General features: G+C 51.9%; 47 protein-coding genes (1 of these 47 running past the window's edge). 31 read left to right on the forward strand and 16 right to left on the reverse strand.

What is annotated here, in order from left to right:
* Positions 1–214 precede the first annotated feature (214 nt).
* Entirely contained in the window at positions 215–1042 is an 828-nt protein-coding gene (locus ACPV3A_RS03965) for an AraC family transcriptional regulator (RefSeq protein ID WP_194545032.1), read from the reverse strand.
* Between the two features lie 139 nt (positions 1043–1181).
* Here ACPV3A_RS03965 and ACPV3A_RS03970 point away from each other — a divergent pair, with 139 nt between their 5' ends.
* On the forward strand, positions 1182–1955 hold the full coding sequence (locus tag ACPV3A_RS03970) for a sugar phosphate isomerase/epimerase family protein (RefSeq protein WP_216532801.1): 774 nt from the start codon (positions 1182–1184) through the stop codon (positions 1953–1955).
* Between the two features lie 25 nt (positions 1956–1980).
* The gene (locus ACPV3A_RS03975; RefSeq protein ID WP_071222294.1) at positions 1981–3000 is read left to right on the forward strand and encodes a Gfo/Idh/MocA family protein; all 1020 of its coding nucleotides are present in this window, start codon (positions 1981–1983) and stop codon (positions 2998–3000) included.
* Positions 3001–3143: 143 nt separating this feature from the next.
* Here ACPV3A_RS03975 and ACPV3A_RS03980 read toward each other — a convergent pair whose 3' ends face one another.
* The 8 genes from ACPV3A_RS03980 to ACPV3A_RS04015 all read right to left on the reverse strand — a co-directional run bounded on the left by ACPV3A_RS03980 (position 3144) and on the right by ACPV3A_RS04015 (position 13813).
* Positions 3144–4055 carry a glycoside hydrolase family 43 protein gene (locus tag ACPV3A_RS03980; RefSeq protein ID WP_426198234.1) on the reverse strand — a complete coding sequence of 304 codons (912 nt, stop codon included), beginning with the start codon at positions 4053–4055 and terminating at the stop codon, positions 3144–3146.
* 23 nt (positions 4056–4078) lie between these two features.
* Positions 4079–5725, reverse strand: a complete 1647-nt coding sequence (locus ACPV3A_RS03985; RefSeq protein ID WP_426198235.1) for an MGH1-like glycoside hydrolase domain-containing protein — start codon at positions 5723–5725, stop codon at positions 4079–4081.
* 21 nt (positions 5726–5746) lie between these two features.
* Entirely contained in the window at positions 5747–7063 is a 1317-nt protein-coding gene (locus ACPV3A_RS03990) for an ABC transporter substrate-binding protein (protein WP_426198236.1), read from the reverse strand.
* Positions 7064–7137: 74 nt separating this feature from the next.
* The gene (locus ACPV3A_RS03995) at positions 7138–7977 is read right to left on the reverse strand and encodes a carbohydrate ABC transporter permease (RefSeq protein ID WP_426198332.1); all 840 of its coding nucleotides are present in this window, start codon (positions 7975–7977) and stop codon (positions 7138–7140) included.
* Between the two features lie 5 nt (positions 7978–7982).
* A complete protein-coding gene (locus ACPV3A_RS04000; protein ID WP_426198237.1) occupies positions 7983–8897 on the reverse strand; it encodes a carbohydrate ABC transporter permease in 915 nt (304 codons plus the stop codon).
* Between the two features lie 123 nt (positions 8898–9020).
* Complete coding sequence (locus ACPV3A_RS04005; RefSeq protein WP_426198238.1) at positions 9021–10619, reverse strand: response regulator transcription factor; 1599 nt, start codon at positions 10617–10619, stop codon at positions 9021–9023.
* Positions 10594–12411, reverse strand: coding sequence for a cache domain-containing sensor histidine kinase (locus ACPV3A_RS04010; RefSeq protein WP_426198239.1), 1818 nt, complete (start codon positions 12409–12411; stop codon positions 10594–10596). The genes ACPV3A_RS04005 and ACPV3A_RS04010 overlap by 26 nt, the downstream gene beginning before the upstream one ends.
* A 112-nt stretch (positions 12412–12523) precedes the next feature.
* A complete protein-coding gene (locus ACPV3A_RS04015) occupies positions 12524–13813 on the reverse strand; it encodes a Gfo/Idh/MocA family oxidoreductase (protein ID WP_426198240.1) in 1290 nt (429 codons plus the stop codon).
* A 125-nt stretch (positions 13814–13938) separates the two neighbouring features.
* On the opposite strand from ACPV3A_RS04015, the gene ACPV3A_RS04020 reads away from it, so the two are divergent.
* The 3 genes from ACPV3A_RS04020 (at position 13939) to ACPV3A_RS04030 (ending at position 16549) form a co-directional block, all read left to right on the forward strand.
* Positions 13939–14799, forward strand: a complete 861-nt coding sequence (locus tag ACPV3A_RS04020; protein ID WP_426198241.1) for a helix-turn-helix domain-containing protein — start codon at positions 13939–13941, stop codon at positions 14797–14799.
* Positions 14800–14864: 65 nt separating this feature from the next.
* Positions 14865–15164 (forward strand): hypothetical protein, encoded by a 300-nt coding sequence (locus ACPV3A_RS04025; RefSeq protein ID WP_426198242.1) that lies wholly within the window; start codon positions 14865–14867, stop codon positions 15162–15164.
* A 278-nt stretch (positions 15165–15442) separates the two neighbouring features.
* Complete coding sequence (locus ACPV3A_RS04030; protein WP_426198243.1) at positions 15443–16549, forward strand: GIY-YIG nuclease family protein; 1107 nt, start codon at positions 15443–15445, stop codon at positions 16547–16549.
* A 198-nt stretch (positions 16550–16747) separates the two neighbouring features.
* On the opposite strand, the gene ACPV3A_RS04035 is transcribed toward ACPV3A_RS04030, so the two are convergent.
* From ACPV3A_RS04035 to ACPV3A_RS04050, 4 genes are all read right to left on the reverse strand, one after another.
* Positions 16748–17257, reverse strand: a complete 510-nt coding sequence (locus tag ACPV3A_RS04035; protein WP_426198244.1) for a hypothetical protein — start codon at positions 17255–17257, stop codon at positions 16748–16750.
* A 24-nt stretch (positions 17258–17281) separates the two neighbouring features.
* Positions 17282–18244, reverse strand: coding sequence for a phosphotransferase enzyme family protein (locus ACPV3A_RS04040; RefSeq protein ID WP_426198245.1), 963 nt, complete (start codon positions 18242–18244; stop codon positions 17282–17284).
* A 167-nt stretch (positions 18245–18411) separates the two neighbouring features.
* Positions 18412–19086: a beta-phosphoglucomutase gene (gene pgmB / locus ACPV3A_RS04045; RefSeq protein WP_426198246.1), complete on the reverse strand. Its 675-nt coding sequence runs from the start codon at positions 19084–19086 to the stop codon at positions 18412–18414.
* A 188-nt stretch (positions 19087–19274) separates the two neighbouring features.
* Positions 19275–21563, reverse strand: a complete 2289-nt coding sequence (locus ACPV3A_RS04050) for a glycoside hydrolase family 65 protein (RefSeq protein WP_426198247.1) — start codon at positions 21561–21563, stop codon at positions 19275–19277.
* Positions 21564–21674: 111 nt separating this feature from the next.
* Between ACPV3A_RS04050 and ACPV3A_RS04055 the strand changes: the two genes are divergently transcribed.
* The 21 genes from ACPV3A_RS04055 (at position 21675) to ACPV3A_RS04155 (ending at position 48311) form a co-directional block, all read left to right on the forward strand.
* A complete protein-coding gene (locus ACPV3A_RS04055) occupies positions 21675–22418 on the forward strand; it encodes a helix-turn-helix domain-containing protein (protein WP_426198248.1) in 744 nt (247 codons plus the stop codon).
* Positions 22419–22459: 41 nt separating this feature from the next.
* A complete protein-coding gene (locus ACPV3A_RS04060; protein ID WP_426198249.1) occupies positions 22460–24262 on the forward strand; it encodes a sensor histidine kinase in 1803 nt (600 codons plus the stop codon).
* Between the two features lie 6 nt (positions 24263–24268).
* Positions 24269–25822 carry a response regulator transcription factor gene (locus ACPV3A_RS04065; protein ID WP_426198250.1) on the forward strand — a complete coding sequence of 518 codons (1554 nt, stop codon included), beginning with the start codon at positions 24269–24271 and terminating at the stop codon, positions 25820–25822.
* 173 nt (positions 25823–25995) lie between these two features.
* Positions 25996–27243: an ABC transporter substrate-binding protein gene (locus ACPV3A_RS04070; RefSeq protein ID WP_426198251.1), complete on the forward strand. Its 1248-nt coding sequence runs from the start codon at positions 25996–25998 to the stop codon at positions 27241–27243.
* A 97-nt stretch (positions 27244–27340) separates the two neighbouring features.
* Positions 27341–28285 (forward strand): carbohydrate ABC transporter permease, encoded by a 945-nt coding sequence (locus tag ACPV3A_RS04075; RefSeq protein WP_426198252.1) that lies wholly within the window; start codon positions 27341–27343, stop codon positions 28283–28285.
* A 5-nt stretch (positions 28286–28290) separates the two neighbouring features.
* Positions 28291–29115: a carbohydrate ABC transporter permease gene (locus ACPV3A_RS04080; RefSeq protein ID WP_426198253.1), complete on the forward strand. Its 825-nt coding sequence runs from the start codon at positions 28291–28293 to the stop codon at positions 29113–29115.
* Between the two features lie 26 nt (positions 29116–29141).
* The gene (bglX, locus tag ACPV3A_RS04085; protein ID WP_426198254.1) at positions 29142–31271 is read left to right on the forward strand and encodes a beta-glucosidase BglX; all 2130 of its coding nucleotides are present in this window, start codon (positions 29142–29144) and stop codon (positions 31269–31271) included.
* 25 nt (positions 31272–31296) lie between these two features.
* Positions 31297–33369 (forward strand): glycogen debranching N-terminal domain-containing protein, encoded by a 2073-nt coding sequence (locus ACPV3A_RS04090; RefSeq protein WP_426198255.1) that lies wholly within the window; start codon positions 31297–31299, stop codon positions 33367–33369.
* Positions 33370–33519: 150 nt separating this feature from the next.
* Positions 33520–33990 (forward strand): DinB family protein, encoded by a 471-nt coding sequence (locus tag ACPV3A_RS04095; RefSeq protein WP_426198256.1) that lies wholly within the window; start codon positions 33520–33522, stop codon positions 33988–33990.
* Positions 33991–34221: 231 nt separating this feature from the next.
* Positions 34222–35073, forward strand: a complete 852-nt coding sequence (locus ACPV3A_RS04100; protein ID WP_426198257.1) for a serine hydrolase — start codon at positions 34222–34224, stop codon at positions 35071–35073.
* A gap of 36 nt (positions 35074–35109) precedes the next feature.
* Complete coding sequence (locus tag ACPV3A_RS04105) at positions 35110–36534, forward strand: serine hydrolase (protein ID WP_426198258.1); 1425 nt, start codon at positions 35110–35112, stop codon at positions 36532–36534.
* A 710-nt stretch (positions 36535–37244) separates the two neighbouring features.
* Positions 37245–37799 carry a glycerol-3-phosphate responsive antiterminator gene (locus ACPV3A_RS04110; RefSeq protein WP_426198259.1) on the forward strand — a complete coding sequence of 185 codons (555 nt, stop codon included), beginning with the start codon at positions 37245–37247 and terminating at the stop codon, positions 37797–37799.
* A 300-nt stretch (positions 37800–38099) separates the two neighbouring features.
* The gene (locus tag ACPV3A_RS04115) at positions 38100–39437 is read left to right on the forward strand and encodes an ABC transporter substrate-binding protein (protein WP_426198260.1); all 1338 of its coding nucleotides are present in this window, start codon (positions 38100–38102) and stop codon (positions 39435–39437) included.
* Positions 39437–40393: a carbohydrate ABC transporter permease gene (locus ACPV3A_RS04120; protein ID WP_426198261.1), complete on the forward strand. Its 957-nt coding sequence runs from the start codon at positions 39437–39439 to the stop codon at positions 40391–40393. Before ACPV3A_RS04115 ends, ACPV3A_RS04120 begins: the two co-directional genes overlap by 1 nt.
* Complete coding sequence (locus ACPV3A_RS04125) at positions 40383–41243, forward strand: carbohydrate ABC transporter permease (RefSeq protein ID WP_216532773.1); 861 nt, start codon at positions 40383–40385, stop codon at positions 41241–41243. The genes ACPV3A_RS04120 and ACPV3A_RS04125 overlap by 11 nt, the downstream gene beginning before the upstream one ends.
* A 245-nt stretch (positions 41244–41488) precedes the next feature.
* A complete protein-coding gene (locus ACPV3A_RS04130; protein WP_426198262.1) occupies positions 41489–42208 on the forward strand; it encodes a glycerophosphodiester phosphodiesterase in 720 nt (239 codons plus the stop codon).
* Between the two features lie 363 nt (positions 42209–42571).
* On the forward strand, positions 42572–44020 hold the full coding sequence (locus tag ACPV3A_RS04135; RefSeq protein WP_374198255.1) for an MDR family MFS transporter: 1449 nt from the start codon (positions 42572–42574) through the stop codon (positions 44018–44020).
* A 28-nt stretch (positions 44021–44048) separates the two neighbouring features.
* Complete coding sequence (locus tag ACPV3A_RS04140; RefSeq protein ID WP_426198263.1) at positions 44049–44648, forward strand: TetR/AcrR family transcriptional regulator; 600 nt, start codon at positions 44049–44051, stop codon at positions 44646–44648.
* 167 nt (positions 44649–44815) lie between these two features.
* Positions 44816–45847: a copper amine oxidase N-terminal domain-containing protein gene (locus ACPV3A_RS04145; RefSeq protein WP_426198264.1), complete on the forward strand. Its 1032-nt coding sequence runs from the start codon at positions 44816–44818 to the stop codon at positions 45845–45847.
* A gap of 252 nt (positions 45848–46099) precedes the next feature.
* The gene (locus tag ACPV3A_RS04150; RefSeq protein ID WP_426198265.1) at positions 46100–47422 is read left to right on the forward strand and encodes an MFS transporter; all 1323 of its coding nucleotides are present in this window, start codon (positions 46100–46102) and stop codon (positions 47420–47422) included.
* Entirely contained in the window at positions 47394–48311 is a 918-nt protein-coding gene (locus ACPV3A_RS04155) for a polysaccharide deacetylase family protein (protein WP_426198266.1), read from the forward strand. Before ACPV3A_RS04150 ends, ACPV3A_RS04155 begins: the two co-directional genes overlap by 29 nt.
* A gap of 97 nt (positions 48312–48408) precedes the next feature.
* Here the strand turns inward: ACPV3A_RS04155 and ACPV3A_RS04160 are convergent, their stop codons facing one another.
* On the reverse strand, positions 48409–49140 hold the full coding sequence (locus ACPV3A_RS04160) for a hypothetical protein (protein ID WP_426198267.1): 732 nt from the start codon (positions 49138–49140) through the stop codon (positions 48409–48411).
* A 160-nt stretch (positions 49141–49300) separates the two neighbouring features.
* Here ACPV3A_RS04160 and ACPV3A_RS04165 point away from each other — a divergent pair, with 160 nt between their 5' ends.
* The 3 genes from ACPV3A_RS04165 (at position 49301) to aspA (ending at position 53061) form a co-directional block, all read left to right on the forward strand.
* Positions 49301–50020, forward strand: a complete 720-nt coding sequence (locus ACPV3A_RS04165) for a response regulator transcription factor (protein ID WP_426198268.1) — start codon at positions 49301–49303, stop codon at positions 50018–50020.
* A complete protein-coding gene (locus ACPV3A_RS04170) occupies positions 50017–51381 on the forward strand; it encodes an ATP-binding protein (RefSeq protein ID WP_426198269.1) in 1365 nt (454 codons plus the stop codon). The genes ACPV3A_RS04165 and ACPV3A_RS04170 overlap by 4 nt, the downstream gene beginning before the upstream one ends.
* A 219-nt stretch (positions 51382–51600) precedes the next feature.
* Entirely contained in the window at positions 51601–53061 is a 1461-nt protein-coding gene (gene aspA, locus ACPV3A_RS04175) for an aspartate ammonia-lyase (protein WP_426198270.1), read from the forward strand.
* 100 nt (positions 53062–53161) lie between these two features.
* On the opposite strand, the gene ACPV3A_RS04180 is transcribed toward aspA, so the two are convergent.
* A complete protein-coding gene (locus tag ACPV3A_RS04180; RefSeq protein WP_426198271.1) occupies positions 53162–53773 on the reverse strand; it encodes a hypothetical protein in 612 nt (203 codons plus the stop codon).
* 239 nt (positions 53774–54012) lie between these two features.
* Here ACPV3A_RS04180 and ACPV3A_RS04185 point away from each other — a divergent pair, with 239 nt between their 5' ends.
* Together ACPV3A_RS04185 and ACPV3A_RS04190 are read left to right on the forward strand one after the other, a co-directional pair.
* A complete protein-coding gene (locus ACPV3A_RS04185) occupies positions 54013–55626 on the forward strand; it encodes an ATP-binding protein (protein WP_426198272.1) in 1614 nt (537 codons plus the stop codon).
* Between the two features lie 106 nt (positions 55627–55732).
* Positions 55733–57349 (forward strand): Na/Pi cotransporter family protein, encoded by a 1617-nt coding sequence (locus tag ACPV3A_RS04190; protein ID WP_220686757.1) that lies wholly within the window; start codon positions 55733–55735, stop codon positions 57347–57349.
* Between the two features lie 107 nt (positions 57350–57456).
* Here ACPV3A_RS04190 and ACPV3A_RS04195 read toward each other — a convergent pair whose 3' ends face one another.
* Positions 57457–57671 carry the end of an SAM-dependent methyltransferase gene (locus ACPV3A_RS04195; RefSeq protein ID WP_426198273.1) on the reverse strand. The gene runs 244 nt beyond the window's last position, so the window shows 215 of its 459 coding nt (coding positions 245–459); its start codon lies off the right edge, out of view; it ends in the stop codon at positions 57457–57459.

Below are 57671 nucleotides of genomic sequence, written 5' to 3' on the forward strand. Positions count from 1 at the left end.
TCCAATTTTCTCATCTGCTCTATTGTAAAAACTCTATTGTAAAAACTACTCGTTTCAATTTTCCCATCTTCATCTCGCCCCTCATCTTATACCTTGATTAAAACACAAGTGACCCACAAGAGGGTCACTTTTTTAAAGTGTCCTTCTTATGGGTCACAGTTCAAGGATGAGCCTGGGCTGCTTTTTATTACCCCATTATATAGAAGGAAAAAATTCAGCGTGGGCTTTTCTCCTGCCCCGGCCTTGCCGGCACCGTTGCGGTCTCCCGGAATTTGACCGGGGATACGCCATAGTTGGCCCGAAATACCCGGTGAAAGTAGGAGTAGCTGGCGAAGCCGCAGGTTTCCGCGATTTCCTCCAGTGTCATCGTGCTGTATTTGATGCGCTCGACGGCTGCGTTCAGCCTGATCTCGAGGGCGTACTGGATCATGGTTTTTCCGTAATACTCCTTAAACAGCTTAACCGCCCGGGATAAGCTTAGCCCGACATGGGAAGCGGCCTCCTCCAGCTTGAAGGTAAGGGTGGCATGCTCCTCCACGAATCGCTTCAGCCGCAGGGCAGTGAAGGCAAGGCGATCGGTCGGCTTGATCTCGGTAATGGCGCGGTCCAGGCAGAGGCAGAGACTGCGCAGCAGGTAGTCGGTCAGTTCCCCGATTTCCCCTTCAAGGCCGCGCCGCTTCTCCAGCAGCATTTGTCTCCACAGACCCAGTAAATAATCGTCGAGCCCCACGTGACTGACGACAGGGCGGGGGATGCGGTTCCACCAATTATCAATCCAGGAGCCATCGCAGAATATAAAATAATCCCCGCTGGACACGCGGCCATCCTCGCCGTCTTCCTTTACCCGCAGCTCGTATTCATCTCCGGGCTTCAGCAGCAGCAGGTCGCCTGCCTGCACGTGGTGCTCGATGCCGTTGCAGTAGATTTCGCAGGAGCCTTCGGTTTGGAGTCGGAACAGATAGGTTGTCAAGCCGCCCCGATGGCTGTTGCTGAATTGCTGAAAGTGATAGGAATAGTCGCAGATGAGCAGCCTTGCTTCCATAATGGTAACAACCCCCAGTAAAAATATAAGCAGATAGTTCATGTTGCAGCAATATTGTTTATGTTCATTTTAGCCTATTTGCATGTATGATAGTAGCAGATAGAGCAGTAACTCATTTTTGGAATCGAGGTGCGCTATAATGAGAAGAATGAACATTGGTTTGCAAATGTATACGCTGCGCGATGAAACGGCACAGGATTTCCGCGGTACGCTCCGCAAAGTCGCTGAATTGGGTTATGAAGGCGTGGAATTCGCAGGTTATGGAGACATTCCGGCCGAGGAAATGAAAACGCTTCTTCAAGAGCTTGGGCTGAAAGCGATCGGCAGTCACGTGGGCCTGCATCTGCTTCGCGCAGATCTGCAGAAGGAAATTGATTACCTGAAAACCATTGGCGCTAAATATATGATGTGTCCATATGTGGCCGAAGAAGATCGTAAAGATGCCGAGGATTGGAAGAACCTCTTCTCCTTCCTGGAGGAAGTAGGGGCTGAAGCCCGCAAGCAGGGACTGATCTTTGGATACCATAACCATGCATTCGAATTCGAAGCCGAGGTTGATGGCCAGTTCGTCTTTGATGCAATGTATTCCGCAACGACGCCGGAAGCCGTGCAAGTGGAGATGGACGTATGCTGGGTACAATTCGCCGGACAAGATCCGCTTGCCTACATTCCGAAATACGCAGGACGTCTTCCACTGCTTCACCTGAAAGATTTCAGCAAGGATGCGGAAGGCAACATGAAGACGCTGGAGCTGAGCCAAGGCTCGGTTAACCTGCCGGGCGTCATTCAGGCTGCATCCGATGCAGGCACGGAATGGCTGATCGTCGAGCAGGACGTATGTCAGAATCCGCCGCTGCAAAGCGTGGAGAACAGCATGAACTGGCTGAAGCAGAACTACCTGAACCAATTTTAATTTATGAGCACAAAGGAGACTTTCGATGAGTAAAATTAAAGTGGCTGTGTTTGGCTGCGGCGCGATCGCCCAGCGCAGACATATTCCTGAATACGCGAACAATGCTAACGTGGAGCTGGTTGCTTTTGCCGATCCGGTAAAAGAACGCGCCGAAGAGATGGCAGCCCAGTATGGGGGTAAAGCCTATACAGACTATCAAGAACTGCTGAAGAATGAGAAGCTGGACGCCGTTAGCGTATGTACGCCGAACTATCTGCATGCTCCGATGAGCATCGCGGCTGCGAATGCCGGCCTTCATGTGCTGGTGGAGAAGCCGATGGCTACGACGGCTGAAGAAGGAGAGCAAATGATCGAGGCGGCCCGCAAGAACGGGGTATACCTGATGGTAGGCCACAATCAGCGCCTCATGCCTCCGCATGTAAAAGCGAAGGAAATTCTGGATTCCGGCAAGCTCGGAAAAGTGCTTACCTTCCGTACTTCCTTCGGCCACGGCGGTCCGGAGAGCTGGAGCCTGGATGGACGGGACAGCTGGTTCTTCCGTAAAGAAGAAGCGATTATGGGCGCCATGGGCGATCTCGGCGTGCACAAATCCGACTTTATCCGTTATTTGCTGAACGATGAAATTGTGGAAGTGGCAGGTTTCATCGGTACGGTCCATAAAGAAGGAACCGATGTGGACGACAACGCGACTTGCATCGTTCGCATGAAGAGCGGGGCCGTGGGCACGCTGATGGCAAGCTGGACGCATTACAGATCCGGCGATAACGGAACAGTGTTGTGGTGCGAGAAAGGTGCCATGAAGATCGGTACCGTTAACGGCGACGAGGTGGTTGTGGAGCTGACCGACGGTACGGTGGAGACCTACAAGGTTGGCGCCATGGCAACCAATGAGAAGCAGGTTCCGAGCGGCGTCATCGACGCGTTCGTCGAATCCATTCTCACGAACACGCCGCCTAGCATTTCCGGTGAGGAAGGACTGCGTTCCTTGAACGTGATCCTGGGTGCATTCGAATCCCAAGAGACGGGTAAAATCGTGAAGCTGTAATAAATGAGTGTAGAAGGAGGCCGTACGCGTAAGGCCTCCTTTTGTTTCTACGGGACAGTAACGCATAGCTTTGGGAAGTTAAGCCTATAAAAAGAGCCGCTCTGCCATGTTCATGGAGAGCGGCCTTTTCGCGTATAGAGATTTTACTTGGGCATGCGTGTAGTCCGATACATCCCATCCATCTTGATGCTGTCTCCATCCTCTGTGACGGGGATGAAGATCGGCCGTTCATCCGGCGTGCGGTTCGGGGTATGCACGGTCAGCATCAGCTGACCGTTCCAGGTACGGAAGACCATGCCGTGCCCGCCGTCGCTGGCATATAAGGGCCCTGGCTCTTGGAGCCAGGGCCCCGTCAGCTTGCCGGTTGTCGACTTGGCAACGCCGAGCGCGTATCGGCCATCCACAAAGCTGGCCCATAACATGAGCAGACTCCCTGACGTTGTCCGAAACAGAAACGGTCCGTCCGTCACGTAGTTGCCCGATCCGGGAAAGCGGGGCGAGTGGAACGGCGTGGCCCAAGCGGCTTCGGAGGCACGGAACAGGGTCACGGGCTCCGAGGCTGCTTCCGTGAGATCGGGACTCAGGCGCATGGCGCAGATCTCGCCGTCCCCGACCTGCTGCCATTCATGGCAGAACACCATCCACGGCTGATCCGTTTCGTCGATATAGAGCGTGCCGTCCAGGGAACTCCAGTCGGCTGGGGTCACGGGCCCTTCGCTATGGAGGGAGAAGGGCCCTGTCGGCTCTTCTGCAGACAGCACTGCAGTGCCCAGCCGATCGTTATCTTTTCGGCGGAAGGTGGCAAACATGATGTAACGCCCATGGTAATAGTAGACTTCGGGTGCCCAGAAGTTCACGTCCGCAAAGAAAACGACCGGTTTGCGAAAGACCGTGTAAGGGCCTTCCCAATCGTCGAGATCACGGCTGATATAGACATCGAAGCCGTTTCCTTCCCTCCATATATTTTTGTCGGTGCTGCCGTACATGTAGTATATTCGCTGTGCCGGGTCGGGCAGTACGTAGGGGTCCCGAAGTTGAATGTCTTGAGTTCTCATGCTTAAGCGTTCACCTCCTTCAATTAACGATAGGCAGGATAGATGATGCCGATATCCCTCTCCGTCTTTAAATCTCCGTCTGAATACAGCTGCGTTTCATTTCCTTTGATCTGGATCGGAATGGATGTGCCTTGATAGCGGAGCTCGCCTTCAATGGTACGCACGCTCATGCCGATCACGCCCTCCAATTGTCCGCTGCGGTCCGTGACCAGCCGAATCCCGGCGGGGGCTTGAATATGAACGCGGCCTTCCCGGTATACGGTGACGTTGTCCGGGGTATTCACCAATTCGTAGTGCAGCCCGTTCACGGTTCGGCTATAGGCCGTGTTGCCGGCAACTTCTTCGCCATGATCCATGTCGACGGGGAGAAGACCGGTAAACCACAGCTGATCCGATCCGATCGGCATGATGCCGCAGAGCCGTTCCACGTAATCCAGCAGGCACAGAATGGAAGGGGAATACATCTCGGTAAAGCCCTCTTCACCGGTCCAAGGGCTCAAGGTTTGCGGGAAGCGCTTCGCCTTGGACAAGGCGGACAGAATGGGCTGCAGCACCCAGGTCAGCTCGACATACCGGTGGTGATGTTCAAAGGCATGCGGCGCCCGGATCAAGCTCAGGAAATTGGACGGCCCGCCCCAGCTGTTGTAAGAGGAGGACGGATCGAACCGCGGATCGTCCATCGCCATGGACGTAAACGGATATTTGGCGAAGAATTTGCGGGTATTCAACAAATAGCGACGCAGCATGTCGTCAAACAGCTCGCGGTCGCCCACCTCGCAGGCCATCACGCGGAGCAGCACGTCGGATTGGACCCGGACCAGCTCTTCGTTCCGATCCCGGTCGTAGAAGAATTGATCCTCCACGTCATAACAGTAACGGAAGAGGCTGTTCAGGCTGGCTTCGGCTTTGGCCCTCCAATCGGCTCCGGATTCGCCGAGCTCTTCGGCCATGCGGGCCAAATACATGCGCTGGCAGTAGATGTTGGCCGTCAAATCCGGTGCCAGGAAGGGCAGTACCGGGGAGTCCGGGTGGAAGGCGGCGGCATCGTTCCTATAGGGCGTGTCCGGAACATGCCAGAACCTGGGCGACAGATCATGCCCGGTATCAAAGGTGCTGAAAGCCTCCACGCAGCCGGTCCCCCGGGTGCTGCGGTAACGCGCAATCCAATCGTCGTAACGCGACATGGCTTGGTACATGGTCTTCAGGAAGGAGAGGTCCCTTCCATGAAGCTCATAGTGGTTCCAGACGCAGCGCGCCAGCGGCGTGACGAGCTGGATCTGGCGGAACGAAGGGCCGTTCTCCGTCAGTTTATAAGGGAGCAGCCCATCCTCCCTTTGCTGATCCGCAAAAGCGAGGTAGGTGGTTTCCGAGACCGAAGGAATCAGTCGCGATAGCAGTTCGGCATTGATGGTGCCGGTGCTCTCCAGCCAGCAGCCGAGATAGATACCGCCCTCCTGCAGAATCGGATCGCTGCCGTTCATCGGCACGATGCAGGCCAGCAGCTTCTCCAGCGCGGTATAATAAGCCGTTTCCAGCCGTCCGCCCGATGCCGCGAATCGGACGCCAGTCGTCTGCCACTCCTGCAGCAGTTTCCGATCTTCCCGTTTACCTGGCTGCACCCGGTCCGGTATCGAAATCCGGCGCAGCCGGTCCAGCATAACTTCTGTCATGTCCGCCTCCTTGAAAGCTTGTTATTGATTCGATTCAAATATGCGCACGGTGCCGTTATAGAAGTCCGCAACGGCCTGCTCGACGTTTTTCCGGCCGAAACCGATCTCCTGGGTCGTCGTCTGGGCCAGCTTGGAGAACTCGGCGAATCCCGGCGGATTATAACTTACGTCAAAAGGCTCGGTTTTCGTGGCTTCTGATACGAGACTCGTGTAATTGTACACAATCTCTTCCACGGGGCCTGCTTCCTCCTGGAGAAGGTTGCGGTTGGCTTCCGTTACCGGCACGCCGCGGTCGTTACCGAGGATTTTGGCCGCTTCGGGATCATTGATCCAGAAGTCCATGAGCGTGGCGACCTCCTTCGGATGCTTGGTGTTGGCATAACCGGATAGTCCTTGGCTGGACTCGAATACTACGCCCGTTCCCTTCGGACCTCTAGGTACCGGATGGAGGATGAGCGGATCTTCCGTCAGGCTCTGGAATGCGGCCAGTTGATTGGAAGGGAGAAGGCTCATGGCAGCTTTGCCCGTAATTAACAAGGATTTGCTGGTATCATCGTGCGGATTGGATACCTGAAGTTCAGGCGTAACGACACCGCCGGCTTTCGATGCCTGCTCCCAATACTCGAACCATTCCTGAATGTCTTCCTGGGCAAAGCCAAGCTTTCCGTTCTCCATGTCATACAGCTGTTTTCCGCGCTGCTTCAGGAAGATATCCATTCCGTCGACGGTGAAATTATAAGTACCGTATACGCCGTCGCCAAGCTTGTCGGACAATTCTTTGCTGATGGCGGCATATTCCTCCCAATCCCAATCCTGCTCCTGCAGAGGAATGCCTGCCTTTTCGAACAGTGCCTTGTTGATGACGATTCCCCGGGCGTTTGCGCCGGCCGAAATATGCTGCAGCTTCCCATCCAGGCGGCCGTATTCCACCATAGTGGCATCCATGCCGTCCAGCTTCAGTTCGCTGCCGACATACGGATCCAGGTTCAGCAGCACATCTTTTTTGGCATAGTCCACCACGTTTCCGCCCAGGAAGAAGATATCCGGTGCGGTGCCGGAAGCGAGCTGGGTGTTCAGCTTGTCGAAATATCCGGAGGAAGGCGAGAATTCACCGACGATTTTTATGTTCGGATGTTTGTTCTGGAACACCTTCAGGGCTTCGTTCGTAATATCGGCCCGTTTTTGGTCGCCCCACCACATCATCCGCAGCTCGACCTGGCCGCTCGGCTCGGCCCCTGCGTTCGTACTCCCGCCTTCTCCCGTGTGATCCGTTCCGGAACAGGCGGTAACGAATAACAGGAGCGAAGCCAACATGCCAACGAAACATTTCTTCAACATGGATAATCCCCCAGTCTAATCATTATTGGTTCATTTACAGCACGCTTTCGCACCACGACAGGCAGCTTCTGAGACTACTTCAGGCCGGTCGTGGCAATGCCTTCGAGAAAATAGCGTTGAAACACCAGAAAGATGATCGTCACAGGCAGCAACGACAGCGTGGACATGGCGAGCAGCGCCCCCCAATCCGATTGCCCCGAAGGATCGAACAGGGATCGGATCCCCAGCTGTACGGTGAACAACTCAATCTTGCTTAAATAAATCATCTGGCTAAAGAAGTCGTCCCAGCTCCAGATGAAGGTGAAGATGGCCGTCGTAATCAGCGCAGGGACGAGAAGCGGCACCACGATGCGGAAGAAGATCTGCGATTGTCCGCAGCCGTCGATGGTCGCGCTCTCGTCCAGCTCCCGCGGAATGCCGCGGATGAACTGAACCATCAACAGGATGAAGAAGGAGTCGTGCGCCAGCCATTTGGGCAGGATGAGCGGGAAATACGTATTGATCCAATGCAGCTCGTTATACAGAATGTATTGAGGCACGAGCGTTACGTGGTAAGGCAGCATAATCGTTACCAGCATGATGCTGAACCACAGGYCTTTGAATTTGAACTTCAATCGCGAGAAGGCGTAGGCTGCCAGGGAACAGGAGACGATGTTCCCGATGACGCTCATGACCGAAATCAGCACGGAGTTGCCGAAGAACCGTCCGAAGGAGATGCCCTGGAGCCCGCTCCAGCCGTTCACGTAATGATCCAATGTGAAGGCAGTCGGAATGAGGCTGCTGTTGGTAAAGATGAGATGATTCGGTTTAAACGAGCTGAAGACGAGCCACAGCACCGGATACAGCATGAGCAGGCCGAGGAGGATAATGGCGGCATGCCTCCCGGCTTGAACCAGTTGTCGCTTAAGCGGCATATCCATTACCTCCCCTCCTGGTTATCCCCGTAGAAGACCCAGAACTTTGATGTGAGAAAAACGATTCCGGTGAACACGCCGATGATGACCAGCATGATCCATGCCAGAGCCGAGGCATAACCCATATCGAAGAACGAGAAGCCTTTCAGATACAGGTACAAGGTGTAGAACATTGTGGCGTCGAGCGGTCCTCCCCGCCCGTCTCCGATGACATAGGCCGGCGTGAAGGCTTGGAACGAATTGATCATGCTCATGATCAGATTGAAAAAGATAACGGGTGACAGCATCGGCAGCGTGATACCGAAGAACTGACGGATCTTTCCGGCACCGTCTACGCCGGATGCTTCATATAAATCAGTCGGAATCTGTTTCAGACCGGCGAGGAAGATGACCATGGCCGATCCGAACTGCCAGACGGACAGCGTGATGATCGTATACACCACATAGTCGGGGTGGGCGATCCACGAGGGGCCCGAGATGCCGAACCAGCCGAGGAACTGGTTGACCAGACCGCTGCCGTCAAAGATTTGGCGCCAAACGATGGCAATGGCAACGCTGCCTCCCAACAAGGAAGGGATATAATACACGGTCCGGTAAATGCCGAGTCCGCGGATGCCCTTGTTCAAGGCCATGGCGACCAGCAGTGCGAACGCAAGTCTCAGCGGCACGGATAAGAACACATAGTAGAACGTTAGCCACAAGGATCTTTGAAACGTATCGTCCTCGGTAAAAATCTGGACATAGTTGCTGAGTCCCGTCCAAGTCGGCGATGAGAGCAGGTTGAATTTGGTCATGGATAAGTACAGCGATGCAATCATCGGCCCCAGCGTCAGACAGAAGAAGCCGATGAGCCAAGGCAGAAGAAACAAGTAGGCTGTCTTATTCTGCTGGCCGTATAAGGGCCTGGACAGCTTTCTCATAATGTACCTCCCTTCAGGATGGATGAGCATGGGCGGTTACCTGACGGCTTGAAGCCGCTTACAATCGGGATGTCGGTGCGCCTGGTAAACTCATCATACCGGGGGAGGAGAAAGGGCGGAATCTCATTTCTTCGGATCATCGCGTTCGATTTTTTCGGATTGCGACAGTCGGAACTCGGAAGGGCTCTGATTGAACATTTTTTTGAATTTGGAACTGAAATAGCCGGGAGAAGAGAAGCCCGTCAGCTCGGCTATGTCCCATACCGTCAATCGGGTCTCCTGCAGCAGGCGTACGGCGTGTTTCATCCGAACTTCCGTAACGTACTGGATGAACGAGACCCCAGCCCCTTCCTTGAATATTTCCGAGAAGTAGGTAGGGTGGTAGTTATACTGCTCGGCCAGCGAGGTCAGCGATAATTCCTGCATGTAATTTTCCTCGATATACCGCTTGGCGGATTCAATCAGGCTAGCGTCTCCGTCTCCGGATTCCAGGTGGTGGTCCACAAAATCCTGTGCCCACTGCATCAGCAGGCGTTCCGCCTGCTCCGGGGTCTCGAGCCATAAAACCCATTCGGGTGAAATCCATAGAGGCCCCCCTCCCTGTGAATGCCGTATGTTGTCGATGGCGGCGGCTTCCATAATCAGCGTAATTTGAAAAAGGCTCCGTACCAAGCGGCAAGGTGATATCCGGAATGCCTCGCCCAGCTCCCTCCGGATGATGCTGCGGAAGGATTCCAATTCGCCCCGGATCAGGCAGCGATGAAGTGCGCGGCTTGTTTCCTCCGGCAGCAGCGGACTTTGGTCGGTTACGAGCGCCTGATCCGGTCCGTTCTGGCGTCCTGCCAGATTCCAGGCCAGGAGGGAGTGGATATAACCCTCTTTCCATCGCTCAAGTCCCGACACGGGCAGCCCGAGTCCCACCTGCACCTCTACGGTTAAATACGATGATGCCTGCATGGCGATTTTATCCGCGAATTCATGCTGAATGCCGCCAAGCGTAATGAAATGCATGATACCGGGATGAGCTGCATCATGAAACACCTGAACGCTGCACGGATAAGACTCGGCTATTTCATGGCAGACCATTTGAAACGGAAGGCGGAGCTGCTCGGGGGCGCGGCCTTCGGGTGCTTTCTGCATGCCGGATTCCCTCATGCCCACGGTGATGAAGCATACGCGGCCGTCCTGCCAATCCTCCAGGTGAAATAGTCGAATCCGTTCCGGCAGGGAGGCGGGGGGGAGACGATTGCCGCGCACAAGGTCCAGCAGGAAACGCTCTTTCATTTCTTTGTAATACTGGGATAGCTGCCACTGCATCATTGCCGAATCATTCCGTACCTTGCGGTTCTTATCCAATTCCTGTTTGATTTTGCTTAAGGCGGATTTCAGGTCGTCCCGGGCTACGGGCTTCAGCAAGTAGTCCATGGCCTGGCTGCGGACGCCCGCTCTGGCGTATTGAAAATCCTCGTATCCTGTAATGATGATGATCTGGATGGTCGGATTGTGGCTCCGGCAAACGTCGAGTAGCTGGACGCCGTCCATGACGGGCATGTTCATGTCGGTAATGAGCAGGTCATACGAATGGGATCTCAAGAGCTCTTCAGCTTCCAAGCCGTTCCCGGCCTCCCCCGAAATGGCAAAGCCCATGCTTTCCCAGTCGACTTTCAGCTTTAGCCCTTCACGAACCTCGATCTCGTCATCTGCGATCAATACGTTGTACATGATATTCCTCCTGTACCGGTAGAATCAGTTCAATGCAAGTGCCGGCTTCGCTCCCGTTCCGAATATGAACGGCAAATAAGTCGCCGTAATGCAAGCGGCAGCGTGCAATCACGTTGCCGAGTCCAATGTGCCAGCTCTCGCTTCGGAGGATCGGCTCTAATTGAGAGGCCGCCGCGGGATCCTGGAGTTTGCGGATGATCTCGGAGGGCATGCCGGGACCGTTATCCGCGACGTGGAGGTGCAGGCGGCTGTCCTGCCTGCTGATCCGGATGTCCACCTGTGCCGTGGTTTGATGCTGAAAGCTGTACTTGACCGCATTCTCGATCAGCGGCTGCAGAATGAACTTGATCATCACCAGTGAATCCAGCCGGCCTTCCTCGTGGATGGAGATGTCGAGTTTATGCCCGAAGCGGGTTTGCAGAATGGAGATATAGTGGCGGACATAAGCCAGTTCTTCGGCTAAGAGGACCCGGTCGTCGCTGGTATTCATGGAGAAGCGCATCATTTTGCCCAGGTCCTCGATCACCTGCACGGTATCGTCCGTCCGGCGCTGCATGGCAAGACTGCTCACCAGCTCCAGGGTGTTAAACATGAAGTGGGGATTGATCTGCATGAGCAGCGCTTTATATTCGGCTTGCTGGCGGAGCAGCTTCAGCTCGAATTCGTTCTGGATATGCTGCCGCAGGCGGCTGATCATATAGCGGAAGGTGGAGATGACGTAACTGACCTCGCTCTTTACGTTTTTGTCGGGAGGCAGTACGGACTCGGCCTGGTCGAATGCTCCGCGCTGCACCTGCCTCATCGCCAGGACCAGACGCGTTAAAGGCTTGGTGACGCCATAGGAGAGCCATGCGGCGGCAAACAGGGAGACCAGGATCAGAACGACCGTAACCACTAGGATGGTGCTCTGAAGCTTGTGAAGAGAGGAGTACAGCTCCTTTTCCGGCGCCAGGCCAGCCAGCATCCAGCCGGTGCGCCCCAGCTTCTTGTAAACCAGAATGTCCCGCTGCCCCTCATCGTTGGTCAGATAGACAACACCCGATTTCAGCGGGCCGTTTCGAATGCGATCGATCTCCGATAGGGCTTCGGTGCCAAGTTCATGCGCCTGCTGGGATAGAATCGGGCTTCCTTGCTCGTTCAACAGAAAAATCGTGCTGTTCTTAGCCAGATGAATCCGGGTGAGCGGCTCCAGAAAATAAGACTCGCTGACGTTAACCTTCATCACGTTCTGCGCCGTGGCATGATGGAAGGTCCCGATGGGCATCAGCAGGCTGACGACGGGATTGCCGTGATCCCGGACACGTTCATGCTGGTCCGTATGCGCTGGCAGCCAGCGGTCTCCGGACGCGAAGAAGTTCGTGTACCACGATTCCCGCAAAAAGGCAGGGTCGCTTTCGACTTGGTTCTCGCCGCCGATCCGAAGCCCGCTGCGCCGATAGATGGATACGTCGGAGATACTGGTGTAACTGTTGGTCGCCTGGGTCAGAAATCGGCTCATGGCAAGATTGGCCAGCATTTTCTCCCCTTCGGGCAGCAGCGGGTCACTGATGGCGTTATCCCAGTTCTTGGCCGTGTCGCTGTTGAACACGAGGGAAGCGACATCGTAAATCTGCATCTGGACCATATCGACGTAGGAGCCGTATTCCTCCATCTTCTCAAGGGCTGAGGATTCGATGTAGGAGCGGATCACGGTGCGCGATTCCGTAAACAGCAGGAAGGAGAGCGTGCCGAAAGAGAGGACGAAGAGTGCGACGATAAAGGCGATCAAACGGCTTTTTAATGAGAAGAACATCAATTACCTCCTTTACGAAAAGCGGATTTCTAGGCGGTTTGCGACATGTAAAAAAGGCTGCGCAAATACGCAGCCTTTGAAGGGCAAGTTGCTTGAAGCAGCCGTGTACGGCTTAGAAACGAACCAGATTGTCGATTCGTACAGGCATGCCGGTGGCGATGGCGCGGTTGGCTGCAATTCCTGTCAGTATGGATCTCGCCCCATCGATATGGTTGGCCGCACGGGCATACGGATCTTCCACCGGTTCCCCGAACAGATCATTCAGCAGCACAGGGTCGCCTCCGCCATGTCCGCCTTTTTGCTCCTCGACGTGAACCTCGTACGGGGCATCGAACATCGGAAGCACCCGCAGCGTTTTCCCGATTAACGCGCCTTCTTGGCTTTTGTCGCCCAGTGAATTGACGTAGGATTGTTCAACGATGTTCATCTCGATCCGGCCTTTGGTGCCGTTGATGGCGATGCGATAGCCTTCCCACGGCTGGTAGGCGACAAGAGAATAGGTCAGAATCGCTTTGTTCTGATATCGCACGAGGACGCCCATCGTATCCTCAATGTTGATGCCGTCTCCGAATACGCTTTGATCCCGCTGGTAGCCATCCTCCGGCTCGGCATCCAGGTACATGGCTTTGAGATGCGCATCCGAATCCAGATGGAGTGCAAAAGGGTCCTCTTTGGCAATGGGGTTCCCGGTTGCGCGATTGTAGAATTGCGTAACGCCCCGCGTTTCGGCATTCTCTCTACCATAATACATGAGATCTCCAAATGCGAAAACGGTTTCAGGATGGGAACCGATCCAGAAGTTGACCAGGTCGAAGTGATGGGTGGATTTATGGACGAGCAATCCGCCGCTGTTCCGCTTGTCCCGGTGCCAGCGCCGGAAGTAGTCTGCGCCGTGGCGGGTATTCAGCAGCCATTCGAAGTGAACCGAAGTCACCTGGCCGATGGTGTCATTCATGATCAATTCCCGTACCTTGGTATGATGGGGGGCGTAACGGTAGTTAAAGGTGACCCTGATATTTTGTCCGGTCCGCTTGGCGGCATCCAGAATGGCCTGGCATTTTTCCTCGTCGATCGTCATCGGCTTCTCGGTCACGACGTCGCACCCAAGCTCCATTGCGCGAATGATGTACTTGTGATGCGTCCGGTCGATACTGGTCACGATGACGAAGTCAGGCTTCTCGTTCTCGATCATCCGGTCGAATTGGTCTGCGGGGTAGGTAGGCACCTCGGTGTATTTATATTTTTCCCGCAGCAGCTGATTCGCGTAATTCATGCGGGTTTGGTTGATATCGCAAAAGGCAGCAAGCTCGGATTTGTCGCGGAAATTCTGGGCCAGTGCGCCATAAAAAAATTCGGCGCGGCCACCGGTACCGACCAATACATAACGTTTCTTATCACTCATCTCTATCGCCTCCTTGAATATAGCTCTAGCCTATAACAAGGGAGCACTGCTTTCGCCGCATTTCATGCGTAATCGCTTTCAAATGCCGCATATTTTGCTATAATCCTAGGAAAGGGGGCAGCCGCATGACCAAGCCGTTTCGAGCAGATTACCACGATCCCACCGGATATTTGAACATGGAGTATGACCGCCGCATTGGCTATTTCTCAATGACGGTCGACCATCTCCACGATCATTATGAGCTGTACTACCTGTTATCGGGCGAGCGGATCTACTTCATCAAGGATCGCTCTTACAGAGTTCGGGCCGGTGATCTTGTCTTCGTGGACCGGAATGCCGTTCATAAGACGCTGGACAGCGGCCGGCCCGACCATGATCGCCTTGTCCTCTATATAAGCCCGGAATTGTTCGCGGATCTGGCCGTACCGCCTGAGCTGGCCGAAGGGCTGAAGGAGCCGTTCGGCTGGGATGTTCCGATTCTAAGGCTTCCTTCGCCAGCGAGTGAAGCGGTGGAGCGAATGGTCGGCGAAATGGTGAATGAGATGATCCATCCCCAAGCGGGAAGCAGCTGGCTGCTGCGGCACCGAACGGTCGAATTGCTGCTCTTCGCCTACCGCAGCCGGCATTTGGGTACGGTTCGTTCAGCCGATACGGAGCCGGTTCTTCATCCGAAGACCCAGGCGGTGGTCCGGTATCTTAACGATAATTATCAGAAGGCTTTAACGCTGCCCGAGGTAGCGGAGGCGTTCCGGATCAGCCCGCACTATCTCAGCCGGCTGTTCAAGCAGACAACGGGGTTTACCTTTAGCGATTATCTGAACCTGCTTCGGATTAAGGAAGCGCAGCGCCTCCTGCGGGAGACCGATGATTCCATCACGGATATCGCCTGGCGATCGGGCTTCAGCAACTTCTCTCATTTCGGAAAGATGTTCAAGCGGACGGTTCAGCTGTCGCCGAGAGCATACCGGAAGCAGTATAAAGAGTAGGGGCGATTTGGCTATAGAACATAATGGAGGGAATTTACGTCTATGACATAGAGGGAGTTGATGTTATGCGTATGATGTGCGTGATGCTCATGGTTGTTGTTCTAATATCAGGGTGTGCCTCAGAACAGAGTATGGACAGCGATGCTGCGCTTGATAAGGTTATGGACAAAGTACCAACGTGCGGGGCGAGCTTAGAAACGATTAACCATGTTATCGAAACTACAGAGAACGAAAATGGCTTCACGGTTATAATCGCGCAAGATTGCGAGCCTGAACATGGGGAAGGGCCGCAGATGAGGTCAACCTATACGTATGTGGTAACTTCCAATAATGATGTACAGTTAGTTGAAAAGAACGGATTATGATTGCTTATTGGAACAGCCTGAACAGGAGCGGGGGATCCCGTCTGTTCAGGCTGTTTCAGGCATAGTTGGGGCCGCTGGTGGTGTGCGAGAGTGCGACAACCAATCAGCCCTATGCGAGAAGGGGTAATAAAGCTGTAGCCCTAGTCCCTAATAGAGGCACCGCGTTCATCGAGTTGGATTAGCCCGTGACTGTGGTGCTTTTTGGTGTGCATATGGTATCTTGGAAGTGAACGAAAACGCCATGTTTGATAGATTCGTTGAGAGGATCGACAGTCAAAATGAAAACAAAAATACAAGAGTTGCCGCTGTCGCCGGGCGTATATCTTATGAGAGATTCGCGGGGAACGGTCATATACGTTGGCAAATCCAAAAGTCTCAAGAAGAGAGTACAATCGTATTTTTACAACAATAAATCGCACTCCCCAAAAGTGAAGAGGTTGGTTCAGCATGTCAAAGACCTGGAGCATATCGTTACCGACACGGAGTTTGAGGCGTTCATGCTGGAATGCAGGCTCATTCAAGACTTAAAGCCGATGTATAACCGCAAGATGAAAAATCCGCTAGGTTATAGTTATATCGTATTGCGGCAAAAGCGAGATTGGCGATGGCTGGAATTTACGGATACACTGGATGAAGGCGGTCCCGACCGATCTCGTTTTTTCGGCCCCTATACAGCCAGCAGACATAGTCTTGAACATGCAGTGCAAAAGGTTAAGGAATGCTGTAAAATCGCCTGCAATCACACACCTGCCGCTTCTTCGGCAAATACTCCCTGCTTGAATTATTCGATTGGCCTCTGTCTTGGCAAGTGTCTTGGCGGTGAAAGCGCGCGGCAATTTGATGACATCATGGATCGATTCATTGCTCTGCTTCAAGGGGACGACCGACGTTTATATGATGAGATGGAGCGAAACATGCTCGACGCCGCAGCGCGTTTCGATTTTGAGCAGGCTGCAAAATACAGGGACGGCATGGAGGCGGTGAACCCGCTCTTAAGTAAACGGGATGTGATCGAGTTCGCCGAGGAGAATCATAGCATCGTTGTTTACGAATATTTAGACGAAGATACCATTAAGTTATTCCTGATTAAGGGGAACGTTGTGCTGCACAGCGAGCGATGCTCTGTGGCTGCAACAGTGGATATTGAATCGTTGAGGCGGAGGGTCAAAGCCTTGATTCTCAGCTATTTCACGAAGGATACGGAATGCGATGCTGCCGAGGTTACCCGGGAAGATATCGATGCTGCACAAATCATCTACAGCTATTTGCAGAGCAGCGTCTGTCGCTATCTTGTTCTTCAGGATTCATGGATGGAAGACGATGGGGAGCCTGATATGGAGGCTGCACTACGGGATTTTTTGAACAATTATGTTGTGTCATCTTAATTTGATCATGAACCGGTTGCTGCAACCGTTTTTTTATTACTAATAAATTTCCAATCTTAATTTGAGGAGTCGTTATCCTGCTGGGCGGAGATTGTATTGTAGGAAAGTTATCAGCGGAAATAGGTCTTTACCATATTAGCCTCTATCCGACACGGATAGAGGCTTTGGTTTACTTATTTACTTCCAACAGCAAACGTATTAAGGCTTATTGAAAAATCGCCCCATCGGCATCTCTCTCGTAAAAGTGATCCCCCCATACCTATATTTCACTTCAATTTGGGTGATGGGCTCATCGTTATAAAGACGGACGCCGTAATTAAGCGGAATGCGCGAACCTTGATTGAGCGCGGCTCTCTTCTCGTCCGGCATGAGCTCGGGCTTTAACGGCACCTCCCGAATATCGACGAACTGGATATCTGGATCTTCATCAAGGCCCTCGCCGCCGACCAGATGAAGGGAATAACTGACGCCCAGCTCGGCCTTGGCAGGCTTCATGCCATTATTCACCCGCACGTCCAGCAGCTCCACATCGGCGAATCCTTCATTGATAACCTCGAAGATGATGGTGTTTTCATCCGTAAAGGATGTAAATCCACCCACCTTGATGGGCGTGGGGCGAAGGAACAGCAGGTATAGAAGGATGGATGAAAGGAGCAGCCCCAGGCCCATATATAAGAGCCTGCGGAGAGGTTGAGATCTTGGTTTCATGGCAGAGCAATCTTCCTTCTCTTATTAAATAGACAGCTTTACAACGGATTTGCCTTCCTCAATATCCGCTTTCATCGCTAACACATATTTCCGAGTGCGTTCATCCATCTCATTCCAATTTACGAATTTGGCGAAGTAGACATAGGAGTAGATATTGCGAAAGTCAATGAACAACGGGATCCGCTCGATCCAATCCTCACTCAGTGTATTCTCTTGAAGGTAGCCGGATAAAAACGAGTCGAAGAATCGGGCCACAAACTCGGCTTTCCGGTTGTCCGGAACCGTCTGGACCGCATGATAAATAGCGATGGCGATATCGTAGGCGAACCAATGGTACGAGACATCCCCAAAATCGAAAAAGATAATCTCCCCGTTATGTACGTGAAAGTTGTGATGGTGGAGGTCATTGTGGACGATGCCATAGCCTTCCTGATCCTGCGGAAGCGACTCTAATTCCTTAAGATACTGTTTCCACTGTGCTTGAACTCTTTCACCTGCAGCCTCCGGGAACGCATCGGTAAAAATTACATGATCATTCCAATGGGAAAACGCCATTCGGTGCACGAGTGAGGAAGCGGTGGCGTTCTTTTTGCCGAGCTTATGCATACGGCCCATCCCGCGTCCCCACTGCTTGATTATCGAAAAATCCGATGTCAAATCCGTTAACGGGCTGCCGGGAGCCTTCGTGAAGGCAATGACATGGTAACGCTTGGAATCGTGGGTTACCTCTTCAATAAGAAGGTCCTGGGCAGATCTAATGGACTCGGCGATGTTCAGACCCTGCTCGGCGAGATAGGCCATCCACGTAAGCTCGCGAATGATCGAGGCTTTGCGGTATGTGGATGCGTCCAAAAATTTAATAATGAAGCGGCGTCCGTCTTCGCCGTTGTATTCAAATACATTCTGATCGAATCCCCCAAGTAACTTTAGCGAATAAGAACCTCGGCCGAATCGTTCGGCCCCTTGATCCAAGACAGCCTGTTCCATGGAAAGTCCCCTTTATCGTATTCTCGATATGATGCTCATGCTTACATACCGGAAAGTTACTGTACTCACTACCAACTACAGTCTAACGAAGATCGCGGGTGGTTGCAAAAAATGGGAGGACATACGAAAAAGGGCGCTCCCTTAGGAGCGCCCTTACAATTTCTTTATCAACCTTCGAATTTCTGAGCCAGCTCACGGAAATTTAGCTCCGCCGTGCTGGGCAGCACGACATCCGCATGCGGGAAATGCGCGGCGTTGCCGATCGCGACGGCGAACATGCCGGCGCCCTTGATGGCGTCAACACCGGATGCGGCATCCTCCACGCCGATGCAATCGGCAGGCTCTACGCCAAGCTCTGCGGCAGCGGTGAGAAAGATCTCCGGGTCTGGCTTGTTGTTCTTCAGCTTGGTTACGTCGACAATCACGTCGAATTGATCCATGACGCCAAGTCGGGTCAAAACGGCAATGGCGTTCTTGCTGGCGGACGCGATGCCGGTCTTCAGGCCGGCCGACCGGATGTCTGCCACAAACTCCGTAATCCCCGGCAGCAGATCGGCTGGTGTAATCGTTTCAATCAGCTCGACGTACAGCTTATTTTTGTTGTCAGCCAGCTGTACCAGCTCTTCATCAGAATAGTTTACAGGCGTCTCCGCCTGACTTAACAGGAGCTTCAGGGAATCCATGCGGGATACGCCTTTGAGATTCTCGTTGAACTCTCTCGTGAAGGGAATGCCCAGCTCGGTTGCCGTGGCTTTCCATGCCTGATAATGATACTCCGCGGTATCGGTAATGACGCCGTCCAAGTCAAAGATGACAGCCTTCAGCTTGCGTGTTTCATTCATATCTTATAGCTCCTTTTTGAGATATCGGAAAGTATAAGCCCGAGACAGGGACATTCTGATATCGCAAGAAAAATGACGGTTTATCGCAGTCTGTTTTCATAGAAAACTTGTCGATCGATCGTTTTCCTCGTAAACCGGGAGTGATGCCCTGCGCATAGGAAGAGCAAGCACCTAATGCCTAAACATCGTTATTTGCTCTGCAGCGCATGTTTCACAGGTTTCCCGGCTTCAAGCGTTACGGCCTCGTCATACAGCTTGATCTCGATGGATTCGCCTTCGACGATCTCCAAGGTCACGCCGTCCTTCTCGATGGATACGCCGATGAGGCGGCCGCGGAAGTTCAAGCGGAATGCATACTTCTCCCAGTCCTTCGGAATGGCCGGGGAGAGGGAAAGTCCGCTTTCCTTCAGACGCATGCCGGCAAAGCCGTAGACGATCGACATCCAGGTGCCGCCCATGTTGGCCATGTGCAGGCCGTCCTTCGTGTTGCCGTGCGTATTGTCCAGGTCCAGGCGAGCCGTCTCGATGAAATACTCATACGCTTTGTCCATATTGCCGATCTTCGAGGCCATGATGCTGAAGATGCAGGAAGACAGCGACGAATCATGCGTCGTGATGCCTTCGTAATAATCATACGAACGCTGGATCGTTTTCAAGCTTTGCTCGTCTTCCAGCAGGAAGTGGGCGAGCACCGTATCCGCTTGTTTGCACACCTGATAACGGTAAATGGTGAGCGGGTGATAGTTCAGCAGCAGCGGATATTTGTCCTCCGGCGTGTTCTCGAAGTCCCATACCGCTTTACGGAGGAACGTATCGTCCTGCGGGTTAATGCCGAGTGCTTCATCATACGGGAGCAGCATGGCGTCCGCCGCTTTCGCCCAAGCAGAAATTTCATCCGTGGTTACGCCAAGCCGGTCACACAGGGATTTGAAGCCTTGCGCATCGTAGGATTCCAGAATGGCGCAGCTCTTGGCGGCCCATTTCAGGTTATGTTTCGCCATGACGTTGGTGTAATAGTTGTTATTCACGCAGCAGGTATATTCATCCGGCCCCGTCACCTCATCGATATGGAAGGCGCCGTTATAATAGTGACCGATGTCGGCCCACAGACGGGCGGTTTCGATCAACACTTCGGCCCCATAGGACAAGAGGAAATCCCGGTCCTGCTCGGCGAGATAATACTGAATATAGCTGTAAGCGATGTCTGCGCTGATATGGTATTGCGCCGTTCCCGATGGGAAGAAGGAGGAGCATTCCGTTCCGGAGATCGTGCGCCACGGGAACAGTGCGCCTTGCCGATGTCCCATTTCCCGCGCTCTGTCTCTCGCCTGCTCCAGCGTGGAATAGCGATACAGCAGCAGCTGGCGCGCAATGTCCGGCTGGGTCATCAGAAATACCGGGAACATGTAAATCTCCGTGTCCCAGAAATAATGGCCTTCATAACCTTCGCCGCTCAGTCCTTTGGCGGAAATGTTGCTGTGCTTGTCCCGACCGGCGGATTGCAGCAGCTGGAATAGATTGAAGCGGATGCCTTCCTGGAGCTGGTCATCGTTCTGAATCACGACATCGGCTGATTTCCAGTAGTCGTTCAGATACTCGGCCTGTTCGGCAAGCAAGTCCTCGAAAGAAAGATCCTTCAACTCCTCCTGCAGTTGGATTCCACGTTCAATCATTTCCTGCCCGTGGCGAAGACTGTCGGTATACAGATTATATTTTGTAAAGTGGATCGGTCCTGTCAAAGGAAGGGTAGCCGTGAACGTAACCTCTCCGGATCCGGCTTCGAGCTGAATGTCGGCATCGGCATCCAAGCGGTGACGGGTCACGCAAGCCGCACGCAGCTTGGACGCCATCGTCTCATCAACGACATAGGCATCGCTGCCCTTCACGCCTGCATCGATGACGGTCATCCGTTCCGCATGTCCTGCGCCTACCCGGGGATCGTTGGCATTGGTATAGTTCTTCGCTTTGCCGTTGACGGTGGAAACGATGCGAACCTGGCCGTTGAAATTGATCGGTTCGATCCGTACGTCGATGGCGAACAGCTCCCGGTGCGCGAAGGACACCAGACGGCGGAAGGTCAGCTTGATCTCTTTGCCTTCGGGCGATTTCCACTGCACAATGCGTTCGGAATACCCCATGTCCATATGCAAGCGGCGTTCATGGGCAGTAATCGTTCCGTGATCCAAGCGGAAGGGTTCTTTTTCGTCGCCTAAATAGATCAGGACCGTTTGGGCATCAATATTGTTAACGAGTTTTTGCTGCGTATCGGGAAAGGCGAAAAGCTTCTCGCCGTATGGGATTTCAATCACGTCGTGAAAAGCGTTCAGGTAGGTACCGCGAATGGTGGACATGCTCTCTCCGTAGCCTTCTTCGAAGTTGCCGCGCACACCCAGGTAACCGTTTCCGAGCGCAAAAATACTTTCCATATTCAGCAGGGCTTGCTGCGACAAATCAGGATTTGATATATTCCAGGTCATGTTCTACACTTCCTTCCTAGCATGGTTATGCTTGAATTTTAGAACCAATCGGGTTTATGTTATACTAAAATATCAAGGTTTTTATCAATATTTTTAGGTGGTGTGTAAATAATGAAAGAGCCTTCACGCTCGGGAAACCATCCCTTTTACCTGTCTTCCCGCATGCATTATTTGCGCGAGAATTTTATCCATCCCCCGTTTGACTATGAGCATGAGCTGCTGGAAGCGATCCGCTTCGGCGATGAGAATAGAGCCATGGACATACTGCGCAAGATTAACGAGCTGGAAGCGGCTGTACTGGCGACGTATCCGCTTCGGTCGAAGAAGAATGCCTTGATTGCTTCTTGCACCTTATTTACCCGGGCGATCATCAGGGGCGGCGTGGATCCGGAGATTGCCTTTCATTTAAGCGATACGCTGATCCTTGAGATTGAGAGAATGAATGACGTGGAGCGGCTGGTTCATTTTGAATATGAAATGCTGGTGCAGTTTGTGTCGATGATTCGCTCCGAGAAGGAAGAGGTGGCGTACTCTCATATCGTGAATCTGGCGATCTATTACATTCGGGAGCATATTTTCGAGGAACTGACCCTGCAGAGGGTCGCGGAATATTTGAAGGTCCACCCGAGCTACCTGTCCGATCGTTTCAAGCGGGAGACGGGCGAACCCATTACAACCTTTATTAATCGGCGGAAGATCGAGGAATCCAAGCATTTGCTGGCCAATACGAACCAGTCCATTTCCGAAATCGCGTTTACGTTCAAGTTCTGCAGCCAGAGTTATTATACGCAATTATTCAAGAATTTTACGGGGATGACGCCGAGAAAATTCCGGATCAGCGGAACGGCGCGATAAAGGACAATCACAGCGAACAACGAGAAGAGAGAGACACCCTCATGAAGATACTAAAGCAGAAAATGCTTCACTTAAGTCTGGAGAAGAAACTGATTGCGGCGTTCTCCGCCTTCATCATCGTTCCCCTCCTTCTGATCGGCGGCATCGTATCCTGGGTCTACGTGGAAAATAACCGGAATACGATGATTGATGCCGCCGTGGAGAACAACAAGCAAATTATTAAAAATATCGACACCTCCTTACAGCCGCTGCTGCGACTGTCCATGTTCCCGATTCAGGATTCCACGGTGTATGCCATTATGCGCAAGGATTACGGCAAGGTGACGTATCCATTGCTTGAACGGGGGCAGGATTTCGATAAAGTGAACGGCTTGATCCAGAGCGGGATCATGCTGTATTCGGATTTGATTGACTCCGTTGTCATCTACCACGAGAACAGCCAGTCCATTATTGGGCGAAGCAACCGGGAATATATGAACTTTACTTATTTCAAGGAGCAGTTTACCCGCGAGCCTTTTGTCCGGAAGATCCGGGAAGCTTATGGCGGCTTTGTTCCTGTAGGGATTCATCAGGAGCGGCTGCTGTCGACAAAAGGAATGCCGGTCGTGTCGGTGGGCAGGGCCATCTTGGATCCATACACCAAGGAGGATCTCGGTTTTATCCTCTTTAATATTTCGGTGGATAAACTCAAGACGCTGTGGAGCCAGTCGGCATTTTCCGAGAATACGAAATTTTACTTGATCGACGAAACCGATCATATCGTGCACAGCGTCCATCCCGAGGAAATCGGGCTGGCGGCGTCCGAGGTATTGGGGAGCGAATTTCAATATCACGCGGACGGCCAAGTCAACACGCAGATCAATCGGGATACCTACATGATTTCTTCTTCCTCCTCCATGGCGAATTGGAAGGCGGTTACGGTCATTCCGAAGAAGGACCTGTTCTCGATCGTGTACCTGATGGTTGCCATCTTGATCGGCGCATTGATCTTGCTGCTGGTGCTGTCCATTCTGATCTCGGCACGTATCGCGACGACGATCATGAAACCGCTGGCGGTGCTGAACAGCAAAATGAAGCTTGTCTCCCAAGGTCAGCTTGACGTAAGCTTTGATACGAGACAGCACGGCGAAATCGGCGTAATCAGCCATACCGTGGACCAGATGCTGCAGGAAATTCGCGACTTAATCGAACGGATCTATGTGGAGGAAGAGGAGAAGCGGAATTTGGAGATGAATGCGCTGCAGTCGCAGATCCGTCCGCATTTTATATATAACACGCTGAACGTGATCAAGTGGATGGCCAAGATCCAGGGGGCAACCGGCATTGAAGAAGCGCTGCAGGCCTTCTCTTCGGTCATCAAGTTTACGGTGAAAAAAGAAGGCGACTTCGTAACCATTGCGGAGGAAGTCGAATTCATGGAGAACTATACGAAAATCCTCGATTTTCGTTATTTTAATAAATTTGATGTCACGTACGAGGTCGATCCCGCCGTAATGAATCATAGGACCTTGAAGTTTCTGCTGCAGCCTCTTGTGGAGAACGCGGTCTTCCATGGTTTTGAAGGTATCGATTACAAGGGCAACCTTGTGATATCGATTTATGAGGAACTGGACGCGCTGATCATGAAGGTAAGCGATAACGGGCGCGGTTTTCCTGAGGGCGGTCAAGCGAAGCAGGAGCAGGACGGACCGCGGGATACCTTCAACTCGATCGGACTGAACAATATACGGAACCGGATATCCCTTCATTTTGGGCCCGAATACGGCCTGTGGATCATGAGGGGAGAGCATGGCGGAACGGTCGCATGGCTTCGGATTCCGATCATCACAGAAGAAGTAGGGTGATAGCAAATGCGAATACTTATAGTAGATGACGAGCCGCTCGTTCGGATCGGGATCAAATCGGCGATTGACTGGGAAGCCCAGGGCGTGGACATTGTCGGTGAAGCGGGTGACGGTGAAGAAGCGCTCCGCATGATAACGGCAACCGAGCCGGACGTGGTGCTGCTGGATATCAAAATGCCGAAGATGGACGGAATCGAGGTACTCCGGGCGATTAAGGACCGGCAGCTTCCCGTTCAGGCCATTGTGCTGAGCAGCTTCGATGATATGACGTACGTAAAGGAAGCCTTGAAGCTGGGGGCGTTCGATTATTTTCACAAACCCGACATGAATGAACGCGAGCTGACCGCGATGCTGAAAAGCGTCCGGGAGCAGTTTGGAAGCCGCGGGACTCCGGCTCAGACGGGGGCAGGTGCAGTGGGCAACCGGAAGGAGCAGATATTATATGACGCTCTCCACGGCCACGATCATGACCTGCACGAAACGAGACTTAAAGAGGGCAATATGTACGTCGTTCTTTTCAAAATCAGGAATTATCACACGGTCATTCAAAGGTATGCCAAAGAAACTGAATCGATCCTGCCGAATACGGTTCAGAACGTGGTCAGCGAGATTCTGTCGACGGAGAAGGAAGTTGAATATCTTCAGCTGGACGAGCAGTGCAGCGCCGTATTCATCAGCAATAGCGAGTTGAAGAGCCTGCTGGCTTCGTTGACACGTGTCAATAAAATGGTGCAGATGATCAGCTCCGCGCTCAAGCGTTTTGTAAACATCGACATCGTGCTGGGCATCAGCGACTGGTTTGCCGATTTCGGCGGCATTCGGAAGGGCTATGAGCAAGCAGGAACCGCGTTAGCCCATCAATTTTACCACCCGGATACGTCGATCTTTTATTATCAGCATCTGAAGCAGAAGAGTGAGAGTGTCTATAAACAGGCGGATGCCTATTTAAGCCAGATGAAGTCTGCGCTCAGGGAGGACTCGAACGACAGGTTCATGGAGCTGCTGTCCAAGTGGGAGAAGTTTCTGGAGCAGGAAGAATGTATGGAAGAGAAGGATGTCCGTAAGGTATACGAAGGCCTGCTGTTTATGATCGGGGAAAGCAGCGGTACGCCGGGCAGTGCCGTTCAAGAAGATGCAGCGGCTTTTGAGGAGATTCATGATTTTCAGCAGCTGTCGGCTGCGTACCGTGCCTTGTTCGAGGAGCGGTTTAAGAATCGCTACCATCTGGAACATAAGGGATACAGCCAGCTCACGCGCAATATTATGGAATATACGGAGGAGCACTACCCGGAGAGCCTCTCCTTGAAATTATTTGGGGATTTGTTCCACGTCAGTCCGAATTATGTGAGCCGATTGTTTAAGCAAGAGGTCGGTCAGGGCCTGTTCGATTATATTAACGAGCTTCGGATCGAGAAGGCGAAGGTGCTCCTCAAGGACTACCGCTACAAAATTTATGATGTTGCCGAGATGGTAGGATTCAATAATCAGGCCCATTTTGCGATTGTATTTCAAAAATACACGGGCTTTTCTCCTAAACAGTACAGGAAAGAAGAAGTGTGATATTCGAAAAGAAAGTATAATATTTCATAAAAACAATTTTGCCGTGCAAGATATGGATAAAAAAATAGTCAATTTTAAAAAATTAATCATCATTTGATTAATTTTTTTTAATGTCTCGGCTCTTTATCATGAAGGTGTAAGGTAAAACGAAAAGAAACGTGGGGGGTAGCATCATGGGTAAATTGAACAAGAAGTTTTCGGCCATGCTGGTGTTGTGCCTGGCTCTTGTTGTTGGTTTAACCGCTTGCGGCGGCAATAAAAGCGCTGACAATACAGATAACGGGGCTGGAGACGCAACGGAAAAAGTAACGGTGAATTTCGGATTCTGGGGTACGGCACAGGATTTGGAGATTTATCAGAAAGCCGCGGACACCATCTCTGAGCAGTATCCTGATATCGAACTAAAAATTAAACAATATCCAAGCAGTGAGCAATTCTGGAACACGCTTCCGGGTGAAATCGCTGCCGGCGTAGCGCCGGATTTCATTAAAATGTCCAACGAAGGTGCTTACGAATACATCAACAAGGGATTGTTCTCGCCGATTGATGACCTGGTTCAAGCGACGGGCGTGGACATGAGCCGTTTCCCGGACACATCGAAGAACATCTGGAACGTGGATGGCAAGCAATACGGCGTACCGAACAGCGATATGCCGGCGATGTTTTTCATCAACGAGCAAATGTGGAAGGATGCTGGCCTCGGCGAGTACCCAACCACTTGGGATGAAGTGATTGAAGCAGCGAAAGTACTAAACAAAGGCGATGTGAAGGGCATCATCGTGAATCTGGATGCCTTCCATATAACGAACTACGTGAAGAGCTTCGGCGGCGGCTGGGGCAACGGTGAGACCATCAACTCGCCAGAGAACGTAAAAGCGCTGGAAATGATCATCGATATGTATGACCAGGGACTGGCTGTAACTCCTAAATCACTCGGCTTTGGCTGGGACGGCGAAGTATTCAGCAACGAGCAGGGCGCTATGAGTACAGGTGGTTACTGGTACAAAGGTTACCTGAAGGACGCCAATCCGGATCTCAAGATGGTAGCTATTCCGGTTCCGAAAGGCACAACCAACGGAAGCACTATGAGCTCTGACGCTTACATGGTACTGAAAGACGCGAAGAACAAGGAAGCTGCGCTAAAAGCTGCTTATTACATGACAAATGACGACACGCAAACCGCATTCATGGAGCTTGGCTTTAACCCGGCGGTAGCCTCATTGTCCGAGCAGTATTTCGAGAAGAACCCTGAATTCAAGGCGCTGCAGCCTGCGCTGGAGTACAGCACGGACTATGGTTATCCGACGGACACCAAGCGTTTCACGGATGAACTCGTTAAAGAATTGGAAGGCTTGATTCTTGGCGGCTCCGGTAAAACGGCTCAGCAAATTCTCGATGACATTCAAGGTCAGTTCAAATAAGAAAGAGGCAACGCCCGCTCCCGCTCCTTGTTCTCAGGGGAGCGGGAGCCTTTGTTCATGATCCATCCAATTTAAGTTTGGAAGCGGGGGATAACTTATGTCCAATTACAGCAGCAAGCACGCTGATATGAAAGGGAACAAGATCAGGCAATCCTGGTTCCGTTCGTTGGCAGACTCCGACAAGACGCTGGGCTGGTTGTTTACGCTGCCCTTTTTGATTTTGTGGGCATGGTGGTTTCTATATCCATTCATTCAGTCTTTCGTAAGAAGTTTTCAGGATGCGAATTTCGCTGCCTTGGACCAGGCGAAATTCATCGGCTTAGAAAATTATGTCACCATTTTGCAAGATAAAGAATTCTTCCGGGCGCTGCTTCACTCCCTGGAAATCGTGGTCATCTCCATTCCGGTTCAGACCCTTCTGGGTCTGCTCTTGGCGATCCTGGTCAATCAGAAGCTGAAGGGCAAGGGGATATTCCGGACGGTATTCTTCATTCCGTATATCACTTCGCAAATCGCGATCACGACCGTGTTCATGATGCTCTTCAAGCAGGGTACCTTCCTGACGAAATTTTTCGGAGCTTTGGGCTTCGGGAATGTGACATGGTTCGCGGATACCAACTATGCGCTCTTATTCGTATGTATCCTGTTTATCTTCCAGCAAGCCGGCTTCACCATGATTGTGTACTTGTCGGGCCTGCAGGAAATTCCGAAGGATCTGTATGAAGCTGGCGAGATTGACGGAGCGTCCAAGTGGAACAAATTCCGCTACATCACGGTTCCGTTCCTGAAGCCGATCTCGTTCTTTATCGTGTCGGTATCGACGATTGCCGGCTTCCAGATCTATGATCAGATTGCGGCGATTTCACGTTATGGTGCACTCGGTTCGCCAGCGGGCGCTACCAGTACGGTGGTTACGTATTTCTACCAGCACGGGATCCGTTACATGAACATTGGATACGGAAGCGCGGCGGTGGTGCTGTTCTTCATGATCATCATGCTGATTACGTACCTGCAAAAAAAATTCCTGGATGAGAAGGAGTGAGAGTAATGTTGACCCGTACGAATAACGGTCGGCCGTTTCTGTACATCGGCACGATTATCCTGGGGCTCTTATTCGCCCTTCCATTTCTCTATACCATCTATACGTCCGTCATCCCGATGCGCCATGTCAATACCCTGACGTCGCCGGCCAACTGGACGTTCGAGAACTTCAAAATCTTCTTCACGAACGATGCGTACAACGTGCCGAGATGGTTCTTGAACACCGTAATCATGACCGGTGTCGTTGTCATCGGGAACCTGATCATTAACCCGATGGCCGGCTTTGCGCTGGCCAAGCTGAATTTCAAGGGAAAAGGACTGATATACTGGATCGTCGTGGCCACCATGATGGTGCCTTACCATATGATCCTGATCCCGGTATACGTGAACGTGGCGCAGCTCGGATGGCTGAACACGTTCTGGGGATTGACGGTTCCATTCCTGTATCAAGGTCTGTACATCTTCATGCTCCGCCAGTTCTTCATCTCGGTGCCGAACGAGTTCCTGGAAGCTGCACGGATGGATGGCCTGACGAAGATGGGGGCTTTCTGGCGGATCGTGTATCCGCTGGCCCGTTCATCGCTGATTACGATGTCGATTCTTGCTTTTGCCGGAACCTGGAACAGTTATCTTGTTCCGAGCACGCTTGCGAATACGCCGGAAATGTATGTGCTGGTAGTGGGCCTAAACAGCGTGAAGGATATGTTCTTCGAGAATACGCCGATGATTATGGCCGGGGTCGTGTTGTCCACGCTGCCGATCATCCTGTTCTTCTTCCTGTTCCAGCGCCAATATATCGAGGGAATTTCGAACGCCGGCGTCAAAGGTTGATATAGAAGCATCGGGAGGGATTAAACATGGATAACGTGGAACAGCGTGCGAAGGATCTGCTCGCGCAGATGACCTTGGCCGAGAAGATCGGCCAGACGGTGCAGTACGGCCGGTGCGAGGAACGGGAACTGAAGCTGGTTGCCGAAGGCAAGATCGGGTCGCTGCTGAATGTGCATGGTCCGCAAAAGATCAATGAGCTGCAGCGGCTGGCCGTGGAGGAAACGAGGCTGGGGATTCCCCTTCTCATCGGGGATGACGTCATTCACGGTTTTCGTACCATCTTTCCGATTCCGCTCGGCGAGGCCGCCAGCTGGGATCTCGAAGGGATGGAGAAGAACGCCCGCATTGCGGCAGTAGAGGCGGCAGCGGAAGGCATTCGCTGGACCTTCGCCCCGATGGTGGACATTACGCGGGACCCCCGGTGGGGCCGTATCGCGGAAAGCACCGGGGAGGATGCTTATCTCTCTTCTCTGGCCGCTGCCGCGAAGGTCAGAGGATTTCAAAGTCCGAATGAGGAGGGCTGCCCGACGGTAGCGGCATGCGTGAAGCATTTTGCGGGCTATGGCTGGATTGAAGGCGGCCGGGACTACGACACGACGGACATGTCGGAGCGGACGCTGCGGGAAACCGTGCTGCCGCCGTTTGAGCACGGGATTCGGGTAGGAGCTCTGTCCGTGATGAGTGCTTTCACCGAATTGAACGGCGTTCCGGCTTCCGGAAGCCGCTATCTGCTGCGGGATATATTGAAGCAGGAATGGGGCTTTGAGGGTATGGTAGTCAGCGACTGGGAGTCGATCGAAGAGCTGATCTACCATGGCTATGCGGAAGACCGGAAGGATTCCGCGCTGAAGGGATTGAACGCCGGCGTCGATATGGACATGCATTCCGGCGTCTATCTCGATCATCTGGAGGCGCAGATCCAGGATCACCCTGAGCTGCTTAAGCTGTTGGATGATGCGGTTCTCCGCATATTACGGGTGAAAATCCGCCTCGGATTGTTCGAGAACCCGTATGTAAGCGAAGAAGCCGAAGAAGCGGGTGATTCGCTAAAAGGGCGAGCCATTCCAGCGGCGCATCTGGCCCAGGCCAGGGACAGCGCCCGGAAATCGATCGTGCTCCTGCAGAACAACAGCGGAGTTTTGCCGCTGGATACAGGTAAGCACAAGAAGCTGGCGCTGATCGGGCCGCTGGCGGATGACCGCCACAATTCGATGGGGTGCTGGGCATGGAAAGGCCGTGAGGAGGACGTTGTCACGGTATGGGATGCTTTCCAAATGGAAATCGCACCCAAAGCCGAGGTGTTCTATGAGCAAGGCAGCGGCATTCTGGAGGAGCTGGATGGCGGAGTCGAGCGGGCTGTGAAGCTTGCCAGACAGTGCGATGTCGCCGTGGTCGTTGTGGGCGAATCCGAAGCGATGACCGGCGAGCATTACAATGTGACCTCCATTACGCTTCCGCCCTGCCAGGAGCGTCTGATTCAGGAGCTGAAGCGTCAGACCGACACACCGATCGTCGTCGTGCTGATGAACGGACGTCCGCTTGCCACTCCATGGCTGCATGAACATGCGGATGCCGTAGTTGAGGCTTGGCATCTGGGAACCACCACTGGTCTTGCGCTTGCGGACATGCTGACCGGCGATTATAATCCAAGCGGTCGCCTGCCGGTTACCGTTCCGCGTGCTACCGGTCAAATTCCGATGTATTACAACCGGAAGAATACCGGGCGTCCTCATTTATACGAAGATTATATCGATTGCGACGATTCTCCGCTGTACCCCTTCGGGTACGGCCTCAGTTATACAACGTTTGAATACACGGATTTACAGCTGGATCGCCAACAAATCGGCCGGGACGAGACCGTGCATGTATCCGTGAGCATAACGAATACCGGCTCCAGAGCCGGCGAGGAAACCGCGCAGCTCTACATCCGCGACTTGGTGGCAAGCTCAACCCGGCCGGTCAAAGAGTTGAAGGGATTCCGCAAGGTACAGCTGCAGCCGGGCGAAAGCCGGACGGTGCATTTTACGCTGGGGCGTGAGGAGCTGGGGCTCCTGGATGAGAGGCTTGCGTTTACGGTCGAGCCCGGAAAGTTCCATGTCTGGGTCGGACCGCATTCGGAAGAAGGATTGCAGGCTGAGCTTGTGGTCGTTGAATAAACCGGAATAGAAGGGAGATTTAAGCATGGACTACCGCGTAATTAAAGAAGGGGATGTATTCTTTCTGACCGGGCTTAATGGAGATATCGTCTTGGGGGATGATCAAGGCCATGGTTTGTATACGAAGGATACGCGTTTCCTGAGCCGCATGGAGCTGTTCATCGACGGCGAGAAGCCTTCACTCCTGTCCTCTACGGGCGACAAGAGTTATGTGGCATCCTTCCGCCTCATGAAGGATGCCAAGGATGAAGGGGCGATTGAAGTACTTCGGGAGCGTTTCATCTATAATGGCATCCTGTACGAGCGCTGTACTTTGACCAATTATTTTGTGACGGATTCGAATATCGAGTTCACGGTCTCCTTTGATGCCGATTTTCAGGATATGTTCTTGGTGCGTAAATACCGTACCGGGGAAGTTGGTAAGATGGAGGGAATTCAAATAGGGGATCAGGATATGACGCTGGCCTATGTCGGTGCCGACAACCTGAGAAGGCAGACACGCATTGCTTGGGATGCGGACGACGGCAAAGCGGATGATACCGGCACGGTTTCATTCTTTTTGTCCCTGGAAGCCAAAGAGCATAAGGTCATTACCTTCTTCGTCACGCCGATGACGGAGCAGCTTTCCGCCACGGCGCCGTTGACCTATGAAGAAGGGCTGAAGAAACTCGAAGCCTCCTATGAAGCTTGGTACGCGAACAGCTCCCGGGTCCAGTCGGATTCCGCGTTGTTCAGCGGCTTGTACCAGAGAGGATTGCAGGATCTGCGTATGCTGACGACCGACGTGGGCTTTGGCGATATAACGGTTGCCGGACTGCCATGGTTCGCGGTTCCGTTCGGCAGAGACAGCTTGATCACGGCACTGTTCATGCTTCCTGTGAACCCGGAGCTTGCCAAAGGAACCTTGAGAACGCTGGCGGCTTATCAAGGCGAGAAGACGGACCCTTGGCGGGATGAGCAGCCGGGCAAAATCATGCATGAGATTCGCTATGGAGAGCTGGTCATGACGAATCAGTCCCCATTCTCGCCGTACTACGGCACCATCGATTCCACGCCGTTGTTCCTGGCGCTGATCGGCGAGTACTACCGCTGGACGGGCGATCTTTCTCTTGCGGAGGAGCTCAAGCCGAACATGCTGCGGGCACTGGATTATATCGACTCCGCGCTTGAAGCGGGATCGGGCTTCATGGCCTACAAGCAGGAAGCCGAGAAGGGCTTCCCGAACCAGGGCTGGAAGGACTCCGCCAACTCGATCATTCATGAGAACGGCGAGTATGCGGAATCGCCGATCGCGTTGTCGGAGGTTCAGGGATACGTGTATCAAGCGAAGCAATCGCTGGTACCCGTCTTCGCGGAGCTGGGAGAGCCGGAACTGGCCCGCAAGCTGGAAATGGAAGCCGATGAGCTTCGCGTCCGCTTCGAAGCGGCCTTCTGGATGGAGGATGAGCAGTGTTACGCCATCGCTTTGGATAAGGATCAACGCCAGGTACGCAGCGTGACCTCGAATCCCGGACATCTGCTCATGAGCGGCTTGCCGGAAGAGCGTCGTGCGAAGTCACAATCCGAGCGGATGCTCCGAAGCGACATGTTTAACGGATACGGCATCCGCACGATGAGCACAGACTCCACCGGATATTATCCGATGAGTTACCACAACGGCAGCGTATGGCCGCATGACAATGCGATGATCCTGCTGGGACTCGGCAAGCAGGGTTTCAAGGACGAGGCGGACAGGGTGATTTCCGGCCTGCTGCAGGCTTCGGCTCATTTTGAGTACCAGCGTCTGCCGGAGCTGTTCTGCGGGCATGATGCGAAGCTGGGCCATCCTGTTCCGTACCCGACGACCTGTTCGCCGCAGGCTTGGGCGGCGGGAACCTCGATTATCTTCCTGCAGGCCATGCTCGGATTGTATCCGAATGCGGCGAAGAAGGAAATCGCGTTGTCCCCGTTCCTTCCGGAAGGGATGAACGTACTGAAGGCCGAACGGATTGCGATCGGAAGCGGGCACCTGTCCGTGAGGGTTATACGCGAAGCGAACGGCAGCACGTTGGGCGTGAAGGTGCTTGAGAATACAACCGGATTTGATCTGGTTGGCTGATCCTTCACCAGATTTGCTTCGGAACAACCTGACGCTTAACTTTTTAGGGTCAGGTTGTTTTTTGTTGAAATATTAGGAACGTATGTTCTATAATGATGAAGCGAGTTTGAACGTATAAGTGTTTTATACATACCAGATTGGAGAGAACCTATGAATTCCTATTGTACATATGCATTGCATCAAATCGAGGTGGCTGTCATCTCTGTTGTTGCGATTATCGACAGGCTGGATGAATCAGATTTGCTCGTTCAACCGACAGAAGACAAGCATTCCGTTGGAGAGCTGCTCAAGCATATTGCAGTGATCTGCCGGGCTGATTTTTACATATCGGGCGGGGCCACACAAGAGGAGATGGACGCTTATTATGAGGGCGTCTCGTTAAATAATCTGAAAGATATACAGGCCGAATTGTTAAGCAGCTATTCACATTTGGAGCAGGCATTCAGAGACATGACGGAAGAAGAGCTCCATCAAGAGATGACTTCCTACTGGGGCGTTACCTATTCAAGGTATGAATGGCTGCTTGAAATCGTCGCCCATCTGTATCACCATCGAGGGCAGCTACATGCGATGCTGGTTCACTGTAACGGGAAGGACCCGAAGGTACCGTTATTTGAATAGCCATGAGCGCTCTATCTTTCCCGACCCGAATTCTGTTTCCGGAATTCGGGTTTTGTTTGTTTATAGATTTATATGTTATTATATCTTACACGAAATCGAAATTATTAATATAATTTCATTAAATTTATTTAAGTAGTGTTAATATTATTTACATTAATATATAATAATCCTCAATATAGTGTTTTTTATGTGAATGTAATTAACATTTAAGTCGATGAGGAGTGATTCGGCATGTCCAGATTAACCGGAGTTTTTTTCAAAAGCACGCTTGCCATTATCCTAATAACGACGACTTGCTTTGTCTCCTTGGGGCAAGTCCCCCGAGCTTGGGCAGCCGGGGAACAAAGCGGCAACCTGAGCCGGTTGGAATCCGTTCTCCGGCCCATTGTGAAAGCCGCAGCGGAAGACGGGATCGAGCTGTACGTCGGAGTCCAGGATCTTAGCGGTACATATGGCGGCGGGAAGATTCAGGCGGGATCATCGAATGTTTACTATGCGGCCAGCACCATCAAAATGGCCATCGTAACAGCACTGATGCAGGATATTGAAGCAGGGGAATACGCGCTGGAGCAGACCGTCCAGGTTAAACCGGAGCAGGTTGTAGGCGGAGCCGGTTCGCTCAAGGATGGAAAGTTCCCTCAGGAGATCACGATCGAGCGTTTAGCGGGGCTGATGATTACGCAATCCGATAATACGGCAACCAATGCCCTGATTGATCTCCTTGGGTTCGAGCGTATTAATGCTTTAATAGATGAACAGGGATTTGAAACCATGCAGCTGGGCCGGAAAATGATGACGCCCGCAAAATCCCCTGCTGCTGATAATTATGTCAACGGGGAGGAGTTGCTGACGCTCCTGGAGAGAATTTATGCTGGTGAGATCGTATCCGCCCAATCGCGGGATCAGATCCTGGCCTGGATGAAGGCGCAGGAAGTGAAGACCAAATTCGGCGCAGCGCTGCCCGGCAAGCCGATTGCCCACAAAACGGGGGAACTGGGCGATGTCAGCCATGACATCGGATATTTTCTCGTCCCCGGACGCGAGGTTGCCGTCACGGTATTAACCAAAGTCACCAAGCCGTAGGATGCGGGCAAAGCCCAGGAACTGGGCAACCCGGTTGTGCAGCGCGCGGCCAAAGCGGTGTATAACTTCTTGTTGGATACGCCGGCTGAAGTCGTATCGGCGGACGCATGGCCGGCCTTGTCGTTAGCCGTAAATCCCATCATTCAAGAAGCCGAAGACAAGGGAATTAGGGTATCCGTAGGCTTGAAGGATCTAAGCGGTAAGCCTGGCGACCGGGAGCTGCTCCTGGGATCTCGCCAATCCTATATGCCTGCGAGCACCATCAAGATGGCGCTTGTATCGGCTTTGATGAAGGAAGTGGACGCCGGCAGGTTAACCTTGGAACAGAAGGTAAAAGTGGAGCAGGAAGATGTCGTTGGCGGAACAGGCTCCTTGCAAAAGGAAACATTTCCGCAGGATATAACCATCGAACGATTGGCAAGGCTGATGATCACCCAGTCGGATAATACGGCTACGAACGTACTGATTGACGTGGTCGGATTGGATAAGGTCCAGGCTCTGATGGATGAACTCGGCCTTGATGTCATGCATCTGGGGCGCAAAATGTTCGCGGCTGCCCCTACGCCGGAGCAGGACAACTATATTAATGCGGAGGATTTGGTCCATCTGCTTGCCAACATTCATTCAGGCGAATTCTTGTCCGATAACTCTCGTGATCAGATCATCGACTGGATGAAAGCCCAGGAGGTGGACACCAAGTTCGGTGCGGCTCTGCCCGATGCGCCGATTGCCCATAAAACCGGGGAGAATGCCAATGTGACTCATGATGCCGGATATTTTCTACTGCCCGGCAGGGAAATCGCGATTTCGGTACTGACCGAAGTCACGACGACCAGCAGTTTTGATGAAGCCCAGGCTATCGGAAATCCAGTGGTGCAAGAGATTGCGAAGGCTGTTTATCAAGCGCTGGAATACGAGATGACGCTCACGGATGTGCCGGATGATCACTGGGCAGGGCCTTATATTGAGGGGGCAGCGACGGCTTCCTTGGTGAAGGGAACCTCGGATACGACCTTCGCGCCCGAGCGTCCGATCAGTCGTGCAGAGGTGACCTCCATGCTTGTTCGATCCCTTCAACTGGAGCCCGCCCTGGTCTCTCCTCAATTCAGGGACGTTCCCGGGGACCGGTGGTATTCCGCCGATGTGGCAGCGGCTTATTCTTCCGGCATCGTCAGCGGACGGAATGACGGCATCTTTGATCCACAAGGTCCCATTAGCCGTGCAGAGCTGGCTGCGATGATAATCCGTGCTTACGAGTATGTGCATGGCCCGCTGGCTGGATACGAGGATGTACTTCCTTTTAAGGATGTGAACGAGATACGGGACTGGTCCAGAGAGCCGATTCTGAAGGCGGTCCAATTAGGTTTCTTGAACGGTTACAGCGACGATACCTTCCGTCCGGACAGAACGGCATCAAGGGCAGAAACCCTTAAGATGATTGTGCAACTTCTCAGCAAATAAGGCCCTTGGTTTTATAAGCATTCGAGGCGCCGAGCACAGCGCGTTTTCCGACGAGTCTTTGACTTCTTTTCTCATACTGATTTCCGTCATTACACGCTTCGAGAGAGGTTGGCGGCGGTATTATCTGAAGTAACTAAATACCGGATGAGGTTTAGTCACACGGCAAGCTGCAGGCCTAGCTTTTTCAAGGCGGCCTGCAGCATATTCCGTTTTCCAATGAGCATCTACCCCAGCTGTGCGGTTGACCAAAAGGACGTACGATTGCAGCTTCGGAACAAGTAAGGGCAGTAATTTCACATGAATCTGCAAGATGGTGATCGCAGGCTCTTTGAGTGGTTGCACAATCATAGAATCTGGTGTTTTGCCATGATATTTGTTACATTGAATTGATATTCTTTTAAATTCGACAAAATAATACAAATTTCGCTATAGACTACGGCTAAATCATTCCTCTATGATAGATATTAAATAGTTTGGCAAGCTATTGTGAAAGCGCTATCCTGATCTTCGCTGAACCGAATGATCCTAAGTCTAGGGGGAATCCACCAAACCAGGGGACATAGCAGAATCTGTTATCTGAATGGTAAGCGCATACATGATGTATCGAAGCCTTGATGAGTGCCGTTAACACAGATTTTACATATCGTTAATACTCTCATGATCCTATCGCCTTACCATAAGAGTGTTCGGTAAAAGGGGGACACGCACTCATGGCAGAACAAAGGACACGGCGTCTTCCCGTAATCGCTTCGATTACCAAGCTGGAACAGATCGATGCGGCTGTGAACAGCACGGTGGTACGGGTGGACCTGATGACAGGCGATATCTTGAAACTCAGGGATATCGTGAATCGACTTCACTCCTCAGGCAAAAAAGTGTTTGTTCATCTGGAGATGGTAAGCGGCATTGGCCGGGATAATTCGGCTGTGCAGTATTTGGCCGATTCGTACAAGATCGACGGGATCATTACGACGAAGACGAATACGGTATTGGCTTCGCGCCAAGCGGGCATTAGCTCGATACAGCGAGTGTTTGCCATTGATACGACAGCTTTAAGAACCGCAGTGAAAATGATCGGACAAGCCCGTCCGGATGAGGTGGAATTAATGCCGGGACTCATGCCCCGCGTAATCCGCGACCTGAAGAAGGAAATTCACTGTCCGCTTATTGTGGGAGGTTTTTTACGAAGCGAGGAAGATATCTATGAGGCGCTGGCAAACGGTGCAGACCTCGTATCTACAGGAGATACGCGTTTTTGGACATAAGGTTCCCTGTACGGTGATGGATTAACTATAATTACATATTTGCTAGGGGTGGAGACGATGAGATAACCCGAGTAGCAGCTACTTTAGCTTTTATAGGAGGTGGTAGCTCTTAGGTTGCGCTCTTTTTGACGTCTCTATTTTTGTGCGCTTTTTAAGGGGGAGACGGGTTGATTGGATGGGAGATTTCCCTCATTCCTTTAGGATCCGCGTGCCGTTGAACCGGCCATTTTGTTGAAGTGGATAGACAGCAGTGATGAAGATGAATGATGAGTAGATTCGAAAGGGGACAATTGATCATCTATGAAAAAGAAATCATGGTTGTTAATGTTACTGACCATATTTATGGTTATTACCACGGCTTGCGGAGGCGGCGGTGGAAGTGAAAGTGCCGGAGGAGAGGTTTCACTCGACGATGTGGAAGCCGCTTCGATGGATATGAAGAATGATACAACACCTGTCAAAATCCAGTACTGGCATGCCCACGCGGATGCTCAACTGGAAGGCTTGAACTACATGATCGCAGAATTCCAGAAGAAGTACCCGCATATTACGGTAGAGCCGGTGTTCCAGGGCGGCTATCCTGATCTTCACAAAAAATTATCGGCTGCAGTGGCTGCGAATGACGTGCCGGCTGTAACGAATGTTGAGGTCGCGTCCCTGCCTAACTTTGCGGACAGCGGTGTGTTCTCTGATTTGGGCCCATGGATTAAGCGCGATGAAGTGAAGATGGACGATTTCGCCAAAGGGATGCTGAATGCATATGCATACAATGGCAAGCAATATGGGTTCCCTCTGATCGTTAGTACCAGTGTGTTTGTATACAACAAAACGATGCTGGACGAGCTGGGTGTAGAGCCGCCGCAGAAGTGGGATGAGATCGAGGACTTTAATGCGAAGGTAACGAAAAAAGAAGGCGACAAAACGACGCGTTATGCCTTCTCCGTTCCAGGCTGGGATACGTGGTATTACGATCCGTGGAACATTAACGGCGGCGGACAAATCCTGACCGAGGACCTGAGTGCTTCGGCCGTTGAGAATGAAGAGTCGCTTCGTTATCTTCAGAACTTCTACAAATGGCAAAATGAAGGCCACATGCATATGGGCTTCGGGAAGGGCGCGTCCGATAATATGCGCCAAATGTTCCTGGGCGGCGAGATCGCCATGGTTCAGCATTCATCGGCTTTGCTCAAGATGTACCGCGAGAATGCGGACTTTGAGGTTGGCGTATCCTTTATCCCTGGCGATAAAGTGCGGACCTCCAACATTGGCGGCGCGGGGATCGTCATGATGGACGGTGCCGAGGATCTGGAGAAAGAAGCGGCTTGGAAATTTATCGAGTTCATGACTTCGGCGGAGCAAAACATTAAGTGGGCTGAATCCGTTGGATACCTGCCGACAAGAAAATCCGCAATCGAGTCTGAGGAAGGCAATCAATATTTCGAAAGATGGCCGCAATACAGAGCGGTATACGAGCATTTTGATGAAGTAACGCCGCGCCTGCAGCACCCGGCTTACCCTGAATTCAGCGAAGTTTATAAAGAAGTCGTAGGGGAAATGGTGCTGAACAAAAAAGATCCGACACCACTTATGCAGGATGCAGCCAAGAAGATCAACGATATTCTGGCTGACTATGAGTGATGCCTATGGAGACCAATAAACAAGTGACAAAGGCGGCGTCCAATCGGGCGACCGCTTCGGTCTCTAAACGGATGTCTCATACGTTGATCGAAAAGTGGAAGGACTTTTCGTTCGCGGTTCCGGCGTTGTTATTCATGGGCGTGTTTTTGTATTATCCCCTGGGCTATTCCGTGTACATTAGTTTTACGAACTGGAACATGACAAGGCCCGTGAAGAAGTTCGTAGGTGTTGATAACTATACGCGCTTGCTGTCGAACTCGGATTTCTATCACTCCTTGAAGGTCACGTTCTTGTATACCGTGATGGACGTTGTATTCACGCTTGTCATCGGACTGCTGCTGGCGTTGCTGCTCAACGTGTCGTCGTCACGGTTGTTCGGATTCATGCGCGGCGTCATTTTTATGCCCTATTACATCTCGATGGTTGTCGCGGCCATGGTATTTACATGGATTTACAATGGACAATACGGGCTATTGAATTCCATTGTTTCCTGGTTCGGCATGGAGCCGGTCGAATGGCTGACCAATCCTTCGACGGCACTGCCGGCGCTGGTTGCCGTTTCGGTCTGGAAGGGCGTTGGCTTTGCGATGATCCTCTTTATTGCAGGCATGCGCGGGATTCCGGCCGAGTATTATGAGGCAGCTTCGATTGATGGAGCCAGCAAGCTGCGTCAGTTCCGCAACATTACGCTGCCGCTCTTGTCGCCTATGACCCTGTTTTTGGTCATCACCAGCTTTATCTCCTCCATGCAGGTGTTCCAGTCGATCGACGTCATGACGGGCGGCGGTCCGCTCAAGGCAACGAATGCGATTGTGTACTGGATCTATACGATGGCCTTTGATGAATTCAAAACAGGAAGAGCCTCGGCGCTTGTCATGATTCTGTTTGTAATCATATTGCTGTTAACATTGGTACAATGGGTGGTCAGCAGGAAGAAGGTGCACTATGAAGGATAATTATATGGCTGGATCCGCCAAGAACCGGAAGACCATGATGACGCTCCGCGTGATCGGAGCCGTGATCGTGACCCTCGTCATGTTCTTTCCGGTGTATTGGCTGCTGATCAGCGCGCTCAAGACGCAGTCCGAGATGCGGATGGCCGTTCCTACATTCTGGCCGGAAACCTTTGCCTGGCAGAACTTTGCCGAAGCCTTCCGGGTTATCCCTTACGCCCGGTTCTTCGGCAATACCTTGCTCATGGCGGTCGGCACCATTATTCTGCAGCTGAACGTGGCGCTCATGGCCGCTTATGCATTCGCGAAGGGGAAGTTCTGGGGACGGGACGCTCTGTTTCTGTTAGTGCTTGCTGCGTTGATCGTTCCGGAACAGGTGATTTTCGTTCCCGTGTACGTCATGATGTCCAAGCTCGATTGGCTGAACACCTTCTGGGCGCTTATCGTACCTCACGGGGCGTCCGCCTATGCGATATTCCTGCTCCGGCAGGCGTTCAAATCGATTAACAACGACGTGCTGGAAGCGGCACGCGTGGATGGAGCCGGTCGGTTCTCCATTCTGTACAAGCTGTTGTTCCCGATGGCGATGCCGACGATCGTCACCATGGGCGTGCTGATCTTCATTTCGTCCTGGAACTCGTATTTCTGGCCGCTGATCATGACCAACAACAACGACATGCGCGTGCTTACGGTAGGTATTGCGATGCTGCGGGATTCCATCGCCGGAAATGAAGCGATGTTCTTCAATGTCATTATGGCGTCCAGCGTCATGGCGATTATCCCGATCGTGCTGGTCTTTACGGTCATGCAGAAGCATATTGTGGCCGCGATGGCGAATTCGACGTTTAAATAACATCATAACCGAATGATGCGGTATTCAAGACGGCATGGAAACGGTGGGCATGGATACACCGCTATGCCGTCTCTCTGTAATTCTCCCGAAGGTTATGATCTGCTGCAGACAGCAGGGATCGGAAAGTTCATGGCGAACAGTCCTATAGAGCTTCAAATAGCACCCCGATTACGTAAGTCAGTCCGTTACCGTAAGATACTGGCGTGATCGAGGCCATCAATCGACTAGATATGGAGGAATTGCACATGGAAGTACGTGGATTGGCTCATAGAGGGTATCCGCTGAAATACCCGGAGAACACGATGCTGGGCTTTCAGAAAGCGTTGGAGCTTGGCTTCTCGCACCTGGAGCTGGATGTCCAGCTGACGAAGGACGGCGTGCCTGTTGTGATTCATGATGCGACGGTAAACCGGACGACTAACGGAACAGGGGCAATCAATGCCTTCACGCTGGAGGAAATACGCAAGCTGGATGCAGGTTCAGGAGAAGTGATTCCCACGCTGGAGGAAGCACTGCGTTTTGCCAAGGATCGGATGATCGTTGACATTGAGCTGAAGCAGATGGGGGATACCTACCCCGGCCTGGAACAGAAGGTCATTGACGTGATTAAGGATACGGGCATGGAGAAGCAGGTGTTCCTCACCTCCTTCGATCATTATTCCATTGAACGGGCACGCTCCCTGGATCCTGACATTGAGCTGGGCCTTGTGATTTATGGAGCTACGCCATCGGTGTTCCCTTATCTGGAGAAGATCGGGGCTCGTTATGTGTCCGTCAAATATGTGTACGTGACTCCTTCATATATGGAGGAGGCGCGCAAGCGGGGCATCCAGCTCATTGTCTGGACGCCGGACGATGAGGCTGTACTGGCATCTCTTGCCCAATACCCTGAGCTCTTGATCGTTACGAACAATCTGGAGGGCTGGGCCAGAGTATACAAGGAGAAGATTGCGCTGAACGCGTAACGGCTCCAGAAAAACTGATGCGCAAGCTGGGGTGATATGTACAAGGCGCCGCTTGCATTTATAAGGTTAGGGGAAACGCCCGTTGACGGTCCCTGGAGTCGGCAGGTGTATGTATAAAAGGATCTGTCCTGGTCTTGGAGCGGGGGCAGGTCCTGTTTTTAATTAATGGGTTAAATATCTGATATCCTGCGTGTTTCTGCTGCTTATACTAGCGGACCATGCGGCGGGCTTTATTCGGATTGCCGAATTTGAAAATTTAATGAAAGTTTTCAGTTGACCTGCGGACAATTGTCCGTTAGAATAAAAAACGCATTACCGGACAATTGTCCGTATACAGAGATAAGGGAGGATAAGGTCTTGGATATGGGAGTGGGGCCAAGTTCGGCCAAGATTGATTTAAGTAAAATAAAGAGAGGGCCGATTGTTGCCGCACTGATTATCGGCGCGTTCGTTTCCATCTTGAATGAGACACTGCTGAACATCGCTTTCCCAAGCTTGATGGAGCAGTTTGGTATTGGAGAGTCAACGGTTCAGTGGCTTTCAACATCCTATATGCTGGTTGTCGGTATTCTGGTGCCGGTCACGGCGCTGCTGCAGCTGTGGTTCACGACAAGACAGATGTTTATAGGCGCCATGACGCTATTTCTTATAGGTACGATTATCTGCGGCTTCTCACCGGTATTCGGGGTGCTGCTGGTAGGGCGTATCCTGCAAGCGGTCGGAACGGGACTCATGCTGCCGGTTCTGATGAACACCATACTTAGTATTTATCCGCCTCAGAATCGCGGAGCCGCCATGGGCATGATCGGTCTTGTCATCATGACGGCCCCGGCGATCGGACCGACGCTTTCGGGCTTGATCGTGGACGCGCTGAACTGGCGCTGGTTGTTCTATCTGGTCATTCCATTGGCTGCGTTCTCCATCATATTTGCTGCGGTTTTCCTGAAGAACGTATCCGTACTGACCAAGCCGAAGGTCGATTATATTTCGATTATTCTGTCTACCATCGGTTTCGGGGGTATCGTATATGGATTCAGCAGCGCCGGAGAAGGCACCTGGTCTGATCCGAAGGTGATATGGTGCATTGCGGCAGGGGCCATCAGCTTGCTGTTCTTTGTATGGCGCCAACTGAAGATGAAGGAACCGATGCTGGATCTGCGTACCTTCAAATTCCCGATGTTCTCACTCGTGACCGTACTGATGCTTGTGCTGATGATGAGCATGTTCTCCACCATGATCATGCTGCCATTGTTCCTGCAGAACGCACTGGGCTTAACTGCGCTTGCGGCAGGCCTGGTCATGATGCCTGGTGGTATCATCAACGGATTGATGGCGCCGATTACAGGGAAGCTGTTCGATAAATTCGGACCGAGAGTTCTGATTATCCCTGGTCTTGCTCTCTTGAGTATCGCTATTTTCCTGTTCTCGCGCATCGACGCTTCATGGACCGGTGGTTATGTTATCTTCCTTCATGTTATGATGATGATAGGGATTTCGATGGTTATGATGCCGGCCCAGACTACAGCCTTGAATCAGCTGCCACGCTTGCTGTATCCGCATGGAACAGCCATCATGAATACACTGCAGCAGGTAGCAGGAGCCGTAGGTATGGCGCTCTTTATCAGCATCATGACAGCAGGTGCTAAAAATTACGTTGAAACAACTGGGGATCTCAATCCGGTAGAGAGCATGGTTGCCGGTCTTCATAATGCTTTCGTAATCGGACTTGTTCTTGCAATCATCGCTTTAGTACTGGGCTTATTTGTTAAACGCACAACCTCACCCGTTGAAGAAGAACAGTCTGCTGCATAAGGTTCCCGTGTGTTCAAATTAGAAAGGGATGCGTGCATTGCCGAAAGAGAATGACGAGTTGGGTCAAAAGATTTTGGATACGGCTCAGGCTTTATTTAATAAATACGGAGTCGAGGACGTCTCCATGCATCAAGTGGCGAAAACGGCCGGGATCGGGCAAGGCACTTTGTACCGCCGTTACCCCAGCAAGAGCAAGATTTGTTTTACGCTGATGGAAGCCAAGATCGATCGGTTTATGGAGGGGCTGGAGGTTTACCTTCAGCGCAGCGAAGGTGAACCGGTGGCTCATCGGCTGCGGACGGTGATGACGAAGGTCATTCTGCATTTCAATGAAGACTTGGAGTGGCTACGGGTAATGCTGACCTCTGACCGGCTGGAGGACACCAAGAACATTATGTGTGAGAACCCGCCCTTCACGTTTTTGCGGACTCAGATCAAGCGCCTGCTGGAGCGTGCGGCGGAGCAGGGAGTACTGATGCCGCTTGACCCTCAGTTTACCTCTGTGATGCTTGCATCTCTGCCGCGCGCGGATATCATTCTATACATGCGTGATATGGGCTACAGCGCGGAGCAGATAGCGGAGGAATATTGCAGAAGCTTTGTTGACCCGCTGTTTATCCATCGCTAAGTCAGATAATAGAGGCCGTTTCGGAAGACTTGATAAGTCTAACCCGGAACGGCCTTTTTGCGTACTATCTTCCACATTCACTTATCATTTCATTGCAACATTTGGCAAATACGCCCGTCAGTATAGTAGTACATGATAATTTAAGGCACCCAGAAAGGATGATGAGCATGAACAAACAATGGAAGAAGCAAGCAGCGACACTGATGGTTGCGGCCATCGCTGTCTCCGGTGGCGCAGCGGCTTATGCGGCACCCCAAACTGGAGGCAGCCAGGAACAGAAACCGGTCGTAATTTCGGCTGTAACGGATTATGGAGTTCTGGTTAACGGTAAGGAAGTGGCGGGCACCGGTTATATGAACGCCGATGCGAAGCAGGTCATGATTCCGCTGCGGAGTGTATCCGAGGCGCTCGGATTTGAATTGAGCTGGAATCAACAGGACCGCTCTGCGGAGCTGACTAAACCGGGATCCCCGATCTGGACCCTCGTGCAAACGGGCAAAGACCAGTATGCGGTTAACAAAATGTACAAGTCCCTCGGCGCTGCGCCGGTGAATGTGAAGGGCACGCTCTATGTTCCGGCTAACTTCTTCAGCGAAGTGCTCCATGCTAACGTCTCGGTAGATGGCACGAAAGTGAGCATCTCGTCCGAAGAAGAAGTGAAGAAGGAAACCGTCACTGGCAAAATCACCGAAATTATCAATAACGAAGATCGCCAAGCCGTTCACATAAACGGCACGGGAACGGAAGGAATCATTCTAAACGTGGATGAGAATACCGTTATCCGAGATGAAGAAGGCAAGGGGATCGAGTTTAAGGACCTTGCGAAAGGGATGAAGATTGAAGCCGTTCACAGCCTGGCGATGACCATGAGCCTGCCTCCGCAGACCTATGCTTATAAAATCAGCGTGAAGTCGGACAAGGAAGAGACGGAGCAGCTCGCTACTGCCGGTGCCATCGCAGACATCAATGCGGATGGCGGCAACCTGCGCGTAACGATTAAGGGTAAGGGATTAACGGAACAATCGCCGAATGAAGTCGTCCTGAATTTGACGCCTGAGACGGTTGTCGTGAATAAAGACGGAAAAACCTTGAAAGCAAGCGATTTGGCTGATGATGCAGAGATTATCGGTTACTACAGCCCGGTGCTCACCAAGAGCCTGCCGCCGATCGGCAATGCGATCAAAATCGTTCTTCAATAAGGAATGAAAACAAGAAGCCTGGCGGATAACGCCAGGCTTCTTTAGTCGTTAATGTAAAGAGGGGGAATGGGTATTTGAGGGATTCCATGGCATTGATCCTTTCGAAAGATCATCTAATCTTATGGTTGCAAAATGGCCTTTGCATGAACTGTATTAGTGAGACCTCTTTCCCCTCCGGCAAGAGCAGGTATATTCGTGCCATGCGCAGAATACTGTACAACAAAATCGTCCATGACGGATGGAGGGAAACGGATGAAGCGCAGTTGGGTAAATTCGCCGTATTCATATTCGCTTGGCATGTTTGCCATGATGGTTCCGAGCCAGGCGTTCAGCTCCTTTTACATCTTTTTCTACGTGGATACATTGGGTCTTGGCATAGGGCTGGCATCCCTGGCACGAACCGTATTTCTGATCTGGGATGCGGTTAATAATCCGCTGATGGGGTATTGGTCCGACCGTACGAAGACCCGGCTGGGGCGGCGCAGGCCGTGGGTATTCGGCGCCATTCCGCTGTTTATGCTGACCTTCGTGCTGGTGTTCTCGCCGCCGGAAGGATTGTCTGAGAACGGACTGTTCATGTGGTTCTTAGTTGCCCTTATCCTGTATGAAGCGGTAGCGACCGTATTATGGGTCAATTATGGAGCGCTGTTCCCTGAGCTGTTCCGCGGAGACCGCATCCGGGCGAAGGCTTCGGCCGTCCAGCAGGGCTACCAGGTTGTGGCGTTATTGATCGGTACCGCGCTGACCCCGATTATTTATGACGCCATGGGATTTTCGAGTATGGCGATTCTGTACGCGCTGCTGTTCGGCGTGTTCATGTTCCTCTGCATGATGAGCGTCCGGGAGCAGGAGGCGTACAGCGCAAGCGAGCCGCTCAAGCTTGTCCAAGCATTCCGCGAAACCTTGCGCAACAAGAAGTTCTGGGTGTTTAACATCTCCAATTCATTCGCCCAGACTGTAAATGGACTAATAAGCTCGACGATTCCTTTTTACGCAAAATATGTGCTCAACATCCCGGATAATCAAGTATCTATTCTGCTGGCAGCCGTGTTTGTATCGGTCATTCCGCTGGTATTCGTCTGGTACTGGATGATCCGCCGGATGGACGGCGTTAAGGCATGGCGTTTGTCGCTAGGGGTATATGGGTTATCCGTCATCCCTCTGTGGTTTGGCTATGATCTGATCAGCGGGATTCTGGCAGGCATCGGCGTGGGATTCGGTCTTGCGGGATTTCTGGTAACGCCGGCCATGGTGAGCGGCAACATCATCGACGAAGATGCGGAGCGGACGGGGCTGCGCAGAGAGGGGATCTATACGGCTGTCAGCGGATTTATTACGCGTTCCAGCGGATTGATCTCTGCCCTGGCATTTTTTGTGGTAGGCATGATATTCGGGTATGAAAGCGGTGACAATCCGGGGAGCGATCCGGAATCGACTTTCAGGTATTTGATTAGTGTCGTTCCATTGTGCTTGCTGGCGGTCTCCTTCCTGTTATCGTTTGCAACCAAAATCGAATTCTCAAAAACCATAGGAGGCGGGCACGACCATGGAGCGAAGACTGATCATCAACTGTGACGATTTCGGGCAGAGCAAGGCCATGAATGAGGCGATCCGGCATCTGCTGGAGGAGAACAAAGTCTCTTCGGCAACCATTATGACCGTGGCTCCCGGCTTTGAAGAAGCGGCCTCCTGGGCGGCACGCCGACGCCAACCGAATGTGGGGCTGCATCTCACCATGACGAGCGAATTTGAGGCTCTGCGATGGAGAAGCTTAACAGGGCATTCCTCCCTTCATGATGCCAGCGGCCATCAATACCGGACCGTTCAGGAGTTTGAACGAGGGGCAGAGACGGGTGCCGTGCTAAAAGAGCTGGAGGCACAGTACCGGCTGGCGAGCAAGGCCGGGATCCGCATCAGCCATGTGGATAATCACATGGGCAGCCTGTACGGGATGGAAACGGGGCGAAGCCTCATTCCGCAGATGCTGTGGAAGACTTCGCGTTGGCGCCTCCCCGCGCGACTATTCCGCTATATCTATCCGGAGGATCCGCTGCTCAGCTCGCTGCCGAATATCGAGCGTCCGGTCGCCCTCGCTTCAGGACTTGCTGACACGTTTGGCGTGCCGATCCCGGATTATCTGCTCTCTCATCCGTTTCCCGTTGTTGAGGGAGAGACCTACGAGAGCTTCAAGCAATCGCTGATTGATAAGCTGTACAGACTCCCTGAAGGGGTCAGTGAAACCTACGTCCATCCCGGAGCGGAAGATAATTGGATGCTGGCGAATATCCCGCATTGGGAGAAGCGGGTATGGGAGTACCGGCTGCTGTTCGATGACGATTTTGCTTACGGGCTGCGGGATGCCAAGGTGATCCTGACGGATTACCGTTATGTAGAGGAGCATTTGAAGAAGCCCCGCGTGCGTTCGGCCATGAAGCTGATGAAGGCAATGGCCAAAAAAACGTAAGTCTATACCAAAACAAGCCCTGCCGCGGCACCGGCAGGGCTTGTTTTTCTGTTAAGTACGGTTGGCTTTCGCCGACCGATGCTGCTGACGTATAAGTTTACTTCGCTTCAGCTTCCAGCTTAGCGATCTGTTCCTTGTATTGGTCCAGCAGCTTCGTCAATGCTTCTTTAATGGCATCCGAGTCCTTGGAACCTACGGCTTTGAAGAGGTCGATTCTGGCATGGATGAAAGCCAGATCTTCATCGCTGATTTTCACACCTTCCAAATTTGCTGCATCGCTGATCTTCACTGCCTCCAAACCTGCTGCCTCGCCATGGATCACGTCGTGTTTCACTACGCCGGCATCGGTTTTAACAGCTTCGGCTACTTCTATTGCCGTACCTTCTAGTGGAGTAAACTCCTTGAACTGGATCGATTTGAATTCCTTGATATCCCCGCTGCTCGGGGACCCGTTGATATCTACAGCCGGAGTAGCCTTCACGGCAATTGCAATTCCGAATTCGCCATCTCCCGTAACCGGCTGTGTATCACCGTTGTCTGCGTCGACAGCTGCAGCCTCCGAGAAGAAGAAGGTTCCCTCGGCTCCGGCAAGCTTGCCGTACTTCTCAAGCGTTTCTTTCCAATCCTGTACCGTTTCCGGTGCATATTTCTCTGCCAATTCCAGCGGGTTCGGCAGAATGGAGATGGTAGTGGCGGCTTGTATAGGTGCGCTTTTGCCTGGTTGTTTTGGTACATCACTTGTGTCAGCTCCTGATGCATGTACGGGGACGGCTGCCGTTCCGAGCAGGGCGGCGGACAGGGCGAGCTTGCCAAACAGTTTGTGTTTCATCGTTTAACACTCCTTGTGGGGTTGGTTTGTCTTACAGTACCCAGTGTACGAGTCAGCATTGGCAGAACATTGGTGTATTTGTGGAAAAATAATGGCAATCCCCTTCATCTTCCTACAGCTTGGTATACTGAAAGGAGATGAAGCCCGGAGGTCTATATATATGAATCAAAATTATCTCATCGCCGTGGTTGACGATGATCAGCATATACGTAATTTGGTGGAAGCTTATTTGCGCAAGGAGGGCTACAAGACGGTTGGCCTTGGCACGGCAGAGGAGGGCTGGGAGATGTGGAGAACGAATCCGCCGGATATGTGGGTGCTGGATATTATGCTGCCCGGCATGGACGGCTTCGAATTGTGCCGACGGATCCGTGCAGAGGCCGAGGTCCCGATCATCATGATCTCTGCCAAGGATAGCGAAGTGGATAAAATACTGGGGCTTGAGCTGGGAAGCGATGACTACATGGTCAAGCCGTTCAGCCCGCGCGAGTTGGTTGCCCGAATCAAACGACAGCTGAACCGATGGTACAAATTCCATCATGAGGAGCGTGTTCCGCGGCTTGCGCCGGCTTCTCCGGAGCTTAGCAACGGACGCCTTCAGTTAATGCTGGAGGAACGGCGCGTGTTCTGGGAAGGGGAAGAAGTGGATATGACCAACAAAGAATTCGAGATGCTGAAAGTGTTTGCCGAGCATCCGAACCGTGCCTTTACAAGAGATGAGCTGCTAACCTCCGTATGGGGCGACGACTATTTTGGAAGCGACCGTGCGGTCGATCATCTCATTAAACGGCTTCGCAAGAAGGTGGAGCAGCTGCCGATCGAGGCTATCTGGGGGCATGGATACCGAATGAGAGTGGATGGGGAGGAATCATCGATATGAAGCTGGTGCATCAGATCAATCTTGCGTTTGCCTTGTCGCTAATACTCGTGCTTTCCGTGACGGCGGTTGTGATTCATTATGTGCTGATGGACCATTTTATCGGGACGCAGAGAAAGGACATGCAGACCATAGGGGCTGAGCTGACGGCAAAACTCGAAACTGCCGCCGCCAAGAGCATTCCTATTGAGAGTGCGCCTTTGGCCGTTAGCGGCTTGACCTCGGCACAGGTTGCGGAAGTAGGCGTAATCATCCAGGATAACGAAGGGAATGTGGTCAGCTCGAGTCCGGTAACTCCCTCGGCTCAATTCATGGTAAGTCAGGCGATTCGACCGGACTATGTGGCTTCGTACTCATCCGCAGCGGGGAGCGGTCAATTCCTCACCGAGGTGACGGCGGTTCCCCAAGGTACGATGACACTGATCACTCCGATCAGCAAGATTAAGGCCATTGAGCAGGCGCTAATGGGGCGTTTGATGCTCGTATTTGCTGTGGGAGGCGTAATCATGGTTATCTTAAGCTTGTTCATCACCAAGAGATTGATTAAGCCGCTCATGCTGCTGCGGGAGGAATTGAAGAAGGTGAAAGAGCGCCAGTTCTCCGAAGTTCAGCGGGTGTCGGCAAGCGGAGAGATCGGTGTAGTTGCAGAGTCTGTGTACGAAATGGCGGGTGAACTGGAGCGGTACAATCATGTGCAGAAGCAGTTCTTCCAGAACGCATCCCACGAGTTGAAGTCGCCGCTCATGTCCATCTCCGGGTATGCGGAGGGAATTCGGGACGGGGTATTCGAAGGGGAGGAGATCCGCAAAGGGCTGGATATCATTATGAGTGAGAGCAGCCGCATGACCAATATCGTGACCGAGATGACGCTGCTCGCGAAGCTGGACAGCGAGGACGACATCTTTAAGGCAACGGCGGTCAATTTGAAGGAGCTCGTGGAGGAAACGATCGAAAGAGTCAATCCGGTCTTGGTGAAAAAAGGACTGTTCGTGCATCCTTCCTATGGCGATAACGAATCGTTAATGGTGTATGCTGACCGGGATAAGCTGCTGCAAGCGCTGCTAAATATCGTTTCGAATGGAGCAAGGCACGCGAGCAAGCATATATACATTCAAGCCGGTATCCAAAATGGCCGGGTATTCCTCACCGTTTCCGATGATGGCGAAGGCATATCCGAGGAACTGCTTCCGTATTTGTTCCACCGGTTTGTGAAGGGTAAGAATGGGGAGTCCGGTCTGGGTCTGGCCATTGCTCGCGCCATCGTGGAGCGCTGCGGAGGTCTGATCACGGCAGGGAATCGAACGGAGGGAGGGGCCGTCATCTCGGTAGGTTTCCCTCCGCATAGGAAGACCACCGTCTTCTAGTTCAGGTGTGTCCCCATCATGGTCTACAGACAGAATCATCACGATAGGGTAAGAGGGGTCTTTTCTGGGTAATTATACTTAGATAAGGCCTCTTTTTTTGCACGTTCGCACATATCATTCAATATTCTCTAACAAAACGCGTAAGCTATAGAGGATTTCAAGTGGGAAGGCAGAATTCTGTATATATCCGGGCAAGCTGGATGATAACAGGTGACAAGCATGATACAAAATAATCAAAAGGCGATGGTGATGTTGTCCATGGATATGCAGTATCGAATTGAAAAAGATTTTCTGGGGGAAAAACAGCTTCCTGTGGAAGCCTATTACGGAATTAATACGGTTAGGGCGGTAGAGAATTTTCCGATCAGCGGGGTACCCATCCATGCAGAATTGATATCCGCACTGGGCGAAGTTAAGAAAGCCGCTGCCCTGGCGAACATGGAGCTTGGCCTGCTGCCGAAAAAGATAGGCAGTGCCATTATAGAGGCGGCAGACGAGATCATCGCGGGTAATCTCCGTTCCGAATTTATTGTCGATTCCATCCAGGGCGGAGCAGGTACTTCGATCAATATGAATATGAATGAGGTATTGGCGAACCGGGCGCTGGAGATCTTGGGGAAACAGAAGGCCGAGTATTTCTACTGCAATCCTAATAATCATGTTAATATGTCGCAGTCCACGAACGATGCCATCCCGACGGCGATCCGCATCGCGTCTTACCGTCTGACGCAGGATCTGCTTGAGGTGTTCCGGACCTTGGTTGCCGGCATTCAGGAGAAGGCCAAGGAATTTGATGATGTCATCAAGATGGGGCGCACGCATCTGCAGGATGCGGTACCGATTCGACTCGGACAAGAGTTCGGGGCTTATGCCAATGTTCTGACACGTGACATCAACCGGATCGAGCGGGCCGCGCAAGGCTTGTTAGTCGTTAATATGGGGGCGACCGCGGTAGGTACGGGGCTTAATGCAACACCGGACTATATGCACAGTGTCGTCCAGCATTTAATTGAGCAGACAGGCTTCTCCTTGAAGCAAGCCGAAGATTTGGTCGATGCCACACAGAATACCGATGCGTATATGGAATTGTCGGCTGCGCTCAAAGTGTGTGCCGTGAACTTCTCGAAAATGTGCAACGATATCCGCTTGATGGCTTCCGGTCCGAGAGCGGGCTTGAACGAATTGAACGTACCGGCAAGACAACCGGGTTCGTCGATTATGCCGGGCAAGGTCAATCCGGTGATGGCTGAGGTCATGAACCAGGTGTCGTTCCAGGTTATCGGCAATGACCATACGATCAGTTTGGCATGCGAAGCCGGGCAATTCGAGCTTAACGTCATGGTTCCTGTCGCAGCGAACAACTTAATGCATTCCCTCAAAATCCTGAAGAACGGCATGGATGTGTTCTACAAGAATCTGATGGTCGATCTTACGGCGAATAAGGAACGCTGCAAGTTCTTCGTGGATAACAGCTACGGCATTATTACGGCATTGAACCCGCATCTGGGTTATGACGTAGCCTCCAGACTCGTGAAGGAAGCGCAGAAGACAGGGCAAAGCATCAGGGAGATTATTCTGGAGCAGGGTCTTTTGACAGAGGAACAGATCCAGGTCATTCTGGACCCTTATCATATGACATCCCCAGGTATTGCCGGAGAAGAGTTCCTGCTGAACCAATAAGGTGTACCCTTGTTTTATCGATACGAAGAGCCGACCAAGATGTCATCTTGGATCGGCTCTTTTTTGATGCTGTCGATTATCTCTGACGGATGTCGTAGATTTATGGATTGTTGAGTGCAGCTATAAGAGAGGCGATGACGTTCTTCTCGGGATCATCCAGCTCCTTGTTCGATTGCCATTGCTCGAGCTCTTGTTTCACCTGTGTAACATTCTGATAACCAAGATGGTAAGCAATATTGGAAATGACGCTTTGCCTAATATCGTTGTCACTCAAATCAGCGAGTGCCCGAACCACGCCCGCTGTGTCTCTGGTAAACAATTCTCCTGCGATGGCGGCGTATTGCTCGGCAGAGGCACCGTCGAGATTGGTGGTTGCCATGAACAGGCTCCTGTAATGTTCGGGTTCGATAAGGGACCGGTGGGTATACAGCAGCTCAAGAGTCTCCAATGTTTTGCCATTGCTCAGGCGGTTGTATTCTGTCCAGTCCATGCCTTCCAATTGAGCAAGCATGTTCGTGACTTTATCCTCGGTACTCATGTCTTCTCCTTCATATAATGAAAATACGTTTTCCGCCGTACTGTTGTAGTCCGTCACTGCAGTTGTCGGAGGTTCGGATGATGGAGCGGGCGCTTCAGCTGGATTGCTCGAACAGGCTGTTACAAGAAATAGAACGGCCATGAGGAACAAGTAAGCCATATTGGGTTTGAACATGGATTCTCATCTCCTTTACATCCTAAACGGATATTTGCTGTAAATAGTTACATAAACAGGAGGAGAACATAAAAATATGTTTCCAAATATCTGCTTATCCCGTATGCCTTGATAAATGTTAAGATGAAAGCTGCCATGTTCACATTCGATAAGTTTTACTGGCAGGCTCCATTTGCCGATAAAAGTGATAGAATAAACGTTAGGTTACATTAAAGTGGCAGTATGATAAAAAGGGGTATGTGGTTTTGGATAATCGATGTGGTGAAATAACCGATCAGGAGATCATTCTGCAAACGAAGCAGCAGTGTATAGACAAGGGGATGAACCCGGAGCTTGTTCCAACACATACGAATCGATTGAATGACGAAGTATTGGCCGCAAGGCGTGCAAAATATAAAGAATACATCGAAGTGATACAGGTTTTCGTGAATAAGTTCCTTTCTTCCGGATCAGGGAACCCTGTCGTGATTACGATTACGGATAACGAGGGATTCATTCTTGATATGGAAGGGGACCCCACCATCATAGAAACAGCCCGGTATTTGGGTATCACCGAGGGCAACGGCTATTCCCAAGAAGACGGTCCAAGCTCAATTGATCTGTGTCTCCGGTACGAACGTCCGTTTACGTTGATAGGAGAGGATCATTTTCATCACATTCTGCACCGTATGGCATGTTATTCGGCTCCCTTTCACAGCGTGGATGGGAAGGAAATCCTAGGAACCATTTCTCTAATGACGAATAGGGAGTTTGTTCACCCACATTTGCATGCTTTGCTGTGTACGATGGCCGATTCCCTGGAACGGGAGATGGTTACCCGCAAACAGAACACGCAGCTGCAAACCTTGAATCAGGTGCTTCTCGGAACGAATCATTATGGCGTGATCATTACCGATGCAAAGGGTCAGATTCTGGAGATGAACGAAACCAGCTTAAGCCTGCTGTACAAAGGCGGCAGTGATCGGAGACGAACCCAATATGCGGGTCGCTCGGTGTTTGGTATTAAGCCGATTGGCGAGTATTATGAGCAGGTGATACACCGGCAGCAAATCTGCATCGGAGAAGAGCTTTCGCTTGAGATATCCGGAAACATGAATCATTATATACTGGATGTTCAGCCTGCTTACGACCGTGGGGGACAGCTCATGCGGGTGGTAGGTTTTCTTCGTGATATTACGGAGTTGAAGCGTACGGAGGAAGTACTGCGGAATACGGAAAAGCTGGTGTTTGCCGGTCAGGTTGCCGTAAGCATCGCCCATGAAGTGCGTAACCCGCTCACCACGGTGAAGGGAATGCTCCAGTTGGCGAATAAGGAGGCCTGTCTTCGGCACTATGATCTGATCATGTCCGAGCTGGAACGGGCCAATCTGATGGTAGGGGAATTTATGATTTTGGGCAAGCCCCAGGCTGCGGTCTTTAAGCTTGAGGACTGCGGTCAAATTCTGGATGAGGTGCTCCACTTGTTTGCGATCCAGGCGGAGCTTAGCGGGATTGAAATGACCCGAAACATCGGGCAGAATGCTACGATTCTATGCGACCGGAACCAGATTAAGCAAGTTTTTCTTAATATTCTGAAGAATGCGATGGAAGCCTTGCCGCATGGCGGGAACATTCACATTCATCTGGATGTGCAGGAAGGATATCAACGCGTGATCTTTACGGATAACGGCTCCGGCATGACGGACGATGTGCTCCAGCGGATTGGGGAGCCATTTCATACGACCAAGCCGGACGGCAATGGCCTTGGCATTATGATCGTCCATCGGATCATGGAGAGCCATAATGGCAGGATTGTCATCCGGAGCGAGGAAGAGCGAGGGACATCGGTCGAAATAAGTCTGCCGATCTCGTAATATGTCGATACTTAGATAGGTGTAACTTGTTGTGATATTATGCTAAATTATTAGAGGGTTTTTATATCCACACTACGAGGTTGACATCTAAAGGAGGATTTTTTTCTTGGATTGGCAGGATATCCTATTTAAGTTTGTAGGCGGCTTGGGCATTTTTCTGTTCGGCATCAAGTACATGTCGGACGGACTGCAGAAGTCAGCAGGAGACAAAATGCGCGGGTTGCTGGAGAAATACACGTCCAACCCGGTGCTGGGCGTGCTGGTCGGTGTCGGTGTCACGATTCTGATTCAATCCTCATCAGGAACGACCGTGATGGCGATCGGACTGGTCAATGCGGGACTGATGACACTTCGACAAGCCATAGGCGTTATTATGGGCGCCAACATTGGCACAACCATGACTGCATTTATCGTGGGGATCAAAATTGAAGAATATGCACTGCCCATTATTGCGGTAGGAGCGTTCTTTTTATTTTTCTTTAACAAGAAAAGATTTCAATATATTGGCCAAGTGATTTTTGGCTTTGGTACCCTGTTCCTAGGGTTGTCGACTATGGGCAGTGGGGTGAAGCCGCTTAGTCAGCTTCCTGCCTTCACGGATTTTATGATCCAGCTAAAGGACCAACCGATCCTGGCTCTTATTGTTGGTACTTTGTTCACGGTGATTGTGCAAAGCTCAAGCGCGACTATCGGTATATTGCAGACGATTGCAGACGAAGGCATGATCAGCCTCCAAGGATCGCTACCGATCCTGTTCGGCGATAACATCGGGACCACCATTACGGCAGTGCTTGCTTCGATTGGCGCAACAGTCGCCGCAAAGCGAACAGCCTTGGTGCACGTCATCTTTAACGTCATCGGTGCCATTATCTTTATGATTCTGCTGATTCCCGTGCATTCTCTGGTGGCGTGGCTGGGTGAAGGCGTTAATATTCGGATGCAAATCGCGTACGCTCACGGCATCTTCAATACGACCAATGCCCTGATCTTCCTGCCTCTAATTCCGACTCTGGCCTGGATCGTAACCAAGATCATTCCCGGCAAAATGCAGGAAATTGAATTTAAGGCGATTTATCTGGATGAACGTTTACTGGCCACACCGGCTGTCGCTTTTGGACAAGCCCAGCATGAAATTCTGCGCATGGGGCAATATGCCCGAGAGACGCTCAATGATGCGTCTGCTTTCTTTTTCAGCAGGGAACCCCGGGTGGGGGAACTCGCCCTGCAGAAGGAAGAGCTTATCAACGAATTGAATCGGAAAATTACGGATTATATGGTGAAAATCCAGCAGCAGAACGGATTGCCGGAAGGGGAGTCCGAAAAAGCCTCCGGTTGGTTCCAACTGGTGAACGATATTGAGCGGATCGGCGATCATGCGGAAAATATCGTGGAGCTCTCCGAATTCAGCATTAATAAAAAGGTTGAGTTCTCAGAGGAAGCCGGGCGCGAGCTGAAGGAAATGCTGTCCTTAGCCGACAAGGCGGTGGAACGGGCGCTGACTGCGTTAGAGCATAATGACGTGGCCGCGGCTCAAGAGGTGCTGGACTATGAGCGGCAATTAGACGAGATGGAAGTCAGGTTCCGCAAGAGTCATATCCAGCGGTTGAACCAGAATCTGTGCACAGGGAACTCTGGAGCGGTCTATCTGGATATTCTGAGCAACTTGGAACGTGTCGGAGACCACAGTAAGAACATCGCTCAATTCGTCATGCACGAGGAGTAGGCTTAATCGATATGGATTCCATAGAAACAGCGCTGGCCAAGCCAGTCCTTAGAACTCAAGGACAGGGCATGCCAGCGCTGTTTGTTATAGGATGAAGTACTTCATCCTTATTCCCAGTAACGGGACATAATGTCCGTAGCCCATTCGGGCTGCTTGGTCTGCGTCTTCGGCAAAAACTCCTCCATGACAGGTTTGATATCAACGACGGGAGTCCCGTCTATGGCATCCAGCCCTTTTACGAAAACGGACCTGCCCTCTCTGCTTACCAACTCCACCATGGTGGCTCCTAGTCTGTTGGGTCGGTTCTTGCCCCGCTGGGCGA

Origin of the sequence: Paenibacillus sp. Dod16 (assembly GCF_049893405.1) — a bacterium.
In the GTDB taxonomy this organism is placed as follows: domain Bacteria; phylum Bacillota; class Bacilli; order Paenibacillales; family Paenibacillaceae; genus Paenibacillus_AQ.

Coding starts and splice junctions, on each gene's coding strand:
- ACPV3A_RS03965 (WP_194545032.1), bottom strand. CDS start 1,042: ATGGAAGCAAGGCTGCTCATCTGCGACTATTCCTATCACTTTCAGCAA.
- ACPV3A_RS03970 (WP_216532801.1), top strand. CDS start 1,182: ATGAGAAGAATGAACATTGGTTTGCAAATGTATACGCTGCGCGATGAA.
- ACPV3A_RS03975 (WP_071222294.1), top strand. CDS start 1,981: ATGAGTAAAATTAAAGTGGCTGTGTTTGGCTGCGGCGCGATCGCCCAG.
- ACPV3A_RS03980 (WP_426198234.1), bottom strand. CDS start 4,055: ATGAGAACTCAAGACATTCAACTTCGGGACCCCTACGTACTGCCCGAC.
- ACPV3A_RS03985 (WP_426198235.1), bottom strand. CDS start 5,725: ATGACAGAAGTTATGCTGGACCGGCTGCGCCGGATTTCGATACCGGAC.
- ACPV3A_RS03990 (WP_426198236.1), bottom strand. CDS start 7,063: ATGTTGAAGAAATGTTTCGTTGGCATGTTGGCTTCGCTCCTGTTATTC.
- ACPV3A_RS04000 (WP_426198237.1), bottom strand. CDS start 8,897: ATGAGAAAGCTGTCCAGGCCCTTATACGGCCAGCAGAATAAGACAGCC.
- ACPV3A_RS04005 (WP_426198238.1), bottom strand. CDS start 10,619: ATGTACAACGTATTGATCGCAGATGACGAGATCGAGGTTCGTGAAGGG.
- ACPV3A_RS04010 (WP_426198239.1), bottom strand. CDS start 12,411: ATGTTCTTCTCATTAAAAAGCCGTTTGATCGCCTTTATCGTCGCACTC.
- ACPV3A_RS04015 (WP_426198240.1), bottom strand. CDS start 13,813: ATGAGTGATAAGAAACGTTATGTATTGGTCGGTACCGGTGGCCGCGCC.
- ACPV3A_RS04020 (WP_426198241.1), top strand. CDS start 13,939: ATGACCAAGCCGTTTCGAGCAGATTACCACGATCCCACCGGATATTTG.
- ACPV3A_RS04025 (WP_426198242.1), top strand. CDS start 14,865: ATGCGTATGATGTGCGTGATGCTCATGGTTGTTGTTCTAATATCAGGG.
- ACPV3A_RS04030 (WP_426198243.1), top strand. CDS start 15,443: ATGAAAACAAAAATACAAGAGTTGCCGCTGTCGCCGGGCGTATATCTT.
- ACPV3A_RS04035 (WP_426198244.1), bottom strand. CDS start 17,257: ATGAAACCAAGATCTCAACCTCTCCGCAGGCTCTTATATATGGGCCTG.
- ACPV3A_RS04040 (WP_426198245.1), bottom strand. CDS start 18,244: ATGGAACAGGCTGTCTTGGATCAAGGGGCCGAACGATTCGGCCGAGGT.
- pgmB (WP_426198246.1), bottom strand. CDS start 19,086: ATGAATGAAACACGCAAGCTGAAGGCTGTCATCTTTGACTTGGACGGC.
- ACPV3A_RS04050 (WP_426198247.1), bottom strand. CDS start 21,563: ATGACCTGGAATATATCAAATCCTGATTTGTCGCAGCAAGCCCTGCTG.
- ACPV3A_RS04055 (WP_426198248.1), top strand. CDS start 21,675: ATGAAAGAGCCTTCACGCTCGGGAAACCATCCCTTTTACCTGTCTTCC.
- ACPV3A_RS04060 (WP_426198249.1), top strand. CDS start 22,460: ATGAAGATACTAAAGCAGAAAATGCTTCACTTAAGTCTGGAGAAGAAA.
- ACPV3A_RS04065 (WP_426198250.1), top strand. CDS start 24,269: ATGCGAATACTTATAGTAGATGACGAGCCGCTCGTTCGGATCGGGATC.
- ACPV3A_RS04070 (WP_426198251.1), top strand. CDS start 25,996: ATGGGTAAATTGAACAAGAAGTTTTCGGCCATGCTGGTGTTGTGCCTG.
- ACPV3A_RS04075 (WP_426198252.1), top strand. CDS start 27,341: ATGTCCAATTACAGCAGCAAGCACGCTGATATGAAAGGGAACAAGATC.
- ACPV3A_RS04080 (WP_426198253.1), top strand. CDS start 28,291: ATGTTGACCCGTACGAATAACGGTCGGCCGTTTCTGTACATCGGCACG.
- bglX (WP_426198254.1), top strand. CDS start 29,142: ATGGATAACGTGGAACAGCGTGCGAAGGATCTGCTCGCGCAGATGACC.
- ACPV3A_RS04090 (WP_426198255.1), top strand. CDS start 31,297: ATGGACTACCGCGTAATTAAAGAAGGGGATGTATTCTTTCTGACCGGG.
- ACPV3A_RS04095 (WP_426198256.1), top strand. CDS start 33,520: ATGAATTCCTATTGTACATATGCATTGCATCAAATCGAGGTGGCTGTC.
- ACPV3A_RS04100 (WP_426198257.1), top strand. CDS start 34,222: ATGTCCAGATTAACCGGAGTTTTTTTCAAAAGCACGCTTGCCATTATC.
- ACPV3A_RS04110 (WP_426198259.1), top strand. CDS start 37,245: ATGGCAGAACAAAGGACACGGCGTCTTCCCGTAATCGCTTCGATTACC.
- ACPV3A_RS04115 (WP_426198260.1), top strand. CDS start 38,100: ATGAAAAAGAAATCATGGTTGTTAATGTTACTGACCATATTTATGGTT.
- ACPV3A_RS04120 (WP_426198261.1), top strand. CDS start 39,437: ATGCCTATGGAGACCAATAAACAAGTGACAAAGGCGGCGTCCAATCGG.
- ACPV3A_RS04125 (WP_216532773.1), top strand. CDS start 40,383: ATGAAGGATAATTATATGGCTGGATCCGCCAAGAACCGGAAGACCATG.
- ACPV3A_RS04130 (WP_426198262.1), top strand. CDS start 41,489: ATGGAAGTACGTGGATTGGCTCATAGAGGGTATCCGCTGAAATACCCG.
- ACPV3A_RS04135 (WP_374198255.1), top strand. CDS start 42,572: ATGGGAGTGGGGCCAAGTTCGGCCAAGATTGATTTAAGTAAAATAAAG.
- ACPV3A_RS04140 (WP_426198263.1), top strand. CDS start 44,049: ATGCGTGCATTGCCGAAAGAGAATGACGAGTTGGGTCAAAAGATTTTG.
- ACPV3A_RS04145 (WP_426198264.1), top strand. CDS start 44,816: ATGAACAAACAATGGAAGAAGCAAGCAGCGACACTGATGGTTGCGGCC.
- ACPV3A_RS04150 (WP_426198265.1), top strand. CDS start 46,100: ATGAAGCGCAGTTGGGTAAATTCGCCGTATTCATATTCGCTTGGCATG.
- ACPV3A_RS04155 (WP_426198266.1), top strand. CDS start 47,394: ATGGAGCGAAGACTGATCATCAACTGTGACGATTTCGGGCAGAGCAAG.
- ACPV3A_RS04160 (WP_426198267.1), bottom strand. CDS start 49,140: ATGAAACACAAACTGTTTGGCAAGCTCGCCCTGTCCGCCGCCCTGCTC.
- ACPV3A_RS04165 (WP_426198268.1), top strand. CDS start 49,301: ATGAATCAAAATTATCTCATCGCCGTGGTTGACGATGATCAGCATATA.
- ACPV3A_RS04170 (WP_426198269.1), top strand. CDS start 50,017: ATGAAGCTGGTGCATCAGATCAATCTTGCGTTTGCCTTGTCGCTAATA.
- aspA (WP_426198270.1), top strand. CDS start 51,601: ATGATACAAAATAATCAAAAGGCGATGGTGATGTTGTCCATGGATATG.
- ACPV3A_RS04180 (WP_426198271.1), bottom strand. CDS start 53,773: ATGTTCAAACCCAATATGGCTTACTTGTTCCTCATGGCCGTTCTATTT.